Source organism: Pseudomonas sp. S35 (assembly GCF_009866765.1).
GTDB lineage: Bacteria > Pseudomonadota > Gammaproteobacteria > Pseudomonadales > Pseudomonadaceae > Aquipseudomonas.
This window is the reverse complement of record NZ_CP019431.1, coordinates 6,508,520-6,565,285: the sequence shown is the minus strand read 5'-3', so window position 1 is coordinate 6,565,285 and position 56,766 is coordinate 6,508,520. Positions and strand designations below refer to the sequence as shown.

51 protein-coding genes (2 of these 51 only partly in view) are annotated in these 56,766 nt (G+C 62.2%); 23 read left to right on the top strand and 28 right to left on the bottom strand.

All coding sequences use genetic code 11. The features are described 5' to 3' along the window. The 5 genes in view from PspS35_RS29790 to PspS35_RS29770 are tightly spaced (at most 10 nt apart) and all read right to left on the bottom strand, a layout consistent with a single transcriptional unit that may run on beyond the window. Positions 1-519, bottom strand: partial view of a lysophospholipid acyltransferase family protein gene (locus PspS35_RS29790; protein ID WP_159937931.1) — the 5' portion only. The gene continues 102 nt to the left of window position 1, outside the view; 519 of the gene's 621 nt are visible here — the first part of the coding sequence; it begins with the start codon at positions 517-519; the stop codon falls past the left edge of the window. A gap of 9 nt (positions 520-528) precedes the next feature. Continuing rightward, complete coding sequence (locus PspS35_RS29785) at positions 529-972, bottom strand: hypothetical protein (protein WP_159937930.1); 444 nt, start codon at positions 970-972, stop codon at positions 529-531. Further along, a complete protein-coding gene (locus PspS35_RS29780; protein WP_159937929.1) occupies positions 962-2,260 on the bottom strand; it encodes a phosphatase PAP2/dual specificity phosphatase family protein in 1,299 nt (432 codons plus the stop codon). Before PspS35_RS29780 ends, PspS35_RS29785 begins: the two co-directional genes overlap by 11 nt. A gap of 2 nt (positions 2,261-2,262) precedes the next feature. Next, positions 2,263-4,017 (bottom strand): bifunctional alpha/beta hydrolase/class I SAM-dependent methyltransferase, encoded by a 1,755-nt coding sequence (locus PspS35_RS29775; RefSeq protein ID WP_159937928.1) that lies wholly within the window; start codon positions 4,015-4,017, stop codon positions 2,263-2,265. 10 nt (positions 4,018-4,027) lie between these two features. Continuing rightward, positions 4,028-4,645: a CDP-alcohol phosphatidyltransferase family protein gene (locus PspS35_RS29770; protein ID WP_159937927.1), complete on the bottom strand. Its 618-nt coding sequence runs from the start codon at positions 4,643-4,645 to the stop codon at positions 4,028-4,030. A gap of 318 nt (positions 4,646-4,963) precedes the next feature. Between PspS35_RS29770 and PspS35_RS29765 the strand changes: the two genes are divergently transcribed. The 8 genes from PspS35_RS29765 (at position 4,964) to cfaB (ending at position 14,113) form a co-directional block, all read left to right on the top strand. Beyond that, positions 4,964-6,868, top strand: a complete 1,905-nt coding sequence (locus tag PspS35_RS29765; RefSeq protein WP_159937926.1) for a protease modulator HflK — start codon at positions 4,964-4,966, stop codon at positions 6,866-6,868. A gap of 12 nt (positions 6,869-6,880) precedes the next feature. Then, entirely contained in the window at positions 6,881-7,867 is a 987-nt protein-coding gene (locus PspS35_RS29760) for a protease modulator HflC (protein ID WP_159937925.1), read from the top strand. Continuing rightward, positions 7,864-8,898: a protease modulator HflK gene (locus PspS35_RS29755; RefSeq protein WP_159937924.1), complete on the top strand. Its 1,035-nt coding sequence runs from the start codon at positions 7,864-7,866 to the stop codon at positions 8,896-8,898. The genes PspS35_RS29760 and PspS35_RS29755 overlap by 4 nt, the downstream gene beginning before the upstream one ends. Further along, positions 8,895-10,781, top strand: a complete 1,887-nt coding sequence (locus tag PspS35_RS29750) for a cation-translocating P-type ATPase (RefSeq protein ID WP_159937923.1) — start codon at positions 8,895-8,897, stop codon at positions 10,779-10,781. Before PspS35_RS29755 ends, PspS35_RS29750 begins: the two co-directional genes overlap by 4 nt. 117 nt (positions 10,782-10,898) lie before the next feature. Next, positions 10,899-11,150 (top strand): hypothetical protein, encoded by a 252-nt coding sequence (locus PspS35_RS29745; RefSeq protein WP_159937922.1) that lies wholly within the window; start codon positions 10,899-10,901, stop codon positions 11,148-11,150. Positions 11,151-11,217: 67 nt separating this feature from the next. After that, positions 11,218-12,063, top strand: a complete 846-nt coding sequence (locus PspS35_RS29740; protein ID WP_159937921.1) for a DUF692 domain-containing protein — start codon at positions 11,218-11,220, stop codon at positions 12,061-12,063. Continuing rightward, complete coding sequence (locus PspS35_RS29735) at positions 12,054-12,842, top strand: DNA-binding domain-containing protein (RefSeq protein WP_159937920.1); 789 nt, start codon at positions 12,054-12,056, stop codon at positions 12,840-12,842. The genes PspS35_RS29740 and PspS35_RS29735 overlap by 10 nt, the downstream gene beginning before the upstream one ends. Before the next feature lie 86 nt (positions 12,843-12,928). Further along, positions 12,929-14,113: a C17 cyclopropane fatty acid synthase CfaB gene (cfaB, locus tag PspS35_RS29730; RefSeq protein ID WP_159937919.1), complete on the top strand. Its 1,185-nt coding sequence runs from the start codon at positions 12,929-12,931 to the stop codon at positions 14,111-14,113. A 47-nt stretch (positions 14,114-14,160) separates the two neighbouring features. On the opposite strand, the gene cls is transcribed toward cfaB, so the two are convergent. Next, positions 14,161-15,600 (bottom strand): cardiolipin synthase, encoded by a 1,440-nt coding sequence (gene cls, locus PspS35_RS29725; RefSeq protein ID WP_159937918.1) that lies wholly within the window; start codon positions 15,598-15,600, stop codon positions 14,161-14,163. Between the two features lie 130 nt (positions 15,601-15,730). On the opposite strand from cls, the gene PspS35_RS29720 reads away from it, so the two are divergent. After that, positions 15,731-16,252, top strand: a complete 522-nt coding sequence (locus PspS35_RS29720) for a DUF3617 domain-containing protein (RefSeq protein ID WP_159937917.1) — start codon at positions 15,731-15,733, stop codon at positions 16,250-16,252. A 25-nt stretch (positions 16,253-16,277) separates the two neighbouring features. Here the strand turns inward: PspS35_RS29720 and PspS35_RS29715 are convergent, their stop codons facing one another. Genes PspS35_RS29715 through folE2 form a run of 7 tightly spaced genes read right to left on the bottom strand, consistent with a single transcriptional unit; the run spans position 16,278 to position 21,897 of the window. Next, on the bottom strand, positions 16,278-17,615 hold the full coding sequence (locus tag PspS35_RS29715) for a dihydroorotase (RefSeq protein WP_159937916.1): 1,338 nt from the start codon (positions 17,613-17,615) through the stop codon (positions 16,278-16,280). A gap of 3 nt (positions 17,616-17,618) precedes the next feature. Further along, entirely contained in the window at positions 17,619-18,179 is a 561-nt protein-coding gene (locus PspS35_RS29710) for a DapH/DapD/GlmU-related protein (protein WP_048721911.1), read from the bottom strand. Further along, entirely contained in the window at positions 18,176-18,589 is a 414-nt protein-coding gene (gene hisI, locus PspS35_RS29705) for a phosphoribosyl-AMP cyclohydrolase (protein WP_159937915.1), read from the bottom strand. The genes PspS35_RS29710 and hisI overlap by 4 nt, the downstream gene beginning before the upstream one ends. After that, positions 18,586-19,464, bottom strand: coding sequence for a metal ABC transporter substrate-binding protein (locus tag PspS35_RS29700; protein WP_159937914.1), 879 nt, complete (start codon positions 19,462-19,464; stop codon positions 18,586-18,588). The genes hisI and PspS35_RS29700 overlap by 4 nt, the downstream gene beginning before the upstream one ends. An 11-nt stretch (positions 19,465-19,475) precedes the next feature. Further along, positions 19,476-20,342: a metal ABC transporter permease gene (locus tag PspS35_RS29695; RefSeq protein WP_159937913.1), complete on the bottom strand. Its 867-nt coding sequence runs from the start codon at positions 20,340-20,342 to the stop codon at positions 19,476-19,478. After that, the gene (locus PspS35_RS29690; RefSeq protein WP_159937912.1) at positions 20,342-21,010 is read right to left on the bottom strand and encodes a metal ABC transporter ATP-binding protein; all 669 of its coding nucleotides are present in this window, start codon (positions 21,008-21,010) and stop codon (positions 20,342-20,344) included. The genes PspS35_RS29695 and PspS35_RS29690 overlap by 1 nt, the downstream gene beginning before the upstream one ends. Then, positions 21,007-21,897: a GTP cyclohydrolase FolE2 gene (gene folE2, locus PspS35_RS29685; RefSeq protein ID WP_159937911.1), complete on the bottom strand. Its 891-nt coding sequence runs from the start codon at positions 21,895-21,897 to the stop codon at positions 21,007-21,009. The genes PspS35_RS29690 and folE2 overlap by 4 nt, the downstream gene beginning before the upstream one ends. 128 nt (positions 21,898-22,025) lie before the next feature. Here folE2 and PspS35_RS29680 point away from each other — a divergent pair, with 128 nt between their 5' ends. Beyond that, a complete protein-coding gene (locus PspS35_RS29680; RefSeq protein ID WP_159937910.1) occupies positions 22,026-23,228 on the top strand; it encodes an N-acetylmuramoyl-L-alanine amidase in 1,203 nt (400 codons plus the stop codon). Here PspS35_RS29680 and PspS35_RS29675 read toward each other — a convergent pair. After that, complete coding sequence (locus tag PspS35_RS29675; RefSeq protein WP_159937909.1) at positions 23,225-23,593, bottom strand: glutamine synthetase; 369 nt, start codon at positions 23,591-23,593, stop codon at positions 23,225-23,227. The genes PspS35_RS29680 and PspS35_RS29675 overlap by 4 nt on opposite strands. A 125-nt stretch (positions 23,594-23,718) precedes the next feature. Here PspS35_RS29675 and dksA point away from each other — a divergent pair, with 125 nt between their 5' ends. The 4 genes from dksA to PspS35_RS29655 are packed head-to-tail and all read left to right on the top strand — an operon-like array spanning position 23,719 to position 27,007. After that, positions 23,719-24,123, top strand: a complete 405-nt coding sequence (gene dksA / locus PspS35_RS29670; protein WP_159937908.1) for an RNA polymerase-binding protein DksA — start codon at positions 23,719-23,721, stop codon at positions 24,121-24,123. 27 nt (positions 24,124-24,150) lie between these two features. Further along, the gene (zigA, locus tag PspS35_RS29665) at positions 24,151-25,356 is read left to right on the top strand and encodes a zinc metallochaperone GTPase ZigA (protein WP_159937907.1); all 1,206 of its coding nucleotides are present in this window, start codon (positions 24,151-24,153) and stop codon (positions 25,354-25,356) included. After that, complete coding sequence (locus PspS35_RS29660) at positions 25,356-26,000, top strand: DUF1826 domain-containing protein (protein WP_159937906.1); 645 nt, start codon at positions 25,356-25,358, stop codon at positions 25,998-26,000. The genes zigA and PspS35_RS29660 overlap by 1 nt, the downstream gene beginning before the upstream one ends. A 44-nt stretch (positions 26,001-26,044) precedes the next feature. Further along, positions 26,045-27,007, top strand: coding sequence for a CobW family GTP-binding protein (locus PspS35_RS29655; protein WP_159937905.1), 963 nt, complete (start codon positions 26,045-26,047; stop codon positions 27,005-27,007). Here the strand turns inward: PspS35_RS29655 and PspS35_RS29650 are convergent. After that, the gene (locus PspS35_RS29650) at positions 27,001-27,396 is read right to left on the bottom strand and encodes a DUF3301 domain-containing protein (RefSeq protein WP_159937904.1); all 396 of its coding nucleotides are present in this window, start codon (positions 27,394-27,396) and stop codon (positions 27,001-27,003) included. The two genes, PspS35_RS29655 and PspS35_RS29650, sit on opposite strands and share 7 nt — an antisense overlap. Positions 27,397-27,513: 117 nt before the next feature. Between PspS35_RS29650 and pdxY the strand changes: the two genes are divergently transcribed. Beyond that, positions 27,514-28,386, top strand: a complete 873-nt coding sequence (gene pdxY, locus PspS35_RS29645) for a pyridoxal kinase PdxY (RefSeq protein WP_159937903.1) — start codon at positions 27,514-27,516, stop codon at positions 28,384-28,386. A gap of 68 nt (positions 28,387-28,454) precedes the next feature. Here the strand turns inward: pdxY and PspS35_RS29640 are convergent, their stop codons facing one another. After that, positions 28,455-28,940 (bottom strand): acyl-CoA thioesterase, encoded by a 486-nt coding sequence (locus tag PspS35_RS29640; protein WP_003177014.1) that lies wholly within the window; start codon positions 28,938-28,940, stop codon positions 28,455-28,457. A 292-nt stretch (positions 28,941-29,232) separates the two neighbouring features. On the opposite strand from PspS35_RS29640, the gene PspS35_RS29635 reads away from it, so the two are divergent. Beyond that, a complete protein-coding gene (locus PspS35_RS29635; RefSeq protein ID WP_159937902.1) occupies positions 29,233-30,996 on the top strand; it encodes a cation:proton antiporter in 1,764 nt (587 codons plus the stop codon). Positions 30,997-31,072: 76 nt separating this feature from the next. Here PspS35_RS29635 and PspS35_RS29630 read toward each other — a convergent pair whose 3' ends face one another. From PspS35_RS29630 to uvrD, 3 genes are all read right to left on the bottom strand, one after another. Then, positions 31,073-31,480 (bottom strand): SMI1/KNR4 family protein, encoded by a 408-nt coding sequence (locus tag PspS35_RS29630; RefSeq protein WP_159937901.1) that lies wholly within the window; start codon positions 31,478-31,480, stop codon positions 31,073-31,075. Between the two features lie 143 nt (positions 31,481-31,623). Continuing rightward, positions 31,624-32,493: a Tim44 domain-containing protein gene (locus PspS35_RS29625; RefSeq protein ID WP_159937900.1), complete on the bottom strand. Its 870-nt coding sequence runs from the start codon at positions 32,491-32,493 to the stop codon at positions 31,624-31,626. Between the two features lie 189 nt (positions 32,494-32,682). Further along, complete coding sequence (uvrD, locus tag PspS35_RS29620) at positions 32,683-34,866, bottom strand: DNA helicase II (protein ID WP_159937899.1); 2,184 nt, start codon at positions 34,864-34,866, stop codon at positions 32,683-32,685. Between the two features lie 278 nt (positions 34,867-35,144). On the opposite strand from uvrD, the gene PspS35_RS29615 reads away from it, so the two are divergent. From PspS35_RS29615 to PspS35_RS29605, 3 genes are all read left to right on the top strand, one after another. Continuing rightward, positions 35,145-38,027 (top strand): EAL domain-containing protein, encoded by a 2,883-nt coding sequence (locus PspS35_RS29615; RefSeq protein WP_159937898.1) that lies wholly within the window; start codon positions 35,145-35,147, stop codon positions 38,025-38,027. Positions 38,028-38,179: 152 nt separating this feature from the next. After that, entirely contained in the window at positions 38,180-39,046 is an 867-nt protein-coding gene (gene hexR / locus PspS35_RS29610; RefSeq protein WP_003177007.1) for a transcriptional regulator HexR, read from the top strand. Positions 39,047-39,454: 408 nt separating this feature from the next. Further along, entirely contained in the window at positions 39,455-39,652 is a 198-nt protein-coding gene (locus PspS35_RS29605; protein WP_159937897.1) for a hypothetical protein, read from the top strand. Here PspS35_RS29605 and PspS35_RS29600 read toward each other — a convergent pair. Further along, complete coding sequence (locus tag PspS35_RS29600; protein WP_159937896.1) at positions 39,582-40,556, bottom strand: LysR family transcriptional regulator; 975 nt, start codon at positions 40,554-40,556, stop codon at positions 39,582-39,584. The genes PspS35_RS29605 and PspS35_RS29600 overlap by 71 nt on opposite strands. A gap of 195 nt (positions 40,557-40,751) precedes the next feature. On the opposite strand from PspS35_RS29600, the gene PspS35_RS29595 reads away from it, so the two are divergent. Beyond that, the gene (locus PspS35_RS29595) at positions 40,752-42,167 is read left to right on the top strand and encodes an acetyl-CoA carboxylase biotin carboxylase subunit (RefSeq protein WP_049710865.1); all 1,416 of its coding nucleotides are present in this window, start codon (positions 40,752-40,754) and stop codon (positions 42,165-42,167) included. Positions 42,168-42,178: 11 nt separating this feature from the next. Continuing rightward, positions 42,179-43,987 carry a sodium-extruding oxaloacetate decarboxylase subunit alpha gene (gene oadA, locus PspS35_RS29590; protein WP_159937895.1) on the top strand — a complete coding sequence of 603 codons (1,809 nt, stop codon included), beginning with the start codon at positions 42,179-42,181 and terminating at the stop codon, positions 43,985-43,987. Positions 43,988-44,070: 83 nt separating this feature from the next. Here the strand turns inward: oadA and PspS35_RS29585 are convergent, their stop codons facing one another. The 3 genes from PspS35_RS29585 to PspS35_RS29575 all read right to left on the bottom strand — a co-directional run bounded on the left by PspS35_RS29585 (position 44,071) and on the right by PspS35_RS29575 (position 47,129). Further along, positions 44,071-45,384, bottom strand: coding sequence for an autotransporter outer membrane beta-barrel domain-containing protein (locus tag PspS35_RS29585; protein WP_159937894.1), 1,314 nt, complete (start codon positions 45,382-45,384; stop codon positions 44,071-44,073). 156 nt (positions 45,385-45,540) lie between these two features. Beyond that, a complete protein-coding gene (locus PspS35_RS29580) occupies positions 45,541-46,311 on the bottom strand; it encodes an amino acid ABC transporter permease (RefSeq protein ID WP_159937893.1) in 771 nt (256 codons plus the stop codon). Then, positions 46,308-47,129, bottom strand: a complete 822-nt coding sequence (locus tag PspS35_RS29575) for an ABC transporter substrate-binding protein (protein ID WP_159937892.1) — start codon at positions 47,127-47,129, stop codon at positions 46,308-46,310. The genes PspS35_RS29580 and PspS35_RS29575 overlap by 4 nt, the downstream gene beginning before the upstream one ends. 112 nt (positions 47,130-47,241) lie before the next feature. On the opposite strand from PspS35_RS29575, the gene PspS35_RS29570 reads away from it, so the two are divergent. Beyond that, on the top strand, positions 47,242-48,138 hold the full coding sequence (locus tag PspS35_RS29570) for a homocysteine S-methyltransferase family protein (protein WP_159937891.1): 897 nt from the start codon (positions 47,242-47,244) through the stop codon (positions 48,136-48,138). Between the two features lie 3 nt (positions 48,139-48,141). On the opposite strand, the gene PspS35_RS29565 is transcribed toward PspS35_RS29570, so the two are convergent. Genes PspS35_RS29565 through PspS35_RS29555 form a run of 3 tightly spaced genes read right to left on the bottom strand, consistent with a single transcriptional unit; the run spans position 48,142 to position 49,908 of the window. Next, positions 48,142-48,816: a GNAT family protein gene (locus PspS35_RS29565; RefSeq protein WP_159937890.1), complete on the bottom strand. Its 675-nt coding sequence runs from the start codon at positions 48,814-48,816 to the stop codon at positions 48,142-48,144. A gap of 10 nt (positions 48,817-48,826) precedes the next feature. Next, the gene (locus PspS35_RS29560) at positions 48,827-49,273 is read right to left on the bottom strand and encodes a GNAT family N-acetyltransferase (RefSeq protein ID WP_159937889.1); all 447 of its coding nucleotides are present in this window, start codon (positions 49,271-49,273) and stop codon (positions 48,827-48,829) included. Next, entirely contained in the window at positions 49,270-49,908 is a 639-nt protein-coding gene (locus tag PspS35_RS29555) for an FMN-binding negative transcriptional regulator (RefSeq protein WP_159937888.1), read from the bottom strand. The genes PspS35_RS29560 and PspS35_RS29555 overlap by 4 nt, the downstream gene beginning before the upstream one ends. Before the next feature lie 90 nt (positions 49,909-49,998). On the opposite strand from PspS35_RS29555, the gene PspS35_RS29550 reads away from it, so the two are divergent. Continuing rightward, positions 49,999-51,540, top strand: coding sequence for a PLP-dependent aminotransferase family protein (locus PspS35_RS29550; RefSeq protein ID WP_159937887.1), 1,542 nt, complete (start codon positions 49,999-50,001; stop codon positions 51,538-51,540). Between the two features lie 3 nt (positions 51,541-51,543). On the opposite strand, the gene PspS35_RS29545 is transcribed toward PspS35_RS29550, so the two are convergent. Both PspS35_RS29545 and PspS35_RS29540 read right to left on the bottom strand, forming a co-directional pair. Then, entirely contained in the window at positions 51,544-56,145 is a 4,602-nt protein-coding gene (locus PspS35_RS29545) for a DUF6543 domain-containing protein (RefSeq protein ID WP_159937886.1), read from the bottom strand. A gap of 116 nt (positions 56,146-56,261) precedes the next feature. Beyond that, positions 56,262-56,766 carry the 3' portion of a polyamine ABC transporter substrate-binding protein gene (locus tag PspS35_RS29540; RefSeq protein ID WP_159937885.1) on the bottom strand. The gene runs 587 nt beyond the window's last position, so only the last 505 of its 1,092 coding nucleotides appear in the window; its start codon lies off the right edge, out of view; the stop codon is at positions 56,262-56,264.

Here is a 56,766-nt window from a genome sequence, read left to right as displayed (position 1 = left end):
GGTGGTGCATAACAACGGCAGCGGCAAGACGCGCCCCTTGGGCATGACCCGGTTGAGGTTGGCGATCCACACCGGGATCAGTTCGGCCTGTGGGTAACTTTTTGCCAGGTGGTACAGGCCGCTTTTGAACGGCAGCAAACCGTCCTCCAGATTGCGCGTGCCTTCGGGGAAGATGATCAGCGAATCGCCGCCTTCCAGGGCAGCGAGCATTGGCTGCAACGGGTTATCCACAGGTTCTTTGCGTTCGCGGTCGATCAGCACGCCGTTGAACACGCGGTTGATGATGTAACGGCGCAGCGCGCTTTTATTCCAGTAATCGCTGCCGGCCACCGGGCGCGTGAACTTGCGCAGGTTTTGTGGCAACGAGGCCCACAGCAGCACAAAGTCGCCGTGGCTGCTGTGGTTGGCAAAGTAGATGCGTTGCACCGGCACCGGCGCGCACCCCAGCCACAGGCTACGGGCGCCGGTGACGGTGCGGGCCATGGAGGTAATCAACGTGGCGACCACGGGTTCGAACATGGGGATTCCTTATCCGGCGAAAGGCAGCCAAGGGCTGGCGAGGATCACGCCCAAGGTCAGCAGCGCTTGCGCGCCCAGCAGCCAGGCTTGTTTGCGCAACAGTTTGAGGGCGCCGCGACGGCGCTCGGTCCAGGGTCGGCCGGCCCGCTTGGGTGATTGCAGGCCGAGGGTTTGCAGGGCCTGGTCGAGGTCGCCGGTGCGCTCGGTGTCACGGGCCAGCAGGGCGAACAGGTCGGCGTCGAAGGCCACGCGCAGCGCCCAGTACTTTTGCAGCAGCCCGAGGATAATCATCCACACGCTGAGCAGCAGGCAGATCGGCGTAACACTTGGCATCAGCAACTGCGCCAGGCCGAACAACACACCGGCCACGGTCAGGCCTGTGGATAACTGATCCAGCGAACGGCCACGACGCAACAGGCTGGCGACAACCTGGAGTTCCATATCAGCAGGCATGGGGTAAACCCTCCAACGCTTCACGGTGAGCGGGGTGCAGGACCACATCGGCCCGCGCTGTACGAATAATAGTCAGCGCTGCGTCCACCGTCGTGGCTCGTCCGCTGTGCAACAGCCAGGCGGCGACAGCAGTGGCGCTGCGTGAGTAACCGAGGGCGCAGCACACCAACAGCGGGCCCTGTGCACGCAGGCGTTCGATGGCTTGGGCTGCTTGCAGGCATTCGGCGGGTGTCGGCGCGATCAGGTCCAGCACGGGGACACACTGGTACGCACGGCCCTGTGGATTAATCGGCAATTCGGCGCACAGATCGACAATGGCGCTGAATGAAACCTGCTCCTTTGCGGTAGGAATTCGCCCCAGCCAAACGTTATCCACAACCCGGTCGGGCTGCGGATGCTGACGCGTCCACAGCCTGGAGTTGATCCAGGCGCCCGCCAGATAGGGCGCATACAACCAGCGAGCGGCGGGTGTGAGCTGGCCGTCGGCGCGCTTCTGGAAACCCGCCGCGCCCAGCACGAAATAATTCGCCTTGATCAAACCCAGGGAAACCGCCGGCCACAGCAGCCACAGCCACCACCCGCCAAGGCTAAATGCCAGGATGATCAACGCCAGCGCGCCCAGGCCGTAACGCACGCCCAGCCGCCAGCGCTTCGTGTCTCGGGTGAGCCGTGCATTCAACAGCGGGCTCGGATGTTCCAGCGGCCACAACCACACGCACAGCCAGCCGGCGAGGGCGCCTGTGGGTAAGTCGATAAAGTGATGTTGATAAGTGGTCAGCACCGAAAGCCCGATCAACGCGAACCAGCCATGCACCAGCCAGCGCCAGACACCTTGGGTATGACGTTGGAACATGACCCACAAGATCACCAGCAGTGCGATATGCAGCGACGGCGCTTGGTTGAACGGCTTATCGAAGCCCGCCAGCACTGCAAACAGCCAGCCAAACACGCCATCCAGCTCCGGCCGCTCGAACGTGAAGCGCAGCGGCCAGATCAGGAAACAGCTCACCGCAATCACTTGGGCACTCAGCAGGCGCAGCGCATGTTGCTTGAGTTCGTGGCGGGTGTTGGGCAGCAGCAGCGAGAAGCCATACAGCAGGTCGATGGACCAGTAGGGCACGATGGTCCAGGCCCAGAACGGCATATGGGTTTCCCAGCCGAACACCAACGTGCCCACGTCGCTGCGCTGGCTGGTGACCCAGGTGGCAAAGCCGTAGGTGCTGAAAAACAGCGGCGCCAACAGCAGCAGCCAAAGGACGGCGGGCTTCAGTAAACCGGGTTCGCGCATGTTCAGATCTTCTGCGCCAGGGACACGGTAAAGATGCCCCACTCATCCACACGTTGGGTGATCTTGCGGAAACCGGCGGCCTCTACCAGTTGGTCCATTTCCGCTTGGCTGCGACGGCGCATCACCCAGGCCTGGCCTTGGCGATGGCTGGTCAATGCGCGGGCGATCAGTTCCAGTTGCGGGTGCCACGGTTGGCCGGTGTACACCAGGTAACTACCAGGTTCGACGGCTTCGGCGAGGCCGGCCAGCGAACCGCCAACCATGCTGTTATCGGCAAACAACTCATACAGCCCGGATACCACCGCCAAGGTTGGCTTGGGTTCCAGCGCGGCTAGATCGGCGCGGTCAAATGCATCGCCTTTGACGAACTGTGCAATATCCCCCAGGCCTTTTTCGCGGATCAGCGCGCCACCGTCGCGCACGTTGATGTCGCTGTAGTCGCGCAGCAGGATCGATTCCGGCAACGGCGACACGCCCTGCAAGGCTTCCAGTATGTAGCGGCCGTGGCCGGCGGCGATGTCGACGATACGCACTTCACGCTGTTCGTCGCGCAACCTGGCCATGGCCAGGCGCAGCAGTTCCTCGACGTTCAGCTTGCGCTGGCGGATGCCGCGCCAGCCGATGGAGTTGAGGTAGTTGGTGTCGATCATCCGGCCCAGCGCGCCTTTGCCGGTAGGGGTGTTGCGGTACACGTAGTCCAGGGTGCTGCCGGAGTCGAAACCGGTGTCGAAGCCCAGTTTCACCCCCTCCGACAGGTTTTTGCCCAGGCCCATGCTGGCGCGGGTCATGCGCCAGTACAGGTCGCGCAGGGAATTGCGCGGCAAGGGCGCGGCGAGGGATTCGGACTCGGCGCAGGTAGCGCCGAGTTTGTCGGCGTCGAGCAGGGAGGCGCGGTCCAGCGGGTGGGCAAAGTTTTGCAGGATAAAACGCCGGGCGCTGCTCACGGCCACGGCGCGGTCGCGTTCACCGAGGGTGTCGTGGAAGAAACCGGGCAGGATGTGCAGCTCTTTTTTCAGGCTGCCGAGGCGGTCGAAAAATTGCTGTTGGGGTTTGCGATGCACCACGAAGTCGGAGCCGGAGATAAGCAGTTGAGTCGGCACCTGGATCGCCTGGGCATCAGCTACAACCCGGTCGGCCGCTTCGTACAGGCCCAGCAGCACATTCACCGAAATCGCCTTGGTGATCAGCGGATCGCTGTCGTAGGACGCCACCCGCTCCGGGTCATGGCTGAGGAACTTGGCCTTGACGTAACTGTTGACGAAGAAATTGCCGCGAAACTTGCGCATCAGCGCCAGCCCCGGACGGGCGAACGGTACGTACAGCTTGACCTTGAACGCCGGCGAGGCGAGCACCAGCGCACGGATTTTCGGCGCGTAATCATGCACCCACGTGGCCGCGATCACCGCACCGACGCTTTGGGCGATGACGGCCAGGTTTTCCTCTTCGATGCCATAGGCGGCGCCGATGTGGTCGCAGAAGGTCTGCACGTCGCGGGCGCTGGTGGCGAAGCTGGGGCTGTCACCGCGCTCACCGGGGGACTGGCCGTGGCCACGGGCGTCCCAGGCGAAGAAGTCGAAGTGCGGCAGGTTCAGCTCATCGACCAGATGGGCGATGCGCCCCGAATGCTCGTGGCCGCGATGGAACAGCACGATCGCCTGGCGTGGCTCGCCATCCACAGGGGAAGTGGCCGGCCAGTGTCGGTAAAAAAGCTCGACGCCATCATGGGTAGTGAAGGTGTGTGCTTGCTGTTCGCGCATCGCAAAATCCTTATGCAGAAGGGGAAGGGGTTTCTTTCAGGCCTTGGCGTACACGGTTGACCAGGGTGTAGGCGAGCAGGGCGGCGACCAGCCACATCACCGTGTCGACCCAACCCGCGCCGAGCCAGCCCAGCGCCACGCCAGTGGCCAGCACGCCGAGTACAAAGGCCCGATCACTTTTGCCCATCGGCCCGTCGTAGCGCCGCGAAACGCCGACCATAGGCCCGAGCACACCGGCGTATTCGCTGAACACCGCGAGCAACGCCACCAGCAACACCGGCGCCAGGCTCACGCCAGGGATCAGCGCAAAGGGCAGGATCAGCGCGCTGTCGGCAATCACGTCGCACAGTTCGTTGAGGTAGGCGCCCAGGCGCGACTGTTGGCCGAATTCCCGGGCGAGCATGCCGTCGATGGCATTGAGGGCCATGCGCGCAATCATCCACAGCGGGATCAGCGCAAACAGCCACAGGTGGTGGGCGAAGCTGGCGATCAGCAGGCCCACCAGCAGGGAAATCACCCCGGCCAGCACGGTGATCTGGTTGGCGGTGGTGCCGTTGTCGTAGAGGCGCTGCACGAGCGGCCGCAGCAGGTTTTGAAAACGCGGTTTGAGCTGATAGATCGAAATCATGGGGGATGACGCTTCCTTGTCCGTGAGCCCGCGAAAAACTGTTTCGGAGTGTGCCGATTAATCACGGCCTTCACCAGTGATGGCGCGTGTTTATGGGGGTTTAGTCACGATCTGCAGCGCGCTGGGGGACAAATGTGGGAGGGGGCTTGCCCCCGATAGCAGTCTGTCAGTTGATGTATGTGCCGCTGACCCAGCGCTATCGCGGGCAAGACCCCTCCCACAGGGGATGTGTGTTGTATTCAAAAGCGGTGTTTACGAACAAAAATTTCACGCTGCGTGTTATATCGTAACGAATTGTGTGCGAGCGGGCGTGTTGGGATGCAAGTGGATCTAGCAGCTGAAGGCGCTTCGGTGGAAGGCCTTCCGCGTTTTCAGCAGGGCATGTTCCATGCCCGTCGGTTGCGCCAGGCCGGTATCAGCCTGACGGTCCTGGCCGTGGGCGGTTGGGTGTTGGCGCTGTTTGTCGCGCTGTTTGCGCCGTTGTCGATCTGGCCGGTGGTGTTGATCAACTGTGCGTCAGCGTTGCTGGTGCTGGTGGCCTGTTTGCAGTCGGCATGGTGGGTGGCGGATTGGCGTGCCCAGGCGTTGGAAGCGCCGGCGGCTCAATTGCCGGTTTATGTAACGGGCCGGTACGCACGCCTGCTGGAGCGTTTTGGCCGGCAGATCGGTACGCCGGTGTTGTGGCTCACAGGGTGGTCGCTGCTGGTGCTGGTCAGCATCATCGAATTCTGGAACCTGGCGCTGCCGGCCGCGGCTGTGGGCCAGTCCGCCAGCATCGGCGCCGGGCTGGGGTTGGCCCTGGCGTTTGGCTTGTTGGTGTTCGAGCGGCGGCTGGCCCAGGAAACCACTGCGCAGTGGCCGGAAGCGTCGCAGTTGGCGCAGTTGAGCCGGGTAGCGATTATGTGCCTGGTCGTCAGCGCGATTTGCCTGCTGTTTGCCAGCGCCGAGTCGGTGTGGCCGTTGCGCCTGGCGGTGCTGGTTGGCGTGCTGCCGGCACTGGTGGCGCTGGAGTTTCTGCTCAGGGCCGCGCTGTCGCTGTTCAGCCCGCGCCAACCGCACCTCGAACCGCGCCTGATGGCGCAAAGCTTTATCGCCGGCCTACTGCGCTGGCCGCCACAACCTTTGCTGGCGTTGCAGCACGAACTGCACAACCGTTTCGGTATCGACTTGCGCCAGATCTGGGCCTTTACCTACATGCGCCGCGCATTCTTGCCGGTGGTGCTGGTGGTGCTGGCGGTCGGCTGGGCGCTGACCGGCGTGCATGAAGTGCCCCTGCAAGGCCGTGGGATTTATGAGCGCTTCGGCAAACCGGTGCAGGTGTTCGGCCCTGGCCTGCATGCCGGGCTGCCGTGGCCGTTGGGCCGTGTGATCAAGGTGGAAAACGGCGTGGTGCACGAACTGGCCACCAGCGTCAGCGAAGCCACCGCGCCGCAGTTGGCCCCGGCCGAAGGCCCGCCGCCGGCCATCGCCAACCGCCTGTGGGATGCCAGCCATGTGAATGACAAGTCCCAGGTCATCGCCAGCAGCAGCGGCGACAAGCAGAGCTTTCAGATCGTCAACATGGATGTGCGCTTCGTCTACCGCATCGGCCTGACCGATCAGGCCGCGCTGGCCGCCACCTATAACAGCGCGGATGTGCCGACCCTGATCCGCAGCACCGCCAGTCGCATCCTGGTGCACGACTTTGCCTCGCGCACCCTGGACGAATTGCTCGGCGAACAACGCACCCGCCTGGCCGATGAAATCGGTCGCGCCGTGCAAGCCGACCTGCAAACACTCGACAGCGGCGTGGAAATCCTCGCCACGGTGGTGGAAGCCATCCACCCACCGGCCGGCGCCGCTAATGCCTATCACGGCGTGCAGGCCGCGCAGATCGGCGCCCAGGCGCTGATCTCCCGTGAACGTGGCGCGGCCAGCGAGCAGACCAACCAAGCCCTGCTGCAAGCCAGCACCGCCCGCGATCACGCCACGGCCACGGCCCATGAAGTGAATGCCGGCGCCCAGGCGGCGAACCTGCGGTTCACTGCCGAACAAAAGGCCTACGCCAGTGCTGGCCAGGCTTTCGTGCTGGAGCAGTACCTGGGCCAACTCAGCCAGGGCCTGGCCCACGCCAAGCTGTTGATTCTGGATCATCGCCTGGGCGCCGATGGCGCACCGACGATCGATCTGCGTTCTTTTACCTTGCCGGCCGATCCCTCGGTGCCGCGTAAAGCCGTTCAATAAGGAGTCTGTCTGTTGAGCGCTCATTCTCACGATCACGGTCATCACCATCATCACGGCCACCACCATCACGGTGACGAGCACGCTGCTGGCCCCTTCCCTTGGCGGCGCATGGCTTGGGCCGTGTTGCTGGTGCTGTTTGCGGTCGCGGCGGCCAGCCTGGTGCAGGTGCGTTCCGGCGAAGCCACGGTGATCACCCGCTTTGGCAACCCGTCGCGGGTGTTGCTGGAACCGGGCCTGGGCTGGCGCTGGCCGGCGCCGTTCGAAGCGGCGATCCCGGTGGACCTGCGCTTGCGCACCACCTCCAGCGGCTTGCAGGACGTGGGCACGCGCGACGGCCTGCGCATCATCGTGCAGGCCTATGTGGCGTGGCAGGTGCAGGGCGACGCCGACAATGTGCAGCGCTTTATGCGCGCGGTGCAGAACCAGCCCGATGAAGCGGCGCGGCAGATTCGCACCTTCGTTGGCTCGGCGCTGGAAACCACGGCGGCCAGTTTTGACCTGTCCAGCCTGATCAACACCGACGCCAGCCAGGTACGCATCGCCGATTTCGAGGCGCAGTTGCGCCAGCAGATTGATCAACAATTGCTCACCACCTATGGCGTACGCGTGGCCCAGGTCGGTATCGAGCGCCTCACGTTGCCGTCGGTGACGCTGACTGCCACCGTCGACCGCATGCGTGCCGAGCGCGAAACCATCGCCACCGAACGCACCGCCGTGGGCAAGCGCGAAGCGGCGCAGATCCGTTCTGCCGCCGAGCGCGACGCGCGCATCGTGCAGGCCGACGCCACGGTGAAAGCCGCCGATATCGAAGCGCAATCGCGGGTTGAGGCCGCGCAGATTTACGGGCGGGCCTACGCCGCTAATCCGCAGCTGTATAACCTGCTGCGCTCGCTGGACACCTTGGGCACGGTGGTGACGCCTGGCACCAAGATCATCCTGCGCACCGACGCCGCGCCGTTCCGTGCGCTGGTGGACGGGCCGAAGGACGCCCAGCCATGACCGAGCGTGACAGCCCGGACAGCCCGTGGATCCAGGCCGGGCGCCTGACCTTCATGGCGCTGTACGCGGTGACGGTGTTGGCGGCGTTGGCCTGGGCGTTTTCCAATGTGCGCCAGATCGACCCGCAGAACCGCGCCGTGGTGCTGCACTTCGGCGCCCTCGACCGCATTCAGAATGCGGGCTTGCTGTTGGCCTGGCCGCAGCCGTTCGAGCAGGTGGTGTTGCTGCCCGCCGCCGACCGTGTGATCGAGCGTCGAGTAGACAACCTGCTGCGTTCCGATGCGGCGGTGCAGGCCGACCGCGTGGCCAGTTTCGCCACGCCGCTGAGCGATGCGCTGGCCGGTTCCGGTTACCTGCTGACCGGCGATGCCGGGGTGGTGCAACTGGATGTGCGGGTGTTCTACAAGGTCACCGAACCGTACTCCTTTGTGTTGCAGGGCGCGCACGTGTTGCCGGCCTTGGATCGCCTGGTCACGCGCAGCGCCGTGGCCCTGACGGCAGCGCGGGACCTGGACACGATTCTGGTGGCGCGCCCCGAACTGATCGGCAGCGACAACGGCGCCGCCGAACGTCGCGAGCGGTTACGCGGTGATCTGGTGCAAGGCATCAATCAGCGGCTGGCGGCGTTGACCGGCAGCGGCTTGGGCTTGGGTATCGAAGTCACGCGCGTGGATGTGCAATCGAGTTTGCCGGGCCCGGCGGTGAACGCGTTCAATGCGGTGCTGACGGCCAGCCAGCAAGCCGATAAAGCCGTAGCCAACGCGCGTACCGACGCCGAAAAGCTCACCCAAACCGCCAACCAGGAGGCGGATCGCGTGGTGCAGGTGGCCCACGCCCAGGCCAGCGAGCGCTTGGCCAATGCCAAGGCGCAAACCGCCACGGTCGCCAGCCTCGCCCAGGTCAAAGACCCAGGTTTGCTGTTGCGGCTTTACCGCGAGCGCCTGCCGAAGATTCTCGGCCAGGCGGGCTCCGTGACCACGGTCGACCCTAAAGACGACTCCCGCTTGATCATCCAGGGAGCCGAGCAATGAGCGCACCTATGTTGACCTCCGCCGAGCAGCGCAGCGCTGCCCGCCAACTCACCCTGGCCATGCTGGCCTTGGGGTTGCTCGTGCTCGGCCTGGTGTGGCGCTGGCTGGCGCCGGACCAGACGGGCGTCAGTCAGCTGTTGCTGGGTGTGGCATCGCTGTTGGTGGCCGTGCCGGTGATGCGTTCGGCGTGGTACAGCCTGCGGTTCCCCAGTTTGCATGGGATCACCGACCAACTTATCGCCCTGGCCATGCTGGGCGCCTGGGCCACCGGCGACCTGCTGACCGCCGCGTTGCTGCCGATCATCATGATCTTCGGCCATGTGCTGGAAGAACGCAGCGTGATCGGCTCCCAGGAGGCGATCCACGCCCTGGGCAAATTGACCCGCAGCCATGCACGGCGGGTGCAGGCCGACGGCAGCATTGTCGAAGTGGATAACGGCCTGTTGAACACCGGCGATATCGTCGAAGTGCGCGCCGGTGACCGCGTGCCTGCCGACGGTGTGGTGCTGTCGGGGCAGGCGAGCCTGGACACGGCGCCGATCACCGGTGAGTCGGTACCGCTGGAAGCCAGTGTCGGTGTGCAGGTATTCGGTGGGGCGATCAACCTCGACGGTCTGCTGCGCCTTGAAGTGACGCGTACCGGCAACGAATCGACCTTGGGCAAGGTCATCGCGCTGATGCAGAACGCCGAGCGGTCCAAGCCGCCGATCACGCGGCTGCTGGAGCGTTATGCGGGCAGCTATATGGTGTTGGTGCTGCTGCTGGCGGCGGTCACCTGGTTTGTGACCCATGATGCCCAGGCGATGCTCGCCGTGCTGGTGGCGGCATGCCCGTGTGCGCTGGTGTTGTCGGCGCCGGCCACGGCGATTGCCGGCATTGCCGTGGCGGCGCGCCATGGGATTCTGATTCGCAGCTCGGCGTTCCTCGAAGAGCTGGCGGATTTGACCTCGCTGGTGGTCGACAAGACCGGCACCCTGACGTTTGGCACGTTGCGTTTGCAGTCCATCGAGACCTCGTCGACGGATCGCCAGGCGCTGCTAAACCTGGCGGCCAGCCTGGGCTCGGCGAGCAGCCACCCGGTCAGCCGCGCGCTGGCGGGGTTGGCGACTCAGGCACAGCAGTTGGGGTTGACTGACATCCGCGAACGCCAGGGTCTGGGCGTGGTGGCCCAGACCGAACAGGGCGAAGCCGCGCTTGGACGGCCGGAGCTGTTCGGGCAATTGGGCATCGCCACCACGGCGGTGCCCAACCATGACGGCCCGATTGCCGGGTTGGCGCTGAACGGGCAATTTCTCGCCTGGCTGCTGTTGGCCGACAGCGTCAAGCCGGAAGCGCGCCAAGCTTTGCAGGAACTGCGCGAGCTGGGACTTGGGCGCCAGTTGCTGTTGACCGGCGACCGTCAGAGCGTGGCCGACAAACTGGCGCTGGATGTAGGCATCAGCGATGTCGACGCCCAGGCGTTGCCCGAGGACAAGCTCAACCGCGTGCTGGGGGAGATCGGCAGCGGCTTCCGGCCAATGGTGGTGGGCGATGGGATCAACGACTCCCTGGCGCTCAAGGCCGGCGTGGTGGGCGTGGCGATGGGGGCGGGCGGGGCGGATATCGCGCTGGCCTCGGCGGACGTGGTGTTGATCGGCAGCGACTTGCGACGGTTGGGCACCTGTGTGCGCTTGAGTCGCCAGTGCCGGCACACGTTGCAGGTCAATGTGATCATCGGTCTGGGCTGGACGCTGGCGATCGTGGTGTTCGCCGCGTTTGGCTGGTTGGGTGCGGCCGGCGCAATGATTGCGGCGGTGTTGCACAACCTCAGCACGCTGCTGGTGCTGGGTAACGCCGGGCGTCTGTTGCGCTTCCACGAGCCGCTGTTGAAGCTCGACGAATAATTTTCAGAAATATTTGCACACGGCTGTAACGCCGCTGGGGGGGCTCACTCTAGTGGTGTGTCGAGACTGAACAATCCGTTCAGACCGACTCCACCACCGATCATGAGGAATACCACAATGAACATTAAATCCGCTGCTGCTGGTGCTGCTCTGGCGATGGCCGCCGCTACCATGTTTGCCGGTGTTGCCACCCAGGTACAAGCGGCTGACGCGCCAGTGCATTGCTACGGCGTGACCTCCTGCAAAGGCATGAACGACTGCAAGACCAAGGACAACGCGTGCAAGGGTCAAGGCGCCTGCAAAGGCATGGGTTTCAAGGCCATGACCAAGGCAGCCTGTGACGCGGCTGGCGGTAAAGTCGGCGAATAACCGGCAAGCGAGTGCAACCGCAGCGCCAGCCCCCCTGCGCTGCGGACACTTTCCCCAGGAGTCAGTCATGTCCGCTTCCCTTCCAAGTCTGGGTTACGGCCTGGGTTTACGCAGTGAGTACTACCAGCAGATCCTGGAACAATCGCCGGCCGTGGATTGGTTCGAGGTGATCTCCGAGAATTATCTGGTGCAGGGCGGCAAAGCCTTGTACTTCCTGGACGCGATAGCCGAGCGTTATCCCCTGGTGATGCACGGGGTGTCCTTGTCCATTGGCGGGCCGCACGCCCTCGATAGCGACTACCTGAAACAGATCAAACAGCTCGCCGAGCGTATCCAGCCGGCCTGGGTTTCCGATCACCTGTGCTGGAGCCGCGGCAGTGCGCACCAGTTGCATGACCTGCTGCCGCTACCCTACACCAAAGAAAGCCTCTACCACGTGGCCGGTCGCGTACGCCAAGTGCAGGACGTGTTGCAGCGCCCGCTGGTGCTGGAAAACGTCTCCAGCTACGTGCGCGCCAAGGCGGATGAATTCACCGAGTGGGAATTTCTCAACGCCCTGGCCCATCTGTCGGGGTGCCAGTTGTTGCTCGACGTGAACAATGTGTACGTCAGCTCGCGCAACCACGGCTTCGATGCCTGGACCTTTATTCGCAACCTGCCGCAAGAAAGCATCCGCCAACTGCACCTGGCCGGGCATGTGGACTATGGCGACTACGTGGTCGATACCCACGATCATCCGGTGTGTGATCCGGTGTGGGCGCTGTATCAACAGACCCTGGAACACCTGGGGCCGGTTTCGACGCTGCTGGAGCGTGATGACCATTTCCCGCCGTTCGAAGAGCTGCTCACCGAGTTGAGCAAGGCACGCGAACTCGGCGCCACGGCCTTGGCCAGGAGAGCGGCATGCGCCTGACCGATTGGCAGTTGGCCTTCGAACAGCATTTATTGGCCCCAACGCCTGACGCCGACAGTGGCTTCGCCGCCACCTTGTTGGGTGGGCCGACGCTGGATGTCGACACCGGCCTGGCGATCTACCACAACGCCTATATCGCGCGGTTGCAGGACGTGTTGCGGCATGACTTCAGCGCCATCCTCTATTGGCTGGGGGATGATGAGTTTGCGGCGCTGACCCACGCGTATGTGCGCCGTTACCCGTCGGCCCATTTCAGCCTGCGTTGGTTGGGCGAACGGTTTGCGACGTTTATCCACGAGCACTTGGTGGCCGAGCAAAGTATGGCGCTGGCGGAACTGGCCCAGCTGGAGTGGGCGTTTACCCTGGCGTTCGATGCGCCGCAAGGTGAGCCGTTGGCCCTGAGTGACATGGCGCTGCTGCAGCCCGAAGATTGGCCGGGTTTGCAGTTCGCCCTGACGCCGTCCGTGCAGCAGCGTTTGTGCCACTTCAACAGCGTGGCCCTCTGGCGTGCCAGCAAGGATGGGGTGGATTTCCCCGGCAGCCATTCCCTGGAACTCCCCCAGATCTGCCTGGTATGGCGCCATCAGAATGGCTGCCACTACCGCAGCCTGGAACCCGCAGAAGCCTTTGCCCTGATGGGCATGGTGACGACCGGTTGGACCTTTGCCGAACTGTGCGAACAACTGGCAGTCACTTATGCAGAGGGTGCGCCGCTGCAGGCTGTTACATGGCTGAAACAGTGGGTCCAGGACGGTTTGCTCGAACGCCGAGCCCCATAGAAGAGGGCTATCAAATCGATAGCCTCCTACTTTTATTGGGATGGTCTACCCTCACTTCAGACGTCTGAAACAAGGGGGGACTACTCATGCTCGCGCAACTTCCACCGGCCTTACAGAATCTTCAGCTACCGCTGCGTCTGCGACTCTGGGACGGCCATGAATTCAACCTGGGCCCCGAGCCCAGCGTGACCATCGTGGTGAAGGACCCCACGGTCGTCTCGCAACTGACCCATCCCACGCTCGACGCATTGGGTGAAGCCTTCGTCGAGGGCAAACTGGAGTTGGAAGGCTCCATCAGTGAAGTGATCCGGGTCTGTGATGAGCTGAGCCATGCCCTGATCGAGGACGATGGCGGCAGCCATCCGGTGCGCTCGATCCACGACAAGGCTACGGACGCCGCGGCCATTTCCTACCATTACGACCTGTCCAATGCCTTCTACCAGCTGTGGCTGGACCAGGACATGGCGTACTCCTGCGGTTATTTCGAAACCGGCAGCGAATCCATCGACCAAGCCCAACAAGACAAATTCCGTCACCTGTGCCGCAAGCTGCGCTTGCAGCCGGGCGAGTATTTGCTGGATGTCGGCTGCGGCTGGGGCGGGCTGGCGCGGTTTGCGGCGCGGGAGTTCGGGGTGAAAGTGTTTGGCATCACCCTGAGCAAGGAGCAGTTGGCATTGGCTCGCGAACGGGTAAAAGCCGAGGGCCTGGCGGATCAGGTCGACCTGCAACTGCTCGACTACCGCGACCTGCCCCAGGACGGCCGTTTCGACAAAGTGGTGAGCGTGGGCATGTTCGAACACGTCGGCCACGCCAACCTGGCGCAGTATTGCCAGACCCTGTTCGGCGCGGTGCGTGAAGGTGGCCTGGTGATGAACCACGGCATCACCGCCAAGCACACCGACGGCCGCCCGGTAGGCCGAGGCGCAGGTGAGTTTATCGAACGTTACGTGTTCCCCAACGGCGAGCTGCCGCACCTGGCGATGATGACCGCCGAGATCAGCGAAGTCGGGTTGGAAGTGGTCGACGTCGAAAGCCTGCGCTTGCACTACGCACGCACCCTGGACCATTGGAGCGAGCGCCTGGAAGACAACCTGGAAGCCGCGGCGAAGCTGGTGCCGGCACAGGCGTTGCGGATCTGGCGGCTCTACCTCGCGGGTTGTGCGTATGCGTTTGCGCGGGGTTGGATCAACCTGCACCAGATCCTCGCGGTCAAACCCCATGCCGATGGCAGCCATGAACTGCCGTGGACGCGCGAGGATCTGTACCGCTGAGTGGGAGGGGGTAAACCCCCTCCCACATTTTGTTTTGTGTTGTCGGGTTAAAGGATTGGTGAGATCAAACGCGCCACCCGCATCCCCAGTTGCTGCAGGCGCCGGGTTTCGCGGCTTTCTTCCTGGCTGACTTCATGGGCCAGGGCAAAGTCGTCCAGCAGCATCTGTTCGACTTCCTTGGCGAAGGCTTCATCGACGGTCAGCAACATCACTTCAAAATTCAGCCGGAACGAGCGGTTGTCCATGTTGGCACTGCCGATGGCGCTGATTTCGCTGTCCACCAACACCACCTTCTGGTGCAGAAAGCCCGGCGTGTAGCGGAACACGCGCACCCCGGCGCGCACGGCTTCGATGGCGTAGAGGCTGGAGGCGGCATACACGATGCGATGGTCGGGGCGCGAGGGCAGCAGCAGACGTACGTCGACACCGCGCAGCACCGCCAGGCGCAGGGCGGCGAACACTGCTTCATCGGGGATGAAATACGGGCTGGTGATCCACACCCGCTCGGTCGCCGCGTGGATGGCCTCGACAAAAAACAGCGAGCAGGTTTCGTACGGATCGGCCGGGCCGCTGGCGAGTAGCTGGCAGAGCACACCGTCTTCGGGATACGCGTCCGGCAGGATCAGCGGCGGCAGTTCCCGTGCGGCCCAGAACCAGTCTTCGGCAAACGATTCCTGCAGGCACGCCACCACCGGGCCCGTGACCTGCACATGGGTATCGCGCCACGGCGCCAATGGCGGTTTCTTGCCCAGGTATTCATCACCCACGTTATGCCCGCCGACAAACCCGGTGAGGCCATCCACCACCACGATTTTGCGATGGTTGCGGAAGTTGACCTGGAAGCGGTTGAGCCAGCCGCTGCGGGTGGCGAAGGCCTTGACCTGCACGCCGGCGTCGCGCAGCGATTGCACATAGCGATGGGGCAGGGCGTGGCTGCCGATGCGGTCGTAGAGTACGTAGATGCTCACGCCTTGGGCGGCTTTTTCCTTCAGCAGCGCATGAAGTTGCTGGCCCAGGTCGTCGTCATGAATGATGAAAAATTGAAACAGCACCGCCGTCTTGGCGTGGCGGATCGCGTCGAAGATCGCGCTGAAGGTGGCGTCGCCATTCACCAGCAGGCGCACTTCATTGTTGGCCAGGCACGGCATGCGCCCCAGTTTGGGCATGGCGCGCAACGAGGCGTAGGCACTGGAATTGCGCGCGGCCAGGGCCTCTTCGACCCAGGGGCGCCAGTTCAGCTCGGTGATGGCGGTGTGCATTTCCTGGTTGGCCTGGCGACGGGCCTGGATGTACGCGTCGAAGGTGCTGCGGCCGAAGATCAGGTAGGGGATCAGCGTGAGGTAGGGCATGAACATCAGCGACAAGGCCCAGGCGATAGAGCCTTGGGCGGTCCTGACGGTCAGCACCGCATGGATCGCGGCCAGTGTCCCGAGAAAGTGCAACGTGGCAATGAAGTAGGCGAGCAGGTGCGGGCCAAAGAAATCCATGGACGACGGTACTCCAGGCAATCCAATGCCTAACAGACCATGTTCGGCTGTGAATGTCGCTATTTTATTTGGCGTGCAACACTGGCGCCTTTGCAGCGTCTAACGCCCACAATTGCCCAGGAGTTACCCGATGAATGCTCGTCTGCTCTGTTTATCCATAGTTGTTGGTTTGTCGCTGCCGGTGGCAGCACAGGCGCAGATGCTGGCGCCGGGCTTGTGGGAATTGACCACCAGCAATATGAAAGTCGATAACCAGGACCTGCCGGATTTGTCGCTGATCCTCGGTCAGCTCAAGCAACAGATGACCCCTGAACAACGCGCCATGCTGGAGAAACAAGGCATCACCATGGCCGGCAAAGGCGTACAGATGTGCCTCACGCCCGCGCAGGTCGCGTCTGACTCGATTCCCCTGACCGACCCGCAATCGGGCTGCAAACAGCAAGTCACCGACAAAACCGGCAACCAGTGGAAATTCCGCTTCAGTTGCCCGAAAGCCCAGGGCACCGGTGTCGCCACGTTCCAAAGCCAGAAAGAATTCACCACCACCGTCAACGGCACCTTCAATGCCACCGGCATCCAGCAGAAGGGCAGCCTGGACACTCACGCGCAGTGGTTGGGCAACGAGTGCGGTACGGTCAAACCCCGCGCTTAACCCGTAGGCGCGAGCAAGCTCGCGCCTACCTTAGGAAATGCAGGGGTAAACCTTGGCAGCTATCGACTACTTGGCCGTTGTGCCAGGCCAGGTGGCCGGAGACCAAGGTGGTACTGACGCTGTGGCGAAAGCGCCGTTCGGCAAAGGGCGTCCAACCGCAGCGGGCCAGGATTGGCTCGTCGGCAACCGGCTTGCCGTCGGGCTCGGGTTTGATCAGCACCAGATCGGCCCAATACCCTTCACGCAGATAGCCACGGTCCGGGATCGCAAACAGGTCGGCGACCCGGTGGCTGGTCTTCGCGACCAACGTGGTCAGCGGCAGCAGCCCGTCTGCCACCAACTCCAGTAACGCCGGCAACGCATGTTGCACCAGGGGCAACCCTGACGGTGCTTCGCGATACGCCAGTTGCTTTTGCGCCCAGGTATGCGGCGCATGGTCTGTGCCAATCACATCCAGACGATCACTCAATAACGCCTGGCGCAGCGCGTCGCGGTCGGCGCGGGTCTTGATCGCCGGGTTGCATTTGATCTGATGGCCGAGGCGGTGATAGTCGCGGTCATCGAAGAGCAGGTGGTGCACACACACCTCGGCCGTGATGCGTTTTTGGGCCAGGGGCTTGTCTTCGAACAGTTCGAGCTCGCGGGCGCTGGTGAGGTGCAGCACGTGCAGGCGCGTGCCGTGGCGCTTGGCCAATTCCACTGCAAAGGACGACGAGCGATAGCACGCCTCGGCATCGCGGATCAGCGGGTGGGCGACGGCGGGGATGTTATCGCCGAAACGCTCACGCAGGCGCAGTTCATTGGCCTGGATGCTCGGCGTGTGTTCGCAGTGGGCCAGGAGGATGGTCGGCACGTGGGCAAACAGCCGCTCCAGGATCCGTGGATCGTCCACCAGCATGTTGCCGGTGGAGGCGCCCATGAACACTTTGACCCCGGCCACCTGGCTCGGGTCGAGGGCGGCGACGGTGTCCAGGTTGTCGTTGCTCACGCCGAAGTGAAACCCATAGTTGGCCACCGAATGCAGGGCCGCACGGCGTTTTTTATCGGCCAGGGCCTCCAGGTTCAGGGTCGCTGGGCTGGTGTTGGGCATGTCCATCACGCTGGTAATGCCGCCCGCCACCGCCGCCCGGGACTCACTGTAGAAACTGCCTTTGTCCGGCGCGCCGGGGTCACGGAAATGCACCTGGTCATCGATCATGCCCGGCAACAGCCATTGGCCCTTGGCGTCGATGGCCAGCGGTGCGTCACACCCGGTGATGCTGCTGGCGATCTTTTCGATGCGGCCATTGGCGACCAGCACGTCGGCGTCGAAAACCTGGCCTTCATTGACCAGGCGGGCGTTACGAATCAACAGGCGGCTCATGGTTCAGAACTCGTTTTGCAGGGCTTTGTAGCCGCGCACCAGATCAACGTTGGTCCGCGCCACGTCTTCGGAAAACTCCGAGGCGCTGACGCTCACCGGCGGGAATTGCGACAGGTCGGTGTTGGGCCCGATGCGGGTGGTGGAGGGCACATAGAACGCGGCGGGCAGGTCGCGGCCATCGACCACCGAGTTGTGGCGCACCACGCAGCCATCGCCCACGGCGCAGTTGAACAGCACGCTGTTGAAGCCGATGAATACGCGGTCGCCCACACTGCACGGGCCGTGGACGATGGAGCGGTGGGCGATGGAGGTGAACTCGCCGATGGTCACGGCCGCGCCGGACTTGGAGTGGATCACCACGCCGTCCTGGATATTGGAATTGGCGCCGATGGTGATCGGGTCCATAGCGCCGCTGGCGTCGACTTCGTCGGCACGGATCACGGCGTAGGGGCCGACGAACACATTCTCGCCGATGATGACCTTGCCGCAGATGATCGCGGTCTTGTCGACGTAGGCCGATTCGGCAATCACCGGCAGATCGCCGGAAGGGTTCTTGCGGATCATGCGCTGGGCTCCGTGATGATGTGAATGTGGTCGCCATCGATGGCGTTGTAGAAACAGGTCGGTCGGCCGGTGTGGCAGGCCGGGCCCCGTTGGTTGACGATCAGCAGCACCGCGTCGCCGTCGCAATCCAGGCGGGCTTCTACCAACTGTTGCCTGTGGCCGGAGCTTTCTCCCTTGCGCCACAGTTGCTGGCGCGAGCGGGACCAGTAGCAGACTTGGCCGGTAGCCAGGGTTTCGCTGAGGGCCTGGCGGTTCATCCAGGCCAGCATCAGTACCGCGCCGCTGCCGTGTTGCTGGGCGATGGCGGCAATCAGGCCATCACGGTTCCACGGCAGGGCATCGAGCACCGGTTCGAGTGGAAAGCGACTGCCAATGGCCGCCCCTTCCAGTTCGAGCATGCTCAGGCTCATGGCTTACCCAGGGCCGCGCACAAGGTGTTGAGGTTGTATTCGAACAGCCCGGTGAAGGTGCTGGCCGGGCCTTCGGCGGCGAGGGCATCGGAGTACAGCGTGCCGCCGATCTGCGCGCCGCTTTCGTCAGCGATCTGCTTGAGCAGGCGCGAGTCCTTGATGTTTTCCATGAACACGGCCTTGACCTTGTCTTTGCGGATCTGGGTGATCAGCGCAGCGACTTCGGCGGCGGAAGGCTCACGTTCGGTGGACAAGCCCTGCGGCGCCAGGAACTGAATCCCGTAGGCCTGGCCCAGGTAACCGAAAGCGTCATGGGAGGTGACGATACGGCGGTTGCCCGGCGGCAATGCGCCGAACTTGGTCTTGGCTTCGGCGAGCAGGCGGTAGATCTCTTTCAGGTAGGTTTGGCTGTTGCGCTGGTAGTCGGCGGTGTTGGCCGGGTCGGCGGCGATCAGCGCCTTGGTGATGTTGTTGACGTAGATTTCGGCGTTGGCCAGGTTATGCCAGGCGTGCGGGTCGGGGATGGTTTCGCCGTCCTCTTCCATCGTGTGGGAGATCACGCCCTTACTGGCGGTGACCACGGTGGCTCGGGTTTCGGTGCTGGTCACCAGGCGGTCCAGCCACGGTTCGAAGCCCAGGCCGTTCTTGATGATCAGCTTGGCCTTGAGCAGCGCCTTGGCGTCGTCCGGCGTGGGCTCGTAGGTATGGGCGTCGGCGTCGGGGCCGACCATGTTGCTGATCTGGATGTGATCGCCACCGATCTGGTGGGTGATGTCATCGAGAATACTGAAGCTGGTAACCACCTGGAGTTTGTCGGCGGCCTGGGCCATCGACAGCGGCAGCAGCAGACTGAACAGCACGAGTAGAGCGCGCATCGGGAAACACCTCATTGGGATGTAAGCAGGGGTGGGCGGCGCAGTAAGCCGTGCACCGGACCGAAGACCACGGACAGCAGGTACCCAGCGCCCGCCACCAGCACAATCGCCGGGCCGCTGGGCAGTGAGTAGTAGAACGACAGCAACAAGCCAAGCCACACCGACAGGCATCCCAGCACCGCCGATACCGCAATCAACACCGGCAAACGCCGGCTCCAGAAACGTGAAGCGATGGCCGGCAACATCATCAAACCCACCACCATCAACGCGCCGATGGCCTGGAAACCGATCACCAGGTTGAGCACCACCAGGGTCAGGAACAGCCCGTGGGCCAGCGGGCCGAGGCGGCTGACGGTTTGCAGGAACAGCGGGTCGAGGGTGTCGAGCAGCAGCGGTTTGTAGATCAGCCCCATGGCGATCAGGCTGAACCCCGAGACCCAGAGCATGCCGGTGAGGGTGGTTGCGTCCACGGCCAGGGCCGAGCCGAACAGCAGGTGCAACAGGTCCAGGCGCTTGCCGGCGATGCCGAGGATCAGCACGCCGGCGGCCAGGGAAATGGGGTAGATGGCGGCGAGGCTGGCGTCTTCGCGCAGGCCGGTGCGGCGGGTGATCCAAGCGCAGAGGCCGGCCATGCTCAGGCCGGCGCCGAGGCCACCGATGGTCAGCGCTGGCAGGCTGAGCCCGGCGAACCAGAAGCCCAGTGCAGCGCCGGGCAGGATGCCGTGGGCCACGGCGTCACCGATCAGGCTCATGCGCCGCAGGATCAGGAAAACGCCCAGCGGCGCGGTGCTGCACGCGAGCACCAGCCCGCCGATCAGGGCGCGGCGCATGAACACGAAGTCGACAAAGGGCATCCACAGGTGGGCGGCGAAGTGCATCAGGCCACCTGCATTTGGGGTTGCGGGCGGATCAGCTGTTTGCTGTCGCCGAACGCACAGCCGGTGCTTTTGATGTGCAGCACCTGCTCGGTGTGGTGGCGTACGGACGTCAAGTCGTGGCAAACGATGACCAGCGTGCGGCCTTCGGCACGCCAGGCGTGGATGTGTTTCCAGCACAACGCCTGGCCCTCTTCATCGAGGGCCGCATGGGGTTCGTCGAGCAGCAACACCGGCGAATCGGCCAGGCTCATGCGGGCGAGCAGGGCGCGCTGCAGTTGGCCGCCGGACAAGGCCATCAATGGGCGCTGTTCCAGGCCGCTGAGGCACCAGTCTTCCAGCACGGCTTGCAGGCGCTGGCTGCGTTGTTGCGCGGTGAGTTGGGTGCCCCAGAAACCGGCGGCGACCAGTTCTTGCAGGCTGATGGGGAACTGGCGGTCCAGGTGTTGCTGCTGAGGCAAGAACGCCAGGCCGCCACGCCGTGGAACATTCACGAGCACCTTGCCGGCCAGCGGCTTTTGCAGCCCGGCGATGACTTTGAGCAGACTGCTTTTACCGCAGCCGTTGGGACCTATGACCCCAGTGAGGCTGCCTTTTTCCAGAGTGAAATCCACGGCGGGTGTGAGCGGTTGGCCGGGGGCGCCCCAGCGCAAAGCAGTGCAGGTGATCATGCAGGGTGTCTCGTCCAGCGGCTTTCAGCCACGGCATCGTGCGCGTGCAGGCTTTCGGCGTGGATCACTTTGAGGTGGAAGGCTTTGACGGCATCCGAGCGTTTCAAGGCGAGGTTCAGGCGGCGGGCGGCGTCTTCGCAGAACATCAGGTTCTGCCCGTTGGCCAGGGCGAAGGCTTGTTCGTCCGCCCGTTTCACCGCGGTTTGTACGGCGGTGCCGAGGGCGGCTTCGGCGTCGTTGATCAGGTCGGTCAGCGCCAAGTGTTCGCCTTGCAGGTATACGTGCAACTGCGCGCTACTGCGCTGGCTGTGGGGTGTGGCGACGATACCGTTGGCGCTGCCGAGCCAGGTCAGCATGGCTTCGTGCTGCAAAGGCTTGTCGGCGAAATCATCGATAAATTGCTGCTGAATCAACTGCCTGGCAAGGGCAGCGGAGCAAGGGCAGGTCGAGGAATACGTCACGTCAATTTTTTGTTCCACGTGGAACATCTGGTTTTCCAACCGGGCTTCAATGGTCACCGGGTAGCTCTTCCAGCCCGCTAATGGACTCACCAGCGCCGGACGTTTGAGCAACAGATGGGTGTGGATACGCAGGTAGGCGTTCTTAGATAAATCTTCATGACTGTCGAGAAAGCGCTGCAGTACATTGCGCAGAAGTGCAGGCGTGAGGGGCTGCTGGTCGAGCATTTCCAGCGCCAGGTACAGGCGTGACATATGAATGCCACGGGCGGTGCCATCGTCCAGGCTCACGCCGGCATCGGCAGTGGCGGTCAGGCGCTGACCGTCGATCAGGATCGGCAGGGCGATGCCGCACATGCCCACCCAATCGAGTGGCAAGGCTTGGCGTGAAGCCTGCGCGGCGATATCCGGCAGAGTCAGCGCATTCATGAGCAGGTCCATCGTTGGAAATAATTCGACATGTTATAGTATAACAATAGAGTCGACGATGAATTTTCTGCCCCGGCCTTTTTTCAGTCATGTCGAGTACGGACGCTCCTTTATCTGCGGTATTTGTCATGCACAGACGTCAGCTTCTCAATCTGCTCCTGGCCAGCCCCTTTTTCGTTTTGCCGTTCACGGCCCACGCCACGCAGATTCGTAACGCGCGTTTATGGCGCTCAGACGACAAGCTACGACTGGTGTTCGACCTCAGCGGGCCGGTGCACTACAAGACCTTCTCCCTGACCGCGCCGGAGCGCTTGATCATCGACCTCAGCGGCGCCGGGCTCAGTGGTGATTTTTCTCAACTTGAGCTGAAGAACAGCGGGATCACCGCGATTCGCTCGGGACATTTTGGCAAGGCGGATACGCGCATCGTGCTCGACCTGGCCGCACCGATGCAGCTCAACAGCTTTGTATTGCCGCCGCAGGACGGGCAGGGGCACCGGTTGGTGCTTGATCTCACCAGCGCCACTCAGGCGCCGCGTCAAATCGTGGCTCAATCGACATCGCCGGCAGAAAAAGCCCACCCCAAGCGCGACATCATGGTGGTGGTCGACCCTGGCCACGGCGGCAAAGACCCCGGCGCCATCGGCTCCAAGGGCCAGCGCGAAAAAGACGTGGTGTTGTCCATCGCCCAACTGTTGGCCAAGCGCCTGAAACGCGAGAAGGGCTTTGACGTGAAACTGGTGCGCAACGACGATTTCTTCGTGCCGCTGCGCAAGCGCGTGGACATCGCCCGCCAGCACAAGGCCGATATGTTTATCTCGGTGCACGCCGATGCCGCGCCACGGCTCACGGCTTGCGGGGCCTCGGTGTATGCCCTGTCGGAAGGCGGCGCCACCTCGGCCACGGCGCGTTTTATGGCCCAGCGCGAAAACGGCGCGGACCTGTTGGGTGCCACCACTTTGCTCGACCTGAAGGACAAAGACCCAATGCTCGCCGGGGTGATTCTCGACATGTCGATGAGCGCCACCATCGCCTCCAGCCTGCAACTGGGCAGCTCGGTGTTGGGCAGCCTGCAAAGCATCACCAGCCTGCATCAGAAGCGCGTGGAACAGGCCGGGTTCGCGGTGCTCAAGTCACCGGATGTGCCGTCGATCCTGGTGGAGACCGGGTTTATCTCCAACGCCCGGGACGCCCAGCGCTTAGTGACGGCGCGCCATCAACAGGCCGTGGCGGATGGCTTGTTCGACGGCCTGAAAAACTACTTCCAGAAGAACCCGCCGATGAACAGCTACATGGCGTGGGTGCAGGAACAGCAGAACGTTCAGGCCTAACAACCGGTAATGCGGCTGCAGGTGAACTTAGCGCTGGCGCCGCCGGAACTGGAAAACCGGTTGATGGTGGTCCAGCCCACGCGCCGTGTGTAGCCGACCCACGCCTCCCCATTCGAAGCCAAGCCAGTAAAAAACGTCAGTTGCCCGTAGCGGCTGTTGGTTTGTGCCCAATAGCGTTTGCCGACCACCTCGTAACCGCGCAAATACGTGGTGCTGCCCACCGTCGCCACGCTGTAGGCATTGCCCTGCGGATCGACACAGGCCAGCAGGTTGGCACTGCGCGTGCAGTTGGCCAGCGGATTCGGCGCTTGTGCACAGGCCGGCCCTGCCGCTGCCAGTAACAGGGCGCACACCAGGTATTTCATAAGAGTTCTCGGGGCAGTGAGGTGTTCAAGCATTGCGCCCTTCGTCGCAGCGAGCAAGGGGGATTGGCTTATTTGCATTGTTATACTATAACATCAAAGTACAGCCTGACCCGTGACCCGCTCCCATGACCGAACAAGACCTGCTGACCCAACCGCCTGCCGACTACATGAATGAAGCCCAGCAGGGCTTCTTTCGCGAACTGTTGCTGACTCAGCGCGCTGAACTGCAAGCGCGCATCGAAGGCGAATTCCTGGTCCTGCGCGAGCAGGAAACCAACAGCGACCCAGCCGATGTCGGCAGCGCCGAAGAGCAACGCCAATGGCAACTGCGCCTGCTGGAGCGGGAGAAGAAGCTGCTGGACAAGATCGACGACGCCCTCGAACTGCTGGCCCGTGGCGAATACGGCTGGTGCCGCGAAACCGGCGAACCCATTGGCTTGCAACGTCTGTTGCTACGCCCCACCGCCACCCTGTGTATCGAAGCCAAAGAACGTGAAGAGCTGCGCGAACGCCATAAACGGGCGATTTGACCGGCCGACCCTGATGAGGAATACCTGATGCCCAATCGTCTCCCCGTTACCGTGTTGTCTGGCTTTCTCGGCGCCGGTAAAAGCACATTGCTCAACTATGTCCTGCGCAACCGCGAAAACCTGCGAGTGGCAGTGATCGTCAACGACATGAGTGAAATCAACATCGACGGCAGCGAGGTACAGCGCGACGTCACGCTCAATCGCTCGGAAGAAAAACTGGTGGAGATGAGCAACGGCTGCATCTGCTGCACCTTGCGTGAAGACTTGCTGGAAGAAGTCGCAAAACTCGCCAAGGAAGGTCGGTTTGATTACCTGTTGATTGAGTCCACCGGTATCTCCGAACCGTTGCCAGTGGCTGAAACCTTCACCTTTCGTGATGAAAACGACCAGAGCCTGGCCGACATCGCGCGCCTGGACACTATGGTCACGGTGGTCGACGGCATGAACTTCCTGCTCGATTACCAGGCCGCCGAGAGCCTGGCCTCACGGGGCGAAACCCTGGGGGAAGAGGACGAGCGCTCGATCACTGACCTGTTGATCGAGCAGATTGAATTCGCCGATGTCATTTTGATCAGCAAGATCGACCTGATCAGCAGCCGCGAACGCGAAGAGTTGATGGCCATCCTTGAGCGCCTCAATGCCCAGGCGCACATCATCCCGATGGTCATGGGCGAAGTGCCGCTGCACAAGATCCTAAATACCGGCCTCTTCGACTTCGAGCGCGCCGCCCAAGCGCCAGGCTGGTTGCAGGAATTGCGCGGTGAGCATGTGCCGGAAACCGAAGAATATGGCATTGCCTCCACGGCGTATCGCGCGCGCCGCCCGTTCCATCCGCAACGTTTTTTCGACTTTATCGACCGGCCTTGGGTGAACGGCAAACTGCTGCGCTCCAAGGGTTTTTTCTGGCTGGCCAGCAAGCACCAGGATGCGGGCAGTTGGTCCCAGGCCGGTGGCTTGATGCGTCACGGATTTGCCGGGCGCTGGTGGCGTTTCGTACCAAAAAGCCAGTGGCCCCAGGACGAAGAGAGCGTCGCGGCGATCATGGGCAACTGGCACCTGAGCACCGGCGACTGTCGCCAGGAACTGGTGTTTATTGGGCAGAACATCGACTTCGCCCAAATGCGCGCAGCGCTCGACGCGTGCTTGCTCACCGATGAAGAAATGGCCGTGGGCGTCGAAGGTTGGCGCCTGTTGGCTGATCCGTTTGGTCCTTGGTATGAAGAGGCAGCCTGATGCTGGCACCGGTTATTCCCCTGCGCCCCGTGATTCGCCAGACCCGTGGTGAAACCCCGCTCGCGCTGTCCGACATCCTCGAAGACGGCGTGAACCTGGCACTCTGGCAGCGCCAGTTACCGCTGCATATCGCCGAGTTCGGCGCCTTGCTGGTGGCGCTCAACGAGCCGTTGGCCGACGCGATGGTGATCGAACTCAGCAGCGAAGATGCCGCGCCGAACTTGCACGGTTTGGCCGCCAGTTGTCGCGATCTTGAGGGTTATGATGGCTTTATCGCCGATGTGGCGTGGCTGGTCAGCGCCTTTGCCTGCCTGCTCGGCGCCAAGCGTATCGGCGTGCGCCTGCGGCTGTTGGATAAAGCCATGTGCCCACGTTTTCATGTTGATCACGTGCCGGTGCGGCTGATCACCACCTACGCCGGTGTCGGTAGCCAGTGGTTGCGTGAAGGCGTGATGGACCGGCGCAAGCTCAGCCAACCCGACGCCGAACCCTGCGAGCGTATCGAGCAGGTCCAATGCGGCGAAGTGGCCCTGCTCAAGGGCACCAAGTGGCATGGCAACGAAGGCCACGGCCTGATCCATCGCTCGCCCGCGCTGAAAGCGGATGAGCGCCGATTGATCCTGACGCTGGATTGGCTGGCGTAACCGCGTAGGATCAGACGTTCAACACAGTCTGAACGATGCCCCTGATGCTGCAGAACATTCCCACCCACGTGATTGCCGGGCCCTTGGGCGCCGGCAAGACCAGCCTGATCAAGCACCTGCTGGCCCAACGCCCGGCCAACGAGCGCTGGGCGGTGTTGATCAACGAGTTTGGGCAGATCGGCCTGGACGCCGCGCTGCTGACCCAGGACGCCGACGGCATTGCCCTGGGCGAAGTGGCCGGTGGCTGCCTGTGTTGTGTGAATGGTGCACCGTTCCAGGTAGGCCTGGGCCGACTGCTGCGTAAGGCCAAGCCGGATCGTTTGTTTATCGAACCTTCGGGCCTGGGCCATCCGGCGCAGTTGCTCAAACAGTTGCGCGAGGCGCCGTGGCAGACGGTGCTGGCGGTTCAGCCCTGTGTGCTGGTGTTGGATGCCCAAGCGCTCGCTGCGGGGAAACCCTTGCCGCAGGCGCAGCAAGAGGCGCTGGCCAGTGCCGGGCTTGTGGTATTGAACAAGGATGAGATGCTGGACGCTGCACAGCGCCAGGTCGTGGAGCGGCAGTTGCCCGATTGCCCGCGTTACTGGACCCGCCAAGCGCAGTTGCCGCTGGCGCAGTTGCCAGGTTTGCAAGCAACAGGGCGCGAAGCTGTGGATAAGTTCGAGGCGCCCACAGGCTTGGCGCAGATGCCTGCCGTCTGGAGCAGCCCAGCGTTGCCGATTTGTCTGAGCCAGGACCAGGAGGGCGGTTGGAGCATCGGTTGGCGCTGGCATCCCAGCCAGCAATTCGATACCCGGCGTCTGGCTCAGTGGCTGGCAGGCCTTGAGTGGCGCCGCGCCAAGCTGGTTATCCACAGCCGTGATACGTGGCTTTGCATCAACGCTGTGGATAACAGTTCGCTCACCTGGCAGCCCAGCGAATGGCGCCGCGACTCACGTATCGAACTGATCTTCAGCGCACCTCAGGACGTGGCCGCGTTGCAGGCCGCGCTGGCCGACTGCCGTTACTGACGGTTCTTGGTCGCGTGATCCTGGCGCCACTGGCTCAGCTCGATCACTTCGGCGCTGGGCAGCGCCTCCTTGGCTTCGAACGGGTAGGGCGCCAGTTCGATCTGTGCGCTGTGGGCGCCGAATTGAGTGATGGTCCCGCTGTGGCGGGACTCGCCCGTGACGGTGAATTCGAAGTTGTAGATCCGCGCCAGGCGCCGCCGACCGTTGCCATCCTTCACAAAACCGATGCGCTTCAACGCCACCGCGCCGTCGAGCAACTCGATATCGAGTTTGGCGCAATGCTGCTTGACCCGCGCCAGCGCCCGCTCGCGCAGGCCGTGGTTGTGCCAAACCCAGGCGGCGCCGGTCGCCAGCAGCATCAACACGAAGATGTTTCCCAGGGTCAGCATGCGAAAAACTCCAACAAAGTGAGAGCAGCTTAACTGTGTCGCCGGTCTGTCGTACAGGCTGCGTTTAGTCGCATACTGCGCGGCCAGAATTTCAATGGCTTTACGGAAATCCCCTGCATGAAACGCACACCTCATCTGCTTGCGATCCAGTCTCATGTGGTCTTTGGCCACGCCGGAAACAGCGCCGCCGTGTTCCCCATGCAGCGGGTCGGGGTGAACGTCTGGCCGCTGAACACGGTGCAGTTCTCCAACCACACCCAGTATGGCCAGTGGGCGGGCGAAGTGTTGGCGCCGCAGCAAATTCCGGCGCTGGTGGAAGGCATTGCCGCCATCGGCGAGCTGGGCAACTGCGATGCGGTGCTGTCCGGTTACCTGGGCAGCGCGGACCAGGGCCGGGCGATTCTCACCGGTGTGGCGCGGATCAAAGCCATCAACCCCAAGGCCTTGTACCTGTGCGACCCGGTGATGGGCCATCCGGAAAAAGGCTGCATCGTGCCCCAGGAAGTCAGTGATTTCCTGCTGGATGAAGCGGCGGCGATGGCCGACTTCCTGTGCCCCAACCAACTGGAACTGGACAGCTTTGCCGGGCGTAAGCCGCAGTCGCTGTTCGATTGCCTGAGCATGGCCAAGGCGTTGCTGGCACGCGGGCCCAAGGCCGTGCTGGTCAAGCACCTGGATTATCCAGGCAAGTTGCCGGAGGGTTTCGAGATGCTATTGGTGACCGCCGACGGCAGCTGGCACCTGCGTCGTCCGCTGCTGGCGTTCCCGCGCCAACCGGTGGGCGTAGGCGACCTGACGTCGGGGCTGTTCCTGGCGCGGGTGTTGTTGGGCGACAGCCTGCTGGCCGCTTTTGAGTTCACCGCAGCGGCGGTACACGAAGTGCTGCTGGAAACCCAGGCGTGTGCCAGTTATGAGTTGGAGTTGGTGCGCGCCCAGGACCGTATCGCCCATCCGCGCGTACGTTTTGAAGCCACCCCGATCGGCCTATAAGTACACAAAGCCCAATGTGGGAGGGGGCACGCCCCCTCCCACATTTGACCCGGTTTGCAGCTCTGGACTTACAGCGCGTCAGCCTTGATTTCCTGGTAGCGCTTTTCCAGCTCCTGGCGAATCTGCCGGCGTTGCTGGGCCTGCACGAACCGGCGCTTGTCTTCGCTGTTGTGGGGTTGCAGCGGCGGCACCGCGGCCGGTTTGCGCTGGTCGTCCACGGCCACCATGGTGAAGAAGCAGCTGTTGGTATGACGCACCGAGCGCTCGCGGATGTTCTCGGTCACCACCTTGATGCCCACTTCCATCGACGTATTGCCGGTGTAGTTGACCGATGCAAGGAACGTCACCAGTTCGCCGACATGGATCGGCTCGCGGAAAATCACCTGGTCCACCGACAACGTCACCACATAGCGACCGGCGTAACGGCTCGCGCAGGCGTAGGCCACTTCGTCGAGGTACTTGAGCAGGGTGCCGCCGTGGACATTGCCTGAGAAGTTGGCCATGTCAGGGGTCATCAATACCGTCATCGACAGCTGGGCGTTTCCGGGTTCCATAGCACACTCACGGGTTGTAGGCATTGGTTGGGGGGGCACCTCTGCGGGTGCTGGAATCTTTGCAGCGCCATCCCTTACGGGACGCCGGTGGGCGGCTTGCCGTCACGCCCGGACCGATCTGTTTCCATATATTGCACCGGCTTTCCGGTGGAAGTCGCGGTGTTAACCTTCAAAAGCCCATCTCAGGGCATTTCTTACGATTAAGGCAGACTTTTCCTTCCGCTCTTTGCGACTTTTCATGTGCGCGGACGGAAGTGGGAAAAGCGCCAGTACCCTCAAGGAGTCCCTCGCCATGCACGCCATCAGCTTTATCCAGGACTTGGCCGTGATCATGCTGGTGGCAGGGGTCGTCACCATCCTGTTTCACCGGCTCAAGCAACCCGTGGTGCTGGGCTACATCGTCGCCGGCTTCATCATCGGCCCCCACACCCCACCGTTCGGCCTGATCCACGACGAAGACACTATCAAGACCCTGGCCGAACTGGGGGTGATCTTCCTGATGTTCTGCCTGGGCCTGGAGTTCAGCCTGCGCAAGCTGTTCAAGGTGGGCGCCACGGCGTTTATCGCGGCCTTCCTGGAAATCATCCTGATGATCTGGATCGGCTATGAAATCGGCCGCTGGTTCGACTGGAACACCATGGATTCGCTGTTCCTCGGCGCGATCCTGGCGATCTCGTCGACCACCATCATCGTCAAGGCGCTCAATGACCTGAAGATGAAAAACCAGCGCTTCGCGCAGCTGATTTTTGGCGTGCTGATCGTCGAGGACATCCTGGGCATCGGCATCATCGCCTTGCTTTCGAGCATCGCCGTCAGCGGCACGGTGAGCTCCGGCGAGGTGTTCTCCACGGTCGGCAAGCTCTCGCTGTTCATGATCGTGGCCTTGGTGATTGGCATCCTGCTGGTGCCGCGCCTGCTGGCCTACGTGGCCAAGTTTGAAAGCAACGAGATGCTGCTGATCACCGTATTGGGCCTGTGTTTCGGTTTCTGCCTGTTGGTGGTCAAGCTTGAATACAGCATGGTGCTGGGCGCTTTCCTGATCGGCGCGATCATGGCCGAATCCAAGCAATTGATTAAGATCGAGCGCCTGATCGAACCGGTTCGTGACATGTTCAGTGCAATCTTCTTCGTGGCCATTGGCTTGATGATCGACCCACAGATCCTGCTGCAATACGCCTGGCCGATCGCGGTGATCACCGTGGCGGTGGTGCTGGGCAAGATGTTGTCCTGCGGCTTGGGCGCATTTATCGCCGGTAATGACGGCCGCACCTCACTGCGCGTGGGGATGGGGCTGTCACAGATTGGTGAGTTTTCCTTCATCATCGCCGCGCTGGGCATGACCTTGCAGGTGACCAGTGACTTCCTGTATCCGGTGGCGGTGGCCGTTTCGGCGATTACCACACTGCTCACGCCGTACCTGATTCGCGGTGCCGACCCGCTGTCGTTGAAGATTGCCGCCGTGATGCCCAAGCGCATGAGCCGGGTGTTCGGCATGTATGGCGAGTGGTTGCGCAGCATTCAGCCTCAGGGCGAGGGCGCGATGCTGGCGTCGATGATCCGCAGAATCATCCTGCAAGTAGGCGTGAACTTGGCGCTGGTGATCGCGATTTTCTTCGCCGGCAGCTTTTTTGCGGCGCGCATTGGTGGGTATCTGGAGGGTTGGATCAGCGATCCAAGCTGGCAGAAGGCGTTGATCTGGGGTGGGGCGTTGCTGTTGTCGCTGCCGTTTTTGATCGCGGCGTACCGCAAGCTCAAGGCGCTGTCGATGTTGCTGGCAGAGATGAGCGTGAAGCCGGAAATGGCCGGGCGGCATACCCAGCGGGTGCGGCGAGTGATTGCCGAGCTGATCCCGATTCTGTCGTTGCTGGTGATTTTCCTGCTATTGGCAGCCTTGTCGGCCAGTATTCTGCCGACCAACAAGTTGCTGGTACTGATTGCCGTGGTCACGGCTGCGGTGGCGGCCGTACTCTGGCGCTGGTTCATCCGTGTGCATACGCGGATGCAGGTGGCCTTGCTGGAGACGCTGGATAACCACAAGGATACGCCGGAGCACTGATGGGCTTGGACGGGGCTGCTTTGCAGCCCAACGGGAGCAAGCTCCCTCACCACAATTGCCCATTCAGTTGGGAGTATCAGCTTTCCAGCCAGACGTCCCGCGCCCAGTGCCACACCGATTCCCAGGTTTCCTCGGTGACGAGTTCTTCTTCGGCCGACCACAGCACCACGGTGCCGTCTTCTTCGACACAGTAGTAGTCGTCGCCGTCCTGGCAGATCGGGATCATGCTGCGGTCAATCCCGGCATCCCAGGCGTTGGCGGCCACGTCCGGCAGGTAGGTGTGGGACTGCGGGTCGGTGACGGTCACCGGCTCCAGGCTGCCGTACACCACGTCGCTGACGGTCAGCAGGAATTCACGGAAGACAAATGGGATATCGATGAACAGCTGTTCTTCGATTTCTACGATCTGGTCTTCGTCAGGCAGTTCCAGAGGAACCGGGACCGGTTCGTTGGCTTCACGCAATTGTTCGATGATTTCTTCCACGGCCGGGATCCTCTTGCTAGATGGCGCGGTTAATAGGGGCGTTTTATACAGTAGCTCGCTATAAGTGCAACCGTGAAATAGAAAACCCCGGACATGAGGCATGTCCGGGGTTTTTTGTTACGGCTAGCTCAAGCGCGTGGGTATCAGCCGTTCTGGCGGATACCGGCGACCAGCCAAGGCTGGTTGTCGCCTTGCGGGCGTTCCATGTTCCAGCTTTCGCTGAACACTTCGCCCTGGTCGAAGCGCGAGGTCTTCGACACGCCGCTGAAGGTCAGGGTGGCGATGGTCTTGTCGGCGCGGTCATCCACACCTTCCAGCTGCACGCGCAGGTCGTCGATGTAGGTCGACTGGAACGCATCGCCGATCTCGGCGCGTTCGCGCTTGAGGAACTCCAGCAGTTGCGGGGTCACGAACTCGGCGATCTTGTCCATTTCGTTGGCGTCCCAGTGTTGCTGCAGGGACTGGAAGTGGTTGCGGGCCGCTTCGACGAAACGCTCTTCGTTGAACCAGGCTGGAGCGTTGATCACCGGACGGGCCGCAGCAGGGGCTGGCGAACCACCGAAGATCGAACCCATGGCGGGTTTTTGCTCGAACACTTCACGCTGCATCGGCGCGCCGGCTGGAGCCATGTGCTCCTGCTGCTTGCGACGACGGGCCGCGATAAAGCGGAAGATCACAAACGCGATGACCGCCAGGATCAACATGTCGAAGATCTGCATGCCCTGGAAGCCGCCGCCCATGAACATGGACGCGAGCAGGCCACCGGCCGCGATACCGGCCAGAGGGCCCAGCCAGCGCGAAGCACCGCCGGCCTTGGCAGCAGCGCCAGCAGCACCGGCTGCGCCTGCGGTAGCCGCAGCACCGCCCGCACCCGCGGATGGCGCCATTTGGCTGGTCTGGTGAGTCGGTGCCGCGCCAGAGCTTTTGCCGCCACCGAAGCGTTTGGCGTTGGCGTCGAGGCTCATCGTCAGGCCGATGCACAACGCCATGGCGATGCTAAGAAAACGTTTCATAAAGGGAATTCCCATTTGTGGATTGCACGCGCGCCATGTTGCACAGGTGTAATGACAGTGGCTAGCGACATAATGTTTCGGGCTTTTGCGTAAGACCGATTCCGAAGGGTCTGTAGGACTAATCAAAGATATTGGCCCGCACTCGTTAAAAACAAGAGCGGGCCAATAAGCTTCATGTAGGCAAATGTTTCAGACGGCTTCGAGTTTCGCGTAACCCATCATCAGCCACTTGCTGCCTTCGGCGAAGTTCACCTGCACCCGCGCCTGGGCCCCAGCGCCTTCGAAGTTGAGGATCACCCCCTCGCCGAAGACCGAGTGCCTGACCTGCTGGCCAAGGCTGAACTGGGTTTGCGGAATCTCGGAGCCGGCGAACATGTTGCTGGAGTTTTGCTGCTGGCCACCGCCGAACGGGCGGCTGACGCTGTTGGACAGGCGCACTTCCTGGATCAGGCCCTTCGGTACTTCACGTACGAAGCGCGACACCTTGTTGTAGGTCTCGCTGCCGTACAGGCGTCGGGTCTCGGCGTAGGTCATCACCAGGTTCTGCATCGCCCGGGTGATACCCACGTAGGCCAGGCGCCGTTCTTCCTCAAGGCGACCGGGCTCTTCCAGGCTCATCTTGTGGGGGAACAGGCCTTCTTCCATGCCCACCAGGAACACGTACGGAAACTCCAGGCCTTTGGCGCTGTGCAAGGTCATCAGCTGGACGCTGTCTTCATGCTCATCGGCCTGGGTGTCGCCGGCTTCCAGCGAAGCATGGCCGAGGAAGGCCGCGAGCGGGGTCAGCTCTTCGTCTTCCTCGGTGTTTTCGAACGCACGGGCGGCGCTGACCAGTTCCTCAAGGTTTTCTACCCGGGCCTGGCCTTTCTCGCCTTTTTCCGCTTCGTGGTAGGCAATCAGCCCGGACTGCTCGATCACGGTCTGGGTCATCAAATGCAGGGGCATTTCCAGGCACTTGGCGGCGAGGTTCTCGATCAGCTCGACAAACACACCCAGCGCACCGGCAGCGCGGCCGGTCAGGCCTTTGTTGGCGATGAGCAGGCGCATCGCTTCCCACATCGACACATCGGCGTGGCGCGCGTGGTCGCGGATCGCTTCGACGGTTTTTTCGCCGATGCCACGGGCCGGGATATTGATCACCCGCTCCAGCGCCGCATCGTTGCCTCGACCTTCCAGCAAGCGCAGGTAGGCCATGGCGTTCTTGATTTCCGCCCGCTCGAAGAAGCGCTGGCCGCCATAGATGCGGTACGGGATGCGCTCGCGCAGCAAGGCTTCTTCCAATACCCGCGATTGGGCGTTTGAACGGTACAGGATCGCGATATCGCTGCGCGCCAGGCCGGTTTTCAACGCGCTTTCGATGGTTTCCACCACGTAGCGCGCTTCATCGTGCTCGTTGAAGGCGGCATACAGGTTGATTGCTTCGCCCTCACCGCCGTCGGTCCACAGTTCTTTACCCATGCGCCCGGTGTTGTTGGCGATCAAGGCGTTGGCGGCCTTGAGGATACCGGCAGTAGAGCGGTAGTTCTGCTCCAGGCGGATGGTGATCGCGTCCGGGAAGTCGTCGGAATACTGGTAGATGTTCTCGATTTTCGCGCCGCGCCAGCCATAGATCGACTGATCGTCGTCACCCACGACCATCAGGCTGTCGCCGCCCTTGGCCAGCAGGCGCAACCAGGCGTACTGCACGGCGTTGGTGTCCTGGAACTCGTCCACCAGGATGTGCCGGAAACGTTTCTGGTAATGGGCCAGCAAACCGGGGTTGTCGCGCCACAGGTCGAGGGCGCGCAGCAGCAGTTCGGAGAAGTCGATCACGCCGGCGCGTGCACAGGCCGCCTCATAGGCTTCATAAATGCTGCGCATGGTGGCCAGGAACAAATCGCCGCTGGCCTGGATATGTTGCGGGCGCAAGCCTTCGTCTTTCTGGCCGTTGATAAACCACTGCGCCTGACGCACCGGCCAACGCTGTTCGTCGAGGCCCAGCTCGCGGATCACCCGCTTGACCAGGCGTTGCTGGTCATCGCTGTCGAGGATCTGGAAGGTCTGGGCGAGCCCGGCTTCCTGCCAATGCGCCCGCAACAAGCGGTGCGCCAGGCCGTGGAAGGTGCCGACCCACATGCCGGCCGGGCTGATGCCCATCAACTGCTCGATGCGGTGGCGCATCTCGGCAGCGGCCTTGTTGGTGAACGTCACCGACAGGATGGAATGCGGGGACGCGTTTTCGACCTGGATCAACCAGGCGATACGGTGCACCAGCACTCGGGTTTTACCGGAGCCAGCACCGGCCAGGACCAACTGACGGCCAACGGGGGCCGCTACGGCCTGGCGTTGGGCATCGTTGAGGGAGTTCAGCAAAAGAGAGAGATCATCGCGCATCGGCGCATTCTAGGGTGCTGGGGGGAGTCGGGCAAATCCCAATGCCGGGTGGTCGATGGAAAATAACCGGCGCGATCGGGCCGGTTCAACATTCTGTCTGGGGTGATGACCGGTCAGTCAATGGCCGCAGCCCGCGCTGGGTCTCGCTCAAGCTGTCTGGCCCCAAGCTTTGCGGTGTGCGGCCGGGCATTTTTTATGACATGGAGCAGTTTGGCCCAAGCGCTTGCTTGTGTATGCTCCGTCGACGTTTCGGGCTCACCATTATAAGAACATTGCCTATGACCCTCAGCACCGACCTGCTCGGCCACTCGATGGCCCCCGCGCAGGTTATCCGCAAACACTACGCCACTGAGATGGCGGTTGAGCGCACGCGCCTGCTGTACCAAGGCTCGTTGCTGCCCACCTTGTTAATGTTGGTCAACGGCCTGGTCTGCGCCTGGCTGCTGTGGAACCCCAAACAATACCTGCTCGACAGCATCTGGCTGGTGTGGCTGCTGGCGCTGGTGGCCATGCGCGTGATCCAGGTGGCGGCGTTTGATTCGGCGATGCCCAGCCGCCAGGCCCAGCCGGTCTGGCGGCGCATGTTCATGCTCGGTTCGGCGGTCAGCGGCCTGACCCTGGCCACTGCCGCCATCGCCCTGGTGCCGGTGGACAGCTTTATGCAACAGGCCTGGGTGTTCGGCCTGATCGGCGCCGCGACGTTATCGGCCAGCGTTGCCTATGCGGTGAGCCTGCCGGCGTTCCTTTCATTCGCGTTGCCGTGCCTGGTGCCGGCGATTGTCTATCTCTTCTGGAACGGTGCCCCGCAACAACAAGGCTGGGGCGTGCTTGGCCTGATTCTGCTGGCGTCCCTGAGCCTGGTGGCGTGGCAGGTCAACCGCCTGATCCAGCGCGGGTTGTTGCGACGCTTCCAGAACCAGGCGCTGATCGAACACCTTCAGCAGGCGCAGCAGCGCAGCGAGCAGTTGAATCAGGATTTGGTGCGTGAAGTCGAGCAGCGCCGCCAGGTCGAGCAGGAATTGCGCGAAGCCCAGGTAGGCCTGCAGGACCGTGTGGCGCAACGCAGCCAGGAACTGGACGTTGCCAGCCTGGCCCTGAATAAAAGTGAAGCGCGCCTGGCTATGGCCCTGCAAGCCAGTGAATTGGGCCTGTGGGACTGGAACCTGCAGACCGATGAAGTCCACCACACCCAACTCAAGGAGCTGTTCGGCCTGGAGCCGGAGTACGTCACGGCCATGCTGGGCCACCTCAAGCCGCGCCTGCACCCCGATGACTTGCCGCTGCTCAAGCGCGCGCTGGTGGAGCACTTGAAGGGGCGCACCGAGGATTACCAGGTGGAGTACCGCGTGCGCCATGGCGATGGGCACTGGGTGTGGATCGAAGACCGTGGCCGCGCCGTGGAGCGTGCGCCCAGCGGGCGAGTGATTCGAATGCTCGGCACGCGCCGCGACATCAGTGCCGGTAAAGCGTTGGAGGAACAGCAACGGCTGGCCTCGACGGTATTCGAAGCCGCCAGCGAAGGCATTGTGATCCTCGATCCGGACTACGCGTTGATCGCGGTCAACCAGGCGTTCAGCCGCGTGACGGGCTTTGAAATCGACGACATGCTCGGTCGCAACGTGGTGGAGCTACCCAGCAGCCGGGATGCCCGGCGCCATTTCCCGGTGATCCGCCAGGCGTTGCTCAGCCACGGCACCTGGCAGGGTGAGTTGGTGGAGACCCGCAAGAACGGCGAGCTCTACCCGCAGTGGCTGCAACTGAATGTGGTACGCGATGTTCGCGGAAAAGTCAGCCATATCGTGGGCTTCTTCGCTGATCTGTCGGCGCGGCGCGAGTCCGAGGAGCGCATGCGCTACCTCACGCACTACGACGAATTGACCGGCCTGGCCAACCGCTCGCTGTTTCGCGAACGGTTGCGCGAAGCCCACCAGCGCGTACGCCAGGGCGGTCGCAGCCTGGCGTTGCTGCATATCAACCTCGACCGTTTCAAGTTGCTCAATGACAGCCTGGGTCATGAAGTGGCCGACCAGTTGCTGCAAAAAATGGCCCGTCGGTTGATCAACGCGTTGCCTGAAGCCGACACCATTGCGCGCCTGTCCGGTGATGAGTTCGCCGTGTTGTTCGACGCCTACGGCAACTTGTCGAGTCTGGCGCGGGTGGCCACGCGGCTGCTGGCCAAACTGCGGGTGCCGGTGACGGTGGAGGGGCATGAGTTGGTGGTCAGCGCCTCGATGGGTGTCAGCCTGCTGCCAGACAATGCGCGGGAAATTTCCGAGTTGGTCAGCCAATCGAACATGGCCATGCAGCACGCCAAGCACCTGGGCGGCAATAACTTCCAGTTCTACACCGACAGCCTGCAAGCCAGTACCCTAGAGCGCTTGCAGTTGGAAAACCACCTGCGCAAAGCCATCGACGAGCGCCAGCTTTCGGTGTTCTACCAGCCGAAACTGTGCCTGGCCACCGGCAAGCTCAATGCTGCCGAAGCGCTGATTCGCTGGGAGCATCCGCAATGGGGCATGGTGCCGCCCTGCGACTTTATCGGGCTGGCTGAAGAAACGGGCCTGATCGTGCCGCTGGGCGAATTCGTGTTGCGCCAGGCCTGCTGGCAAGCCTGCGAATGGCAGCGCCAGGGGCTGGCGCCGATTCGGGTATCGGTGAACCTGTCGGTGCACCAGTTGCGTCAGGGCAAGTTGGTCAGCCTGGTGCGCCAGGTGTTGGAAGAGACCGGGCTGGACCCGCAATACCTGGAGTTGGAGCTGACCGAGAGCCAACTGCTCGACAGCGTCGAACACATCATCGCCACCTTCCAACAACTGCGGGACTTGGGGGTGAAGCTGGCCATCGACGACTTTGGCACGGGCTATTCGTCCCTCAGCTACCTCAAACGCATCCCCGTGGATTACGTGAAGATCGACCAGACGTTTATCCGTGGGCTCGGGCAGGGGCGCGAGGATGCGGCTATCACCCGGGCGATCATCGCCATGGCCCACGGCTTGGCGCTCAAGGTCGTGGCCGAAGGCGTGGAAGATCAGCAGCAACTGGACTTCCTGCGGTTTGAGCGTTGTGACGAAGTGCAGGGTTACTTGATCAGCCGGCCGATGCCGGCCGAAGGCTTGGCAGATTTGTTACGGCAAAATGCAGATTTTCCCTGGGGACGCTGACCCCGCCGCTGTGGCTACAAAGCTCTCGCCCTTTGAATCAGAGGGCAGCAGGGCGATTTAGTGGTGCGTCAGACGGGCAAAACGACAATTCTTGTAGTATAACTACAAGCTTGCTACATCCCCTGGCCCTGCCAATAACAAGAGTCCGTCCTTTGAACCTGTTGCAACATATCGCCCAGTCGCGCCACCTGTTACGCAAATCGGAACTCAAGGTTGCCGATCACGTGCTGCTTGACCCTGCGGCCGTGATGCACAGTTCCATGGCCGACCTGGCTCACAGCGTGGGCATCAGCGAGCCGACCATCGTGCGCTTCTGCCGCGCCATCGGTTGCTCCGGGTTCCAGGACCTGAAACTCAAGCTGGCCCAGAGCCTGGCTGCTGGCGCGAGTTTCGGGCAGTTTGCGATCCACGAAGATGATTCCGTCGCCGACTACAGCCTCAAGATCTTCGATACCACCTTGCACACCCTCATGGAAGTGCGCGAGAAGCTCGACCCCGTTGAGCTGCAAAAGGCCGTGACGGCCATGTCCCAGGCCCAGCGTGTGGAGTTCTATGGCTTCGGTGCGTCCGGCGCGGTGGCGGCGGATGCTCAGCATAAATTCTTCCGGCTGCTGCTGACGGCGGCGGCCTACAGCGACCCGCACATGCAGGCGATGTCGGCGGTGACCTTGAAACCGACGGACGTGGCGATCTGTATTTCCCAGTCTGGCCGCTCCAAAGACCTGCTGATCACCGCCAACCTGGTGCGTGAAAGCGGCGCGTCGCTGATCACCCTGTGCCCGAGCCAGACGCCATTGGCCGAACTGTCCACGGTCAACCTGGCGATCGACGTACATGAAGACACCGAGATCTACACCCCGCTGACCTCGCGCATTGCCCATCTGGTGGTGATCGACGTGTTGGCGATGGGCGTGGCGATGGCGCGCGGGCCGAGCCTGGTCAACCACCTCAAGAGCGTGAAGCGCAGCTTGCGTAGCCTGCGGTTGTCGCCCAAGTCGGTCAAAGCCCTCGACGACTGATTCAAGGTTGCATTCGTTCCAAATGTGGGAGGGGGCCGGCCCCCGATGGCCATAGGTATCTACACAACTTTCCGTGGATGCTGAATCTATGTCAAATGAGCTGTTGTAGTGAGCGGGCTTGCCCCGCGCTGGGCTGCGCAGCAGCCCCAACAAGGTCACCGCTGAGTGCCAGAATCAATCGAGGTGAGCGTTTTGGGGCTGCTGCGCAGCCCAGCGCGGGGCAAGCCCGCTCACCACAGCGTTATGTATCTGCCTTTAAGAGTTGTGTAGATACCTATGGCCATCGGGGGCTGGCCACCTCCCACATTTGCATCTTCTGTGCGTCCAGAATCTTCACCAGGCTGTCATCGTCATGTCATCCGTCGAGCCGATCCTGAACTCCCTCGTACTCGCATTGGGAGACTCAAAATGGCCCGTCCCTACGAAGACAGCAACAGCGCGGTAAAGACCCGTCGTCAGCAGGAAGACCAGCGCCGCATGGCGTTCCGTCGCGCGATCGAAGACCGTTGCCAGGAGCGCCAACTGCTCCAGAGCATCAGTGACTACCCAGAACTCCACTGGCAGGCGCCCGCGGCTGCCCAGCGAAGCGCTCAGCCAACGCGCTGATCTGCACCCGTTCGCTGCGGATAAAGCCCAGGAACGCATGGGCCACCGGTGACAGGCGCTTGGCCTTGGCCTGCACCAGGCACCAACTGCGGTACAGCGGCAGTTCTTCCACCGGCAGCTCCTTGAGCCCGCCGGTGGCCAGTTCCATGTTCACCGCATGGCGCGTCAGCAAGGCCACGCCCAGGCCTGCGCAGACGCATTCACGTTGCGCCTCGGCCGAGGCCACTTCTACCGTCTGGGTGAAGTGCACGCGTTTTTCCTTGAAATATTCCTCGCAGGCCATTCGCGTGCCGGAGCCCGGTTCGCGCACCAACAGTGTGTAAGGCTCCAGGTCTTGCAGGCGCAGCGGCCCCTGCAGGCTCAACGGATGATCGGGCGGCGCCACGGCGACAATCGGATTATTGAGAAATGGCAGGAATTCCAGACCCATGTCCTGGGGCACCATAGACATGATCACCAGGTCGTCACGGTTGTCCGAGAGGCGCCGGATCACCTGGGCGCGGTTGACCACTGTGAGGTGCAGTTGCACTTCAGGGTGCTGGCGCTTGAACGCGGCAAACAGGTGCGGCACGAAGTATTTGGCACTGGATTCAATCGCGAGCTTGAGTTGGCCCTGCAGCGAACCCTGCATGTCCGACAGCTGCATATCGAGGTTTTCCAGGCGCCCGAATATATCGCGGCTGGCCCTTTGCAGCGCTTCGGCGGCCTCGGTCATGTAGAGTTTTTTGCCGACGTAATCGAACAGCGGCTGGCCGATCAGCTCTTCCAACTGGCGAATTTGCAGGCTCACGGCCGGTTGTGTGAGGGACATTTCCTCGGCGGCACGGCTGTATGAACGCAAATCGCACACTTCGTTGAAGATCTGCAATTGACGCAATGTCATACGCATCAATGACTTACGCATAATTCAAATTCCTGCCCCGACCGTGATGCGCTGACTATAAGTCTTTACTTATACACAACCCAATAATTATTGATTTTTGTTAATCCCTGCTGGGGCTTAGTGTGTGTCTCGCGACTGTCATGAAACATTTAGTCACGCGCCGACCCGGCTCCAGCGGGTCGAAGAACGCAGCAATCGGCTCAAGGGAATTTCCAAGTGATAAAAAAGATCCTGATCGCCAACCGTGGTGAAATTGCCGTACGAATCGTGCGTGCCTGCGCCGAGATGGGCATTCGCTCGGTCGCGGTCTATTCCGACGCCGACCGCCACGCGTTGCACGTTAAACGTGCCGACGAAGCCCACAGCATTGGTGCCGAGCCTTTGGCCGGTTACCTGAACCCGCGCAAGTTGGTGAACCTGGCCGTGGAAACCGGCTGCGATGCATTGCACCCCGGCTACGGTTTCCTGTCGGAAAACGCCGAGCTGGCAGACATCTGCGCCGAGCGTGGGATCAAGTTCATCGGCCCGTCCGCTGAAGTGATCCGCCGCATGGGCGACAAGACCGAAGCGCGCCGCAGCATGATCAAGGCCGGTGTACCGGTTACGCCAGGCACCGAAGGCAACGTCGCCGACATCGCCGAAGCCCTCACCGAAGGCGACCGCATCGGTTACCCGGTGATGCTCAAGGCCACTTCCGGTGGTGGCGGTCGCGGGATTCGGCGTTGCAACAGTCGCGAAGAACTTGAACAAGCCTTCCCCCGCGTCATCTCCGAAGCCACCAAGGCGTTCGGTTCGGCGGAAGTCTTCCTGGAAAAATGCATCGTCAATCCCAAGCACATCGAGGCGCAGATCCTCGGTGACAGCTTTGGCAACGTGGTGCACCTGTTCGAGCGCGATTGCTCGATCCAGCGTCGCAACCAGAAGCTCATCGAAATCGCCCCAAGCCCACAGTTGACCCCTGAACAGCGCGCCTACATCGGTGACCTGTCGGTGCGCGCCGCCAAGGCCGTGGGCTACGAGAACGCCGGCACCGTGGAGTTCCTGCTCGCCGAGGGCGAGGTGTACTTCATGGAGATGAACACCCGGGTGCAGGTGGAACACACCATCACCGAGGAAATCACCGGGATCGACATCGTTCGTGAACAGATCCGCATCGCCTCGGGCCTGCCGCTGTCGGTGAAGCAGGAAGACATCCAGCACCGTGGTTTCGCGTTGCAGTTTCGCATCAACGCCGAAGACCCGAAAAACAACTTTCTTCCCAGCTTCGGCAAGATCACCCGCTACTACGCGCCCGGCGGCCCCGGCGTGCGCACCGACACGGCGATCTACACCGGCTACACCATCCCGCCGTTCTACGACTCCATGTGCCTGAAACTGGTGGTGTGGGCGTTGACCTGGGAAGAAGCTATGGACCGCGGCCTGCGTGCCCTGGACGACATGCGCCTGCAAGGCGTGAAGACTACCGCCGCGTACTATCAGGAAATCCTGCGCAACCCGGAATTCCGCAGTGGCCAGTTCAACACCAGCTTCGTTGAAGCCCACCCTGAGCTGACCAACTACTCGATCAAGCGCAAACCCGAAGAGCTGGCCCTGGCCATCGCCGCCGCCATCGCCGCCCACGCAGGCCTGTGAGGAATACAACAATGTCCAAGAAAATCTTTGTCACCGACACCATCCTGCGCGACGCCCACCAATCGTTGCTGGCCACTCGCATGCGCACCGACGACATGCTGCCGATCTGCGACAAGCTCGACAAAGTCGGCTACTGGTCCCTGGAAGTGTGGGGCGGCGCGACCTTCGACGCCTGCGTACGTTTTTTGAAAGAAGACCCGTGGGAGCGCCTGCGCAAACTGCGCGCCGCGTTGCCTAACACCCGCCTGCAAATGCTGCTGCGTGGCCAGAACCTGCTGGGCTACCGCCACTACAGCGACGACGTGGTCAAAGCCTTCGTGGCCAAGGCCGCCGTCAACGGTATCGACGTGTTCCGCATCTTCGACGCCATGAATGACGTGCGTAACCTGCGCGTGGCCATCGAAGCGGTGAAAGCGGCCGGCAAACATGCCCAGGGCACCATCGCCTACACCACCAGCCCGGTGCACACCATCGAAGCGTTCGTGGCCCAGGCCAAGCAGTTGGAATCCATGGGTTGCGACTCGATCGCGATCAAGGACATGGCTGGCCTGCTGACGCCGTACGCCACCGGCGAACTGGTCAAGGCGTTGAAGGCCGAGCAGAACCTGCCGATCTTCATCCACTCCCACGACACCGCCGGCTTGGCCGCGATGTGCCAACTCAAGGCCATCGAAAACGGTGCCGACCATATCGACACCGCTATCTCCAGCTTCGCCTGGGGCACCAGCCACCCGGGCACCGAGTCGATGGTCGCCGCCCTTAAGGGCAGCGAATTCGACACCGGCCTGAGCCTGGAGCTGCTGCAAGAGATCGGCCTGTACTTCTATGCCGTGCGCAAGAAGTACCACCAGTTCGAAAGCGAATTCACCGCCGTCGACACCCGCGTGCAAGTCAACCAGGTCCCGGGCGGGATGATTTCCAACCTGGCCAACCAATTGAAAGAGCAGGGCGCGCTCAACCGCATGAGCGAAGTGCTGGCCGAAATCCCGCGTGTGCGTGAAGACCTTGGCTTCCCGCCACTGGTCACGCCCACGTCGCAGATCGTCGGCACCCAGGCGTTCTTCAACGTGTTGGCCGGCGAGCGTTACAAGACCATCACCAACGAAGTGAAGCTGTACCTGCAAGGCGGCTACGGCAAAGCGCCGGGCACCGTGAACGAGAAGCTGCGTCGCCAGGCCATCGGCAGCGAAGAAGTGATCGACGTGCGCCCAGCCGACTTGCTCAAGCCAGAGATGACCAAGCTGCGCGGTGAAATCGGCGCGCTGGCCAAGTCCGAAGAAGACGTGCTGACCTACGCCATGTTCCCGGACATTGGCCGCAAGTTCCTCGAAGAACGCGACGCCGGCACCTTGGCCCCGGAAGTGCTGTTGCCAATCCCTGAAGCCGGCGGCGTTGCCCGTGCCGGTGGCGAAGGCGTGCCGACCGAGTTCGTCATCGACGTGCACGGTGAAAGCTACCGCGTGGACATCACCGGTGTCGGCGTGAAAGCCGAAGGCAAGCGCCACTTCTACCTGTCCATCGACGGCATGCCCGAAGAAGTGGTGTTCGAACCGCTCAATGAGTTCGTCGGCGGCGGCAGCAGCAAGCGCAAGCAGGCCAGCGAGCCAGGGCATGTCAGTACCGCGATGCCAGGCAATATCGTCGACGTGTTGGTCAAGGAAGGCGACGTGGTCAAGGCCGGCCAGGCAGTGCTGATCACCGAGGCCATGAAGATGGAAACCGAAGTGCAGGCAGCGATTGCCGGCAAGGTGACTGCCGTTCACGTGGCCAAGGGCGACCGGGTGAACCCTGGCGAAATCCTGATTGAAATCGAAGGCTGATACAGCCTTCGACACTACCGTTTAATCCTCGGGGGAGCAGGTGCTCCCCTTTTTTTTGCCTGATTATCCGGCCCCCACGTGGCTTAGAACGCCATTGCCCACTGGCCCATCAAGCCCTGGTTGCGACTGTTGCTGCCGAACTCTGCGGAATAGGTCAGGCCGACGCTGTGTTCATTCGACAGCGCCATGTCCAGGCCGGTGCGCATCGCCAGGCTGTTACGGTCCAGGGAGGTGCCACCGATGGTGAATCCTTCGGTGAAACTCGCGATTTCTTCCCATGCAAACGACTGGCGAACGCTGCTGTCGACGTTGCCATACAGATGTTTCCAACTGGTGCTCAGGTGCGGTGTGAGGGTCAGTTGGTTGTCCAGGCTAAAGTCTTTGGTCAATCGGAGGCCGAAGGTGCTGCTGAGGTTTTGCTGGGTCTGCGAGCCGACGTTCAGCGCGGTATGGCCGCCCTTTTCCTGGAAGCGGTCACGGTGATAACGCTGGAACCCTACACCGGCAAAGGGCTCGGCGCGCAAGCCGCCGGTATCGATCTGATAACCCGTCTCGGCGAAAATGTTCTGGCTCTGGGCTTTGTAGCTGCCCGTCAGGTTTTCGCGATGGTCCAGGAAGTTGACGTCGACGGCACGTTTATTCTGCCCAGCATGGCGGCTGTAGAGTGCCCCCAGGCGCAACGCCAGGGGGCCGTCCTGGCGAACGCCATACGCGCCGAGGTGCCAGCTGTCCACTTCGCCCTTGAAGCGCTTGGCGCTCAGGTCGCTGTCAGACTTGCCACCGACGGCACCCGCCCGCCAGACGTGGTCTATCGACCAGTCGGCACCCAGCAACAGCCCTTTGTCACGTTGCTTCAAACCGTCGTTGCCGTCTTGAGCATCCAGCTTGCCGGTATTACCCAGGGCCTGGAACCACACGCGCCCGCCTTCTTGGGTGTCGCCATCCACCTGACGTATTGCCGACAACAGGCTGGCATTGAGCTGCCTCATGTTGTTTTGGGTGGCGGTGCCCAAGTTGGCGTTCTGGCTACCCGCCAACTGTTCAAGTACCACGCCCAATTGGCCCGGCTCCAGTCCGTTCAGTCTCCAGAGATACCGTCTAATGTCTTGTTTTGTCCCATAGTCCACCTCGTCCGAGGCCAGTGCTGCTTGCACAGTAGAGTCGAGCGCACGGGCGGCACTCAGGGCATTCTGACTGACGGCCTGGTTGGCGAACCGGAAGTCTGGTCTGTGGAACGCTGGTTTGATAGGCGCATCTGCCTTGCCCCGATGGACGAAAAGTGGCTCATCGGTGTCTTGCTCTGGCTCCATGTCGCCTCGTGCCTGGACGTATTGAGCGCTGGTGGCTCCCAGTATCAGGGTCATGGCGAGCGCGAGTTGTTTCGGTATGAGCGGCATGTAAACCCACCTCTTGATGTATGAGGCGGGGAATTTAGCGGGGGTGGGGTGGGATAACTGTCAGTCCCGGTGCCGCTCGCTTGCGGGAGATGTCTCTAGTGCGCTGCGATTAAGCACGCTGCACCCTAGGGCTGATTACTATGACGCTACTGATCTTTACCCACGCCTTGCATACCCTTTGCCATAGTGGCGTTCCATCCGCGCCTGGATCAGTTCCAGCCCGAGGGACATCACCCAGTAGATAATCGCGGCCGTGGTGAGCATCTCAATGTAGCGGTAGCTTGAGCGCCCATAGGATTGCGCCAGGAACATCACTTCCCACACGCCCATCACCGAGATCAGGGACGAATCCTTGAGCATGGAGATGAACTGGTTGGTGGCGGGCGGAACAATGGTGCGCATGGCCTGGGGCAGGGTGACGTGCCAGAAGATCGCACTGTCGCGCATGCCCAGCGCCAGGGCGGCTTCGCGCTGGCCGTGGGGTACGCCGAGGATACCGGCGCGGAAGATTTCGCTCAGGTAGGCGCCATAGTTCAGCGACAACGCGATGATCCCGGCGACGATGGCGCCCGGCACCAGGCCCAGTTGCGGCAGGCCCAGGTAGATCAGCAGGATCTGGATCAGCAGCGGCGTGCCGCGAAAGAACGAGGCGTAGAAGCTGGCGATGCCAAACGCCACGGCACTTTTCGACAGACGCCCCAGCGCGGTGATAAAGCCCAGCACCGACGAGGCCACCATCGAGCACAGGCACAAAAACACCGTCAGCGCCGCGCCTTGCAAAAAGCCGTTGGGCGCCAGGTGCAGGCCGACCAGGTTGGGCAGCTTGTCGAGGATGATCGAGAACTTCAGGTCAAAGCTCAGGAAGAAGCTCGCAAACAGCACGAACAGCGCCGCCCAGGTCAGGTAAAGCCGTACGCGAAAGCTCATCGGCTGATATCAGCGCCGATCCATTTTTGCGACAGCTTGCTCAAGGTGCCGTCCTGTTTAAGCTGGGCAAACACCTCACGCACTTTGCTGTCCCACGCGGCGTCGCCTTTTTCGATGGCCACCGAGTTGGGTTCCGAGTACAGCGGTTCGCCAGCCAGCTTGAAACGCTTGTCCTGGGTCAGGCGCGGTTGGGCGGTGACCAGGTTGGTGAGGATTGCATCCAGGCGCACGCCGGCGCCCAGGCCCAGATCCTGGAAGGCGATATTGTCGGTGTCGTACGGGGCGATCTGCACGTCCTCGAACGGGTACTGCAACTGTGTGTCTTCGGCGCCTTCGATCACCAGGTTCTTGTTCAGGTAGCTTTCATAGCTGGAGGCGCTGGTGAGGCCGACTTTCTTGCCGCTCAGGTCCTTGGCGGCGTGGATGCGGTCATCCTTGGCATTGACCACGATCACGGCCGGGGAGGCGTAGTACTCCACCGGGAAATCAAACACTTCGGCGCGGGCCTTGCTCGGGGTCATCGAGCAGATGCAGATGTCGTAGCGCCCGCTCCAGCGGCCGGCGGCGATCACGTCCCAGGACGGCGTCTCCAGGCGCAGCTTCACGCCCAGTTTCTGCGCCACGGCCTTGGCTACATCGACGTCGAAGCCATCGAGCTGGTTCTGGTCATTGAGGAACGAGAACGGCGGGTAGCTTTCCATCAGCACGCCCACCAGCTCTTTTTTCTGTTCTATCCGCTCCAGCGTGGCCCCGCCGAAGGCTTGGGTCGAGGCAGCCAGTGTCATCAGGCCCAGGGCCACCAGGGGTTTAAGTTTCACGAAGGACACCTTTAGAAAAAAGAGTTGTTATGTACGGAATTGAACGTATTAAATAGTTATAAGAACGACTCTCATAGTGAGTTATTTTCATAAGCTTATGAGTAAAAAGCATATGGGCGAAAAAACTGTAATCCTCGATGGTGGCATGGGCCGCGAACTGCAACGCCGTGGCGCGCCGTTCCGTCAGCCGGAGTGGTCGGCGTTGGCCTTGAGCGAAGCACCGCAGGCGGTGGAGGCGGTACACGCCGCTTACATCGACAGCGGCGCGAACGTGATCACCAGCAACAGCTACGCGGTGGTGCCGTTTCATATCGGTGAAGCGCGGTTTGCGGCTGAAGGCCAAGCCCTGGCGGCGTTGGCGGGTGAGTTGGCGCGCCGTGCAGTGGATGCATCCGGCAAACCCGTGCGGGTGGCCGGGTCGCTGCCGCCGTTGTTTGGCTCGTATCGCCCCGATCTGTTCGAGGCCGGTCGGGTGACCGAACTGCTGACGCCTCTGGTGCAGGGCCTGGCGCCCCATGTCGACCTGTGGCTGGCGGAAACCCAGAGTTCGATCGTCGAAGCGCAGGCGATCAAGGCCGGCCTGCCGCAGGATGGCAAGCCGTTCTGGCTGTCATTTACCTTGAAGGACGAAGACACCGACGACGTCCCGCGCCTGCGTTCCGGCGAGCCGGTGGCAGACGCCGCCGAAGCGGCGGCGCAGTTGGGTGTGCAGGTACTGCTGTTCAATTGCAGCCAGCCGGAAGTGATCGGTGCAGCCATCGACGCAGCGCGCCAGACCTTCGAGCGCCTGGGCGTGGCGATCCAGATCGGTGCGTACGCCAACGCCTTCCCGCCGCAGCCCAAGGAAGCCACGGCCAACGATGGCCTGGACCCGTTGCGCGACGACCTCGACCCACCGGGCTACCTGCAGTGGGCGGCGGACTGGCACAAGCGCGGTGCCAGCCACCTGGGCGGTTGCTGCGGAATCGGGCCGGAGCACATTGCGGTGCTGGCCCAGAAGCTGAAGTAAGGCTTAAGCCTGGCGGCACTCCGCCAGGCCTTTCAACTGACCCGAGGCGGTTTGGTTGGGTGGCGACAACCACGCCTCAAACCCCGCGCCCACTGCTGGCCACTCCCCATCCAGCATCGAATACCACGCGGTGTCGCGGTTCTGCCCCTTGACCACCATGTGCTGGCGGAACACGCCCTCAAAACTGAAGCCCAACCGTTCGGCCGCGTATTTGGAGCGGGCGTTGCCGTTGTTGCACTTCCATTCCAGGCGGCGGTAGCCCTGGTCGAATGCGTACTTGGCCAGCAGGTAAACGGCTTCGGTGCTTTTCGGCGAGCGTTGCATCGGCGCGCCGAAGGTGACGTGGCCGATTTCGATGCGGCCCTGGGCCGGGACGATGGACATCAGGCTGAGGATGCCTTGCACCTCGCCGCTGGCGCGGTCGATCACGCTGAAGAAGTACGGGTCGCTATGGGCGGCGTGGTTGTTCAGCCAGGTATCGAACGCGGCGCGCTCGGCAAACGGGCCATAGGGCAAGTAGTCCCACAGCTTGGGGTCGGCGCCGGGGCCTTCGAGGGCGTGCCACAGTTGATCGGCGTGGCGCGCCGGGTCGAGTTTTTCCAGGCGGATGAAGCGCCCTTCCAGCAGGTGGGTGCTGGGTGGCGGGACGCCTTTCCAGTCGGCGGGGGAAATGGACATGCTGCGCTCCTTAAAGGCCTTTGCGAAATTGGATGAAACCAGGGCGTTCGGCGATGCGTTCGTACAGCTGGATCGCCGTGGCGTTGGTCTCGTGGGTCAACCAGTGGACCTTGCAGCAGCCGTCCGCCTTGGCGGTGGTGTACACGAACTCGATCAGTGTGCGGCCAACCCCGGTACTGCGTTGAGCGGGGTCCACCAGCAGGTCTTGCAGGTAACACGAATTCTCGATGCTCCAGTTGGAGCGGTGATAGATGAAGTTGACCATACCCACCGCCTTGCCGTCCTGCCAGGCCAGCGCCGAGTGGGTCGGCTCGTTGGCATCGATCAGGCGTTGCCAGGTACTTTGGCTCACCGCATCCGGCAGTTCGGTGTTGTAGAACGTCAAATACGCCTGCCACAGCGGCAGCCAGGCGGCGTGGTCGGCGGCGGTGACGAGGCGGATGTCGATTGGGCTCATTCTGGAACTCCTTGGGGAATAAAGCGTGCGAGGGTCTGGTCACGCACGTCGTGGCTGGCGGCCAGGCCTTCGCGCACGCCGGCGATATCTGCCGCGCTGCGGTTCTGGCTGAGTTTGCGCTTGCCGATCACGCGCTCGATCGGCAGGGCGAAGCCGACGATGGCCTTGAGCATGCCGTCAATGTAGTCGGCTGGCGCGTCGCTGACCGCCCAGGGTTGGGCGCGACCGGCTTCGTGGCGCTCGGTGAGGGCGCTGACCAACGCGAGCAGGCGCTCGGCGTCGGTGAACACTTCGGCCTTGCCGTACGCGTGGACCGCCATGTAGTTCCAGGTCGGCACCACTTTGCCGTGCTCGGCCTTGGCCGGGTAAAACGCCGGGCTGATATAGGCCTCGGCACCCGCAAAAATCACCAGGGCGTCGCTGCCGTTCTCCAGGTCGCGCCACTGCGGATTGGCCTTGGCCAGGTGCCCGTAGAGCGTGCCGTTGGGGCCTTCGTCGGGGTTGAGCAGCAGCGGCAAGTGGCTGGCCTGCAGGCCTTGCTCGCCAAAGGTCACCAACTGCGCCAGGCGTGTGTGCTGGATCAGTTGCTGGAGTTCGGGCAAGTCGTCGAGGGCAAAGGCGCGGGGTGTGTACATGAATATTTTCCTTGGCGAATGCCTGCATCCTAGGCAGGCTAATGGTTCGTTGTAAGAGCCATCTTCTGCTCATTTCATAGGTCCAATTTAATGCCCGCCATCGAACCTCCGTTGTCCTTCAACCCAGCGGGTATCGAGTTGGATCGACGCCAGGGCCTTGCGCGGCAGCTTTATCAGGCGCTGCGCCAGCGCGTATTGGATGGGCGTTTGGTCAGTGGCACGCGTTTGCCCGCCACTCGCGACCTGGCGGCTGCCTTGTTGATCTCCCGTAACAGCGTGGTGCGGGCCTACGATCAACTCTACGCCGAAGGTTTTATCGAAGGCCGCGTCGGTGACGGCACCTACGTAGCCCAATTGCCTACCCCAAAAAAACTATCCACAAAACTATCCACAGGGTTTTCAACAGGCTTATCCCCAGCCTTATCCACAAATTGGTCGGATTTGCCGGTGGATTCGCCGGGAGAAGTTATCCACAGGTCGGCCTTGAGCCGACTGGAAAACAACCATTTACCTCCACCACCGCCAGGGCCGCCCAAGGCATTTCGCGTGGGGGTGCCGGCGTTCGATCTGTTCCCGTTTGAGGTGTGGGCCAAGCTCAATGGTGCTTTTTGGCGTAAACCGAACTTGGAACAGTTGTGCTACGGCGACCCAGCAGGTGATGCCCGCCTGCGCGGGCTCATTGCGGCTTACCTGCGCAGTTCGCGGGGGATGCACTGCACGGCTGAGCAAATAGTGATCACCAGTGGCGCTCAACAGGCAATCAGCCTTTGTGCACAGCTGCTGGTGGAGCCCGGTGATGGCGTGGCGATTGAGAACCCGGGCTATCGTGCTGCAGGCCACGCGTTCGCCTTGGCCGGTGGGCAATTGCACGGTGTGCCGGTGGACCACGACGGCATCGACTGTCAGGCCCTGAGTGCGCTGGGTGCATGCCGCCTGGCGTATGTCACGCCCTCCCATCAATACCCGTTGGGGGTGGTGATGAGCCTGGCAAGGCGCCTGGAGCTGTTGGCCTGGGCCGAGCGCACTGGCGGCTGGATCATCGAGGACGACTACGATGGTGAGTACCGCTACAGCGGCGCTCCGCTGGCGCCCCTGGCCGCGCTGGACCGAAGTGGGCGGGTGCTTTACGTCGGTACTTTCGGCAAAGTGGCGTTCCCGGCCTTGCGCCTGGGTTATCTGGTATTGCCGCCAGGCCTGGTGGGTGCGTTCTCCCGACGTCGCGCCGTGGATATGCGTCATTCGGAAGTCAGCACCCAGGCAGTGATGGCTGAGTTCATGGCCGCCGGGCACTTCCAGCGGCATATCCGCCGCATGCGGCGGGCGGCGTTGAGCCGGCGCGATGCGGTGCTGGCTGGATGGCCGAGTGGCTTGGCCGGGGTCGGCGAGTTGCCCAGCGTCGCGGCGGGCCTGCACATGACGGTGCGGGTGGACAGCCTGGCGCGTGAGCAGCAACTGCTCCAACAGGCCCTAGCCGTGGGTGTGGAGGTCAATGGCCTGAGCAGTTACTGGTTGGCGCAATCCACCACACCGATGGATCAGCGTGCTGGCTTGGTGTTGGGGTTTGCCGCTGTGCCGCAAGCGGCTATCGCCGAGGCCCTGGCAACGTTGCGCAGGGCCTGGCAGGGCGGTTGACGCTCAGTTCTGGAAGAACAGGGCGCGCGCCAATGGCTGGCTGATCTCGCTGCGATAAATCGCGATCTGGTCGCTGTCGCTCAAGCCTGTGCGCTGGATGGCGCCGCCGAGTTTTTGCTGGGCGCGGGTCTTGAGGTGGCCGGCGGTGTAGTGCTCAGGCGCCGCGTTGGGTGACTCGTAGTGGAAGTGGGCATACCAAAGCACCGCGTGCGTGCGGTGATCACGCACCTCGTATTCATCCAGGTAGTTTTTGCCGGGGCCTTTGAGGCGTCGGCGGCTAACCACCTTGGCGATTTTTACCAACCCTTGACTGTGCAGCCATTCCACCCGCGCGGCGGTGGGAGGTTGCTGTTTGGTCATGTCGACGCGTGTGGTGGTCCCCAGTTCGTACAGCCGCGCTGCTGTGTCGTTGAGTTTGCGATTGAGGGCAGCGGCGGGCGGGCGGTCGCTTTCGGTGAGGTTCAGACGGGTCAGCGCTTCTTCGATGTGGCTCGCTGCGCGTTCCAGCCGCGCGGCGAACTGATGAAACATTTCTTCGATTTCCACCGGAATGCGTCCGGCTTTCTTCGAGTGGCCCAAGGCGCGCAGCGTGGCGGCCGGTTCTTCATCCAGCAGGTCTTGCCCGGCGTTGATGCTCACGCCCAGGTCGACCGCCTGTGGCCTTCGCGGGCTTGAGGCCGCGCGCTCTCGTTCGACCCAGACCCCTGGGGTTTTTTCGTGGAAGGTCGCGATGATCTTGCCCGTCACCGGTGCCTTGACGTCCACCAGGCCGCTTTCGGCCGCACGCGGTTCGCCCACCACCACGCCGTTGAAGCGCGTCTTGATGACTTTGCGTTTGGGCGTTGGAGGGGCCTTTGAGGGGCCGGGCTTGGGCTCCAGGGCCTTTCTTTCCCTGATCAACAGCGCCAGTTCCTGAACCGCCTGCCGGTTGAACTCATCGATGTGCTGGCGAAGGCCTTCCAGGGGTTCTCGCTGCACCTGTTCCGGGTATTCGGCGTGCAGGTCCAGCAGGCGTTGGTCGACAATCGCGAATTGCTCGACCAGGCTGTTCAACACGTCGATGCGTTCGGGCAGCTCGCCGACGCTGGTCTCGACCAGTGTCGCGATCCACGTTTGCACGTTGAGGTCGGCGATATCGACGATGTCACTGAGTTGTTCGCGGGCATCGGTAAAGGCTTCCCCGCTGCCTTCGCCAATGCACATGTAGCGGCTGAGGGTGAGTTGCAGCGCCTTGAGGTCGTGAAGCTTGAAGTCGGGCAAGGCGCTCATGGTGGTCTGGATGACTTTCGCGCCCTCAATACCCAGGCTTGCCAGTTCGCGATAACGCGATTGTGCGTACTCCATGCGCTTGATCATATCCGTGTTCAGTTTGGCCAGCGTCTGGGCGATGTCGGCGCGCTGTTTTATGCCTAGGCTGCTGGCGGACTCGATGTCTTCCACAGACACCAGCAACTTGTCGCGAAACATTGGCAGGCGTTCCGAGATCGCAGAACGTGTCAGCAGCAGCTGTTTGTTCAAGTAATCGATCATGCCGCTTTGGTAATTGGGCACCGAATCAATGATGTTCAGCGACCGCAACTGGCGGATGGGCACCTCGTATTCCGCCAGGCGGTTGTCTACCTTGTCGAGAAAGGCTTGGCGCTGTCGATCCGAGGACGGCCCTGGCACCGGGTCTATCGCCGCGTGCGCCTGGGCGACTTCGGTTTGCCCACGCCTTTCATCGGCGTCGAATTGCTTGAGTTTCTCTCGCAGATCGGTGATCCGAGAGGGCGCCTTGCTTTGGGCGGATTTTCGGCGATTCCTGAACCCGGCACCCCGCAGGCGCAGTCGTGTGTCGACAAACCATTGGCCGACCAGGTTGCTTACCAGTAACGGGCCTGTATGGGAGGGACGGTTTGGGTCGACGATCACGACGTTGTCGTTCTCATCCAGCGTCACCTCGAACCAGCGTGCACCCACCGGTGCATACCATTTGTCGGCCACGGTATAGAGATGCAGGCGAACACCGGCTTCTTTGATCGGCGCCTTCAATCCCTCGGGCTTGTCGATTGTGAAGCGGTCCAGGGTGGCCCCAAGGCTTGCGGGGGTGCGATTGAGTGCGCCGCTGCTGTGCAGAGGCCCGTAATGGCGGGCAGAGAGTTCGGTCTCGAGAATGTTGGGTTGCTGCGTCACGAGCATTCTGTGCACCGGTGGTGCGGCTATTTCAGTTTCCTTTGCCGGGATGGCTTCAGGTTCGGGTGCCAGCCGCTTGGCGGGCTTGTTTTGCGGCGGGTGCCGCAAGGCGACATGCAGTACCAAGGCCATGCTCAGGTTGAGCAGCAGGTCGACCTGGGCTGTCCAGTGCACCTGCCCATCAGGCCCTGGCTCGGTTTGAACGGACTCTTGGAGATCGTCCATGATTTGCCAGATCCAGGCCGCGATCCCTGCCGTACGGCCCATGAAAGGCAAGGCTGCGTTGAATATCAGCCAGCCACCTCGCCGGTAACTGGCCCAGCGTTTCTGTGTGTTGGATACCGACTGGCGAGTGGCCAGTTCAATCATTGCATCGGTGTTGTCTTTGAACAGTGTCGCCAGCGTGTCGTTGCCCACCACTTCATCGGTCAGCGCGATGGGGCCACTCATTTGCAGCACCACCTGTGGCTCCACCAACCCGCGCACGACGGTCCACGGCGAGGGCAGTGCGGCGGGGAAGACGTACTGCTCGTAGTTGAAGCGAGTCTCTTCGGGCAGCCAGGCCAGCACTGAGTCGCGCAACGTACGGTGATGCTTGATGGCATAGAGCAGGTTTTGCCGTGATGGGTACTGAACCAGCATCGGGTCCAGCAGCGGGCGATACAGCAGGCACGGGCCTTGGGTGTGGTCGCGGGGGCCGATGACAAACATATTGGCCACCACGTCTTGTTCCTGGCTGGGGCGCAAGGTGGGGATAAACGTCAGGCGGCGAATGACAATCTCTTGCCCGTCAACCTGCCGCTCGTGTGCGTGTGGTTGAACGGCAGCGGCGACATAGCGGTAGCCGCGATCATCCATCCCATGCAGGTGCTGAATTTTCCACTGCAGGGCCAGTAAGGGCAGTTGCACCCGCAAATGCGAGGCATAGAGGGCTTGGCGGTTCCTGGACTGAGTGGGGTCATCGAGCAAGGTGCGCTTGATAAGCGCCGGGTAGTGCTCGCCGATGTCGAGGGTTTCGATCAGGTCCTTGAGGTAGTCATAGGTCAGCCACTGGGGCGCCAGGCCGCCGTTGTAGTGCACGGTAGGCGTGCCCGTAGGCAGCCCGGTGAGGTTCTCAAGGGTCAGGTCGATCAGGCTGCGTCGGGTGATATCACGGGCGCCAGGCAATACAAACGTGCCCCAGACCACGGGGCTCTCGATGCTGATCTCGACCTTGTCCAGGTTCAGCCCCGCGCCATTGGCATGGGCTTTGATTTGGTTCTGCAGCTGTTCACGGGCGTAGTCGCGGATCGGGGGGATACCGTCCTGGAATGATTGCCCATGACTGTGGGTATGCAGTTCCGCCAGCTCGATCACGTACCGACTGTAGGTCGAGACATCCAGGTCCGAGGCATGAGAAAGCCAGCCGGGGAGTTGCTCGTGAACCTGGCGGATATTCGACAGCGAGTGATCGCTCAAGTCCTCAATCACCGGCAGGATGCGGATAACCGCCTGTTCTGCAGGCGGTGCTTCGACGCTGGAGGAGCCAATTGAACCAATGGCTTGCAGTTGCAGGGTGATCAGGTTGCACGCCAGGCTGTCGAAGACATTGCCGGCAGGTTCGTACAGTCGCCACTGCAGCTTCACGTCTGGTTGATAGGGCGCGAGCCTGTCAGGCAGTGCTTCACCGAATGCTTGCAGCGACTCGAACTTGCCATAACCGTCGATCAACGAGTACGTCAGAATCCGTTGCTGCTGTTCATATACACCGATCAACACTGCGATGTCCGATAGACCAACGTGCGAAGACTGGTTGTGCTCAAGCCCATCGATATCGACCAGGTAAGCGTGGGTCTGGAACGTATCCAAGGCCTTGCGCTTGTCCAGCTCCGGAAAATGGAACAGCGTCCTGGCCATCGCGCAATCGTGCTCATCCCAGCCCTCCCGCGCGGTGACGTTCCATACCTTGCGCAGGGAATGGGAGAGCGTCTGCCAGCGAGGGCCGCCCAGGCCGTTGGAGGCGTTCCAATAGTCGAGTTGCTGCTCCTGGAAACCCGTGAATATCAAGGCCGACAGCTCATTGATCAGCCGCGCGATGGCGTCGATCTTCACCGGCAGGTGCACGGCAGGCTGAGCCTCGGGTTCCAGGGTAAGGAAATGCTCGCCGTCGATGTAGATCACCGGGTCAGGCGACAAGGCCTGGTTGGCGAGGATTGAGGTCAACGACTCTGCGTACGCAGGTGCCGAATGGATGTCGTCGCCGACGATCTGCCAATGCGGCGTGATGACCATGGCCAGGTCCGGGTCGATCGTGAGTGTCGGGTACTGTTCCTTGAGCGCCGAGCGCAACAAGTTGGCGGCGACTTCCCGAATGGATGGGCCAACGCTCAATTGCGTGAGCAGATCGTAGGTGCTGGGAGGGTGGTTATTGGCGAGCGATGAGTGGTTGGGCATGTGCAGCTCCTTGGCCGGGGTAAGGCGTTAAGAGCTGCACGGTAGTTTCCGGGACGGTGGGGGAGACGGTAGATAGTTCAGCATGGCCGGGACGTGTGCGCCCCGGCCATGCTCGATCAGGTACCGGACTTGATCTTGGTCCAGGCACGGGTCCTGGCGCGCTCGGCTTTGCTGTCCAAGGGTTTCAAGGTGTACAGCGTGGCCATTGCGGCATCGGTCGGGTACAGGTTGGGATTGTTGCGGATGGCGGGATCAACCTGTTCGGTCGCATCTTTGTTGGGGTTTGGGTAACCGACAAAATCGCTGATCGGCGCAATCACCTGGGGTTGCAGCAGGTAGTTGATGAAGGTGTAGGCGGCCTGCGGGTTCTTTGCGCCCTTGGGAATGGCCAGCATGTCGAACCAGATCGGCGCGCCCTCCTTGGGCAGGCGCATATCGACCGTCACCCCGTTCTTGGCTTCCTTGGCGCGGTTGGCGGCCTGGGAGAAGCTGCCGGAGTAACCGACGGCCACGCAGATGTCGCCGTTGGCGATATCGGCCATGTATTTGGAGGAGTGAAAGTAGGTGACGTAGGGGCGGATTTTCAGCAGCAAGGCTTCGGCTTTTTCATAGTCCTTGGGG

Coding starts and splice junctions, on each gene's coding strand:
- PspS35_RS29785 (WP_159937930.1), bottom strand. CDS start 972: ATGCCTGCTGATATGGAACTCCAGGTTGTCGCCAGCCTGTTGCGTCGT.
- PspS35_RS29780 (WP_159937929.1), bottom strand. CDS start 2,260: ATGCGCGAACCCGGTTTACTGAAGCCCGCCGTCCTTTGGCTGCTGCTG.
- PspS35_RS29775 (WP_159937928.1), bottom strand. CDS start 4,017: ATGCGCGAACAGCAAGCACACACCTTCACTACCCATGATGGCGTCGAG.
- PspS35_RS29770 (WP_159937927.1), bottom strand. CDS start 4,645: ATGATTTCGATCTATCAGCTCAAACCGCGTTTTCAAAACCTGCTGCGG.
- PspS35_RS29765 (WP_159937926.1), top strand. CDS start 4,964: ATGCAAGTGGATCTAGCAGCTGAAGGCGCTTCGGTGGAAGGCCTTCCG.
- PspS35_RS29755 (WP_159937924.1), top strand. CDS start 7,864: ATGACCGAGCGTGACAGCCCGGACAGCCCGTGGATCCAGGCCGGGCGC.
- PspS35_RS29750 (WP_159937923.1), top strand. CDS start 8,895: ATGAGCGCACCTATGTTGACCTCCGCCGAGCAGCGCAGCGCTGCCCGC.
- PspS35_RS29745 (WP_159937922.1), top strand. CDS start 10,899: ATGAACATTAAATCCGCTGCTGCTGGTGCTGCTCTGGCGATGGCCGCC.
- PspS35_RS29740 (WP_159937921.1), top strand. CDS start 11,218: ATGTCCGCTTCCCTTCCAAGTCTGGGTTACGGCCTGGGTTTACGCAGT.
- PspS35_RS29735 (WP_159937920.1), top strand. CDS start 12,054: ATGCGCCTGACCGATTGGCAGTTGGCCTTCGAACAGCATTTATTGGCC.
- cfaB (WP_159937919.1), top strand. CDS start 12,929: ATGCTCGCGCAACTTCCACCGGCCTTACAGAATCTTCAGCTACCGCTG.
- cls (WP_159937918.1), bottom strand. CDS start 15,600: ATGGATTTCTTTGGCCCGCACCTGCTCGCCTACTTCATTGCCACGTTG.
- PspS35_RS29720 (WP_159937917.1), top strand. CDS start 15,731: ATGAATGCTCGTCTGCTCTGTTTATCCATAGTTGTTGGTTTGTCGCTG.
- PspS35_RS29715 (WP_159937916.1), bottom strand. CDS start 17,615: ATGAGCCGCCTGTTGATTCGTAACGCCCGCCTGGTCAATGAAGGCCAG.
- PspS35_RS29710 (WP_048721911.1), bottom strand. CDS start 18,179: ATGATCCGCAAGAACCCTTCCGGCGATCTGCCGGTGATTGCCGAATCG.
- hisI (WP_159937915.1), bottom strand. CDS start 18,589: ATGAGCCTGAGCATGCTCGAACTGGAAGGGGCGGCCATTGGCAGTCGC.
- PspS35_RS29700 (WP_159937914.1), bottom strand. CDS start 19,464: ATGCGCGCTCTACTCGTGCTGTTCAGTCTGCTGCTGCCGCTGTCGATG.
- PspS35_RS29695 (WP_159937913.1), bottom strand. CDS start 20,342: ATGCACTTCGCCGCCCACCTGTGGATGCCCTTTGTCGACTTCGTGTTC.
- PspS35_RS29690 (WP_159937912.1), bottom strand. CDS start 21,010: ATGATCACCTGCACTGCTTTGCGCTGGGGCGCCCCCGGCCAACCGCTC.
- folE2 (WP_159937911.1), bottom strand. CDS start 21,897: ATGAATGCGCTGACTCTGCCGGATATCGCCGCGCAGGCTTCACGCCAA.
- PspS35_RS29680 (WP_159937910.1), top strand. CDS start 22,026: ATGCACAGACGTCAGCTTCTCAATCTGCTCCTGGCCAGCCCCTTTTTC.
- PspS35_RS29675 (WP_159937909.1), bottom strand. CDS start 23,593: ATGAAATACCTGGTGTGCGCCCTGTTACTGGCAGCGGCAGGGCCGGCC.
- dksA (WP_159937908.1), top strand. CDS start 23,719: ATGACCGAACAAGACCTGCTGACCCAACCGCCTGCCGACTACATGAAT.
- zigA (WP_159937907.1), top strand. CDS start 24,151: ATGCCCAATCGTCTCCCCGTTACCGTGTTGTCTGGCTTTCTCGGCGCC.
- PspS35_RS29660 (WP_159937906.1), top strand. CDS start 25,356: ATGCTGGCACCGGTTATTCCCCTGCGCCCCGTGATTCGCCAGACCCGT.
- PspS35_RS29655 (WP_159937905.1), top strand. CDS start 26,045: ATGCTGCAGAACATTCCCACCCACGTGATTGCCGGGCCCTTGGGCGCC.
- PspS35_RS29650 (WP_159937904.1), bottom strand. CDS start 27,396: ATGCTGACCCTGGGAAACATCTTCGTGTTGATGCTGCTGGCGACCGGC.
- pdxY (WP_159937903.1), top strand. CDS start 27,514: ATGAAACGCACACCTCATCTGCTTGCGATCCAGTCTCATGTGGTCTTT.
- PspS35_RS29640 (WP_003177014.1), bottom strand. CDS start 28,940: ATGGAACCCGGAAACGCCCAGCTGTCGATGACGGTATTGATGACCCCT.
- PspS35_RS29635 (WP_159937902.1), top strand. CDS start 29,233: ATGCACGCCATCAGCTTTATCCAGGACTTGGCCGTGATCATGCTGGTG.
- PspS35_RS29625 (WP_159937900.1), bottom strand. CDS start 32,493: ATGAAACGTTTTCTTAGCATCGCCATGGCGTTGTGCATCGGCCTGACG.
- uvrD (WP_159937899.1), bottom strand. CDS start 34,866: ATGCGCGATGATCTCTCTCTTTTGCTGAACTCCCTCAACGATGCCCAA.
- PspS35_RS29615 (WP_159937898.1), top strand. CDS start 35,145: ATGACCCTCAGCACCGACCTGCTCGGCCACTCGATGGCCCCCGCGCAG.
- PspS35_RS29605 (WP_159937897.1), top strand. CDS start 39,455: ATGGCCCGTCCCTACGAAGACAGCAACAGCGCGGTAAAGACCCGTCGT.
- PspS35_RS29600 (WP_159937896.1), bottom strand. CDS start 40,556: ATGCGTAAGTCATTGATGCGTATGACATTGCGTCAATTGCAGATCTTC.
- oadA (WP_159937895.1), top strand. CDS start 42,179: ATGTCCAAGAAAATCTTTGTCACCGACACCATCCTGCGCGACGCCCAC.
- PspS35_RS29585 (WP_159937894.1), bottom strand. CDS start 45,384: ATGCCGCTCATACCGAAACAACTCGCGCTCGCCATGACCCTGATACTG.
- PspS35_RS29580 (WP_159937893.1), bottom strand. CDS start 46,311: ATGAGCTTTCGCGTACGGCTTTACCTGACCTGGGCGGCGCTGTTCGTG.
- PspS35_RS29570 (WP_159937891.1), top strand. CDS start 47,242: ATGGGCGAAAAAACTGTAATCCTCGATGGTGGCATGGGCCGCGAACTG.
- PspS35_RS29565 (WP_159937890.1), bottom strand. CDS start 48,816: ATGTCCATTTCCCCCGCCGACTGGAAAGGCGTCCCGCCACCCAGCACC.
- PspS35_RS29560 (WP_159937889.1), bottom strand. CDS start 49,273: ATGAGCCCAATCGACATCCGCCTCGTCACCGCCGCCGACCACGCCGCC.
- PspS35_RS29555 (WP_159937888.1), bottom strand. CDS start 49,908: ATGTACACACCCCGCGCCTTTGCCCTCGACGACTTGCCCGAACTCCAG.
- PspS35_RS29550 (WP_159937887.1), top strand. CDS start 49,999: ATGCCCGCCATCGAACCTCCGTTGTCCTTCAACCCAGCGGGTATCGAG.
- PspS35_RS29545 (WP_159937886.1), bottom strand. CDS start 56,145: ATGCCCAACCACTCATCGCTCGCCAATAACCACCCTCCCAGCACCTAC.